This is a genomic window from Aeromonas sp. JL9, from assembly GCF_024436075.1.
GTDB classification, from domain to species: Bacteria; Pseudomonadota; Gammaproteobacteria; order Enterobacterales; family Aeromonadaceae; genus Aeromonas; species Aeromonas veronii.
This window is the reverse complement of record NZ_JANFNV010000004.1, coordinates 57,672-115,342: the sequence shown is the minus strand read 5'-3', so window position 1 is coordinate 115,342 and position 57,671 is coordinate 57,672. Positions and strand designations below refer to the sequence as shown.

44 protein-coding genes and 1 pseudogene (1 of these 45 only partly in view) are annotated in these 57,671 nt (G+C 58.3%); 28 read left to right on the top strand and 17 right to left on the bottom strand.

The window, feature by feature from the left end:
• On the bottom strand, positions 1-711 hold the 5' portion of the coding sequence (locus NOM06_RS05085; RefSeq protein WP_255910162.1) for a DEAD/DEAH box helicase. 693 nt of this gene lie to the left of the window's left edge; the window shows 711 of its 1,404 coding nt (coding positions 1-711); the start codon lies at positions 709-711; the stop codon falls past the left edge of the window.
• A 348-nt stretch (positions 712-1,059) separates the two neighbouring features.
• On the opposite strand from NOM06_RS05085, the gene NOM06_RS05080 reads away from it, so the two are divergent.
• Entirely contained in the window at positions 1,060-1,890 is an 831-nt protein-coding gene (locus NOM06_RS05080; protein ID WP_255910160.1) for an ABC transporter substrate-binding protein, read from the top strand.
• 111 nt (positions 1,891-2,001) lie between these two features.
• Here the strand turns inward: NOM06_RS05080 and aroC are convergent, their stop codons facing one another.
• On the bottom strand, positions 2,002-3,090 hold the full coding sequence (gene aroC, locus NOM06_RS05075) for a chorismate synthase (RefSeq protein ID WP_021230156.1): 1,089 nt from the start codon (positions 3,088-3,090) through the stop codon (positions 2,002-2,004).
• A gap of 12 nt (positions 3,091-3,102) precedes the next feature.
• Positions 3,103-4,038, bottom strand: a complete 936-nt coding sequence (prmB, locus tag NOM06_RS05070; protein WP_005360393.1) for a 50S ribosomal protein L3 N(5)-glutamine methyltransferase — start codon at positions 4,036-4,038, stop codon at positions 3,103-3,105.
• An 82-nt stretch (positions 4,039-4,120) separates the two neighbouring features.
• On the opposite strand from prmB, the gene smrB reads away from it, so the two are divergent.
• Complete coding sequence (gene smrB / locus NOM06_RS05065; RefSeq protein ID WP_005333198.1) at positions 4,121-4,645, top strand: endonuclease SmrB; 525 nt, start codon at positions 4,121-4,123, stop codon at positions 4,643-4,645.
• 57 nt (positions 4,646-4,702) lie between these two features.
• On the top strand, positions 4,703-5,998 hold the full coding sequence (locus NOM06_RS05060; RefSeq protein WP_236290101.1) for a diguanylate cyclase: 1,296 nt from the start codon (positions 4,703-4,705) through the stop codon (positions 5,996-5,998).
• 130 nt (positions 5,999-6,128) lie between these two features.
• Here the strand turns inward: NOM06_RS05060 and NOM06_RS05055 are convergent, their stop codons facing one another.
• The 3 genes from NOM06_RS05055 to NOM06_RS05045 all read right to left on the bottom strand — a co-directional run bounded on the left by NOM06_RS05055 (position 6,129) and on the right by NOM06_RS05045 (position 10,322).
• Entirely contained in the window at positions 6,129-6,737 is a 609-nt protein-coding gene (locus tag NOM06_RS05055) for a histidine phosphatase family protein (protein WP_255910158.1), read from the bottom strand.
• 593 nt (positions 6,738-7,330) lie between these two features.
• The gene (locus tag NOM06_RS05050) at positions 7,331-8,794 is read right to left on the bottom strand and encodes a chitinase (RefSeq protein ID WP_255910156.1); all 1,464 of its coding nucleotides are present in this window, start codon (positions 8,792-8,794) and stop codon (positions 7,331-7,333) included.
• Positions 8,795-9,101: 307 nt separating this feature from the next.
• The gene (locus NOM06_RS05045; RefSeq protein WP_255910147.1) at positions 9,102-10,322 is read right to left on the bottom strand and encodes a methyltransferase; all 1,221 of its coding nucleotides are present in this window, start codon (positions 10,320-10,322) and stop codon (positions 9,102-9,104) included.
• 183 nt (positions 10,323-10,505) lie between these two features.
• Here NOM06_RS05045 and NOM06_RS05040 point away from each other — a divergent pair, with 183 nt between their 5' ends.
• Complete coding sequence (locus tag NOM06_RS05040) at positions 10,506-11,084, top strand: alkylphosphonate utilization protein (protein WP_005333203.1); 579 nt, start codon at positions 10,506-10,508, stop codon at positions 11,082-11,084.
• A gap of 204 nt (positions 11,085-11,288) precedes the next feature.
• Here the strand turns inward: NOM06_RS05040 and NOM06_RS05035 are convergent, their stop codons facing one another.
• Positions 11,289-12,815: a fumarate hydratase gene (locus NOM06_RS05035; RefSeq protein WP_005351759.1), complete on the bottom strand. Its 1,527-nt coding sequence runs from the start codon at positions 12,813-12,815 to the stop codon at positions 11,289-11,291.
• Positions 12,816-13,109: 294 nt separating this feature from the next.
• On the opposite strand from NOM06_RS05035, the gene pabB reads away from it, so the two are divergent.
• The 3 genes from pabB (at position 13,110) to NOM06_RS05020 (ending at position 16,517) form a co-directional block, all read left to right on the top strand.
• Positions 13,110-14,393, top strand: coding sequence for an aminodeoxychorismate synthase component I (gene pabB, locus NOM06_RS05030; protein ID WP_255910145.1), 1,284 nt, complete (start codon positions 13,110-13,112; stop codon positions 14,391-14,393).
• Between the two features lie 42 nt (positions 14,394-14,435).
• Entirely contained in the window at positions 14,436-15,002 is a 567-nt protein-coding gene (locus NOM06_RS05025) for a CoA pyrophosphatase (RefSeq protein WP_047440268.1), read from the top strand.
• Between the two features lie 216 nt (positions 15,003-15,218).
• The gene (locus NOM06_RS05020) at positions 15,219-16,517 is read left to right on the top strand and encodes a serine/threonine transporter (protein ID WP_005345325.1); all 1,299 of its coding nucleotides are present in this window, start codon (positions 15,219-15,221) and stop codon (positions 16,515-16,517) included.
• A gap of 551 nt (positions 16,518-17,068) precedes the next feature.
• On the opposite strand, the gene sstT is transcribed toward NOM06_RS05020, so the two are convergent.
• A complete protein-coding gene (sstT, locus tag NOM06_RS05015) occupies positions 17,069-18,319 on the bottom strand; it encodes a serine/threonine transporter SstT (RefSeq protein WP_103251982.1) in 1,251 nt (416 codons plus the stop codon).
• Positions 18,320-18,674: 355 nt separating this feature from the next.
• Between sstT and NOM06_RS05010 the strand changes: the two genes are divergently transcribed.
• From NOM06_RS05010 to NOM06_RS04995, 4 genes are all read left to right on the top strand, one after another.
• Positions 18,675-20,591 (top strand): ATP-dependent DNA helicase RecQ, encoded by a 1,917-nt coding sequence (locus tag NOM06_RS05010; RefSeq protein WP_255910143.1) that lies wholly within the window; start codon positions 18,675-18,677, stop codon positions 20,589-20,591.
• Between the two features lie 591 nt (positions 20,592-21,182).
• The gene (locus tag NOM06_RS05005; RefSeq protein WP_033113275.1) at positions 21,183-23,105 is read left to right on the top strand and encodes a PrkA family serine protein kinase; all 1,923 of its coding nucleotides are present in this window, start codon (positions 21,183-21,185) and stop codon (positions 23,103-23,105) included.
• A 23-nt stretch (positions 23,106-23,128) separates the two neighbouring features.
• Complete coding sequence (locus NOM06_RS05000) at positions 23,129-24,400, top strand: YeaH/YhbH family protein (RefSeq protein ID WP_255910141.1); 1,272 nt, start codon at positions 23,129-23,131, stop codon at positions 24,398-24,400.
• Positions 24,401-24,409: 9 nt separating this feature from the next.
• Positions 24,410-25,930: a SpoVR family protein gene (locus NOM06_RS04995; RefSeq protein WP_201951192.1), complete on the top strand. Its 1,521-nt coding sequence runs from the start codon at positions 24,410-24,412 to the stop codon at positions 25,928-25,930.
• A 161-nt stretch (positions 25,931-26,091) separates the two neighbouring features.
• Here NOM06_RS04995 and fadJ read toward each other — a convergent pair whose 3' ends face one another.
• Together fadJ and fadI are read right to left on the bottom strand one after the other, a co-directional pair.
• Complete coding sequence (gene fadJ, locus NOM06_RS04990) at positions 26,092-28,215, bottom strand: fatty acid oxidation complex subunit alpha FadJ (protein WP_255910344.1); 2,124 nt, start codon at positions 28,213-28,215, stop codon at positions 26,092-26,094.
• The gene (fadI, locus tag NOM06_RS04985) at positions 28,215-29,525 is read right to left on the bottom strand and encodes an acetyl-CoA C-acyltransferase FadI (RefSeq protein WP_064341236.1); all 1,311 of its coding nucleotides are present in this window, start codon (positions 29,523-29,525) and stop codon (positions 28,215-28,217) included. The genes fadJ and fadI overlap by 1 nt, the downstream gene beginning before the upstream one ends.
• Before the next feature lie 182 nt (positions 29,526-29,707).
• Between fadI and NOM06_RS04980 the strand changes: the two genes are divergently transcribed.
• The 11 genes from NOM06_RS04980 (at position 29,708) to NOM06_RS04930 (ending at position 41,972) form a co-directional block, all read left to right on the top strand.
• Positions 29,708-30,658 carry a MoxR family ATPase gene (locus NOM06_RS04980; RefSeq protein WP_255910139.1) on the top strand — a complete coding sequence of 317 codons (951 nt, stop codon included), beginning with the start codon at positions 29,708-29,710 and terminating at the stop codon, positions 30,656-30,658.
• Positions 30,649-31,551 (top strand): DUF58 domain-containing protein, encoded by a 903-nt coding sequence (locus tag NOM06_RS04975; protein WP_255910137.1) that lies wholly within the window; start codon positions 30,649-30,651, stop codon positions 31,549-31,551. Before NOM06_RS04980 ends, NOM06_RS04975 begins: the two co-directional genes overlap by 10 nt.
• A complete protein-coding gene (locus NOM06_RS04970; RefSeq protein WP_255910135.1) occupies positions 31,536-32,075 on the top strand; it encodes a DUF4381 domain-containing protein in 540 nt (179 codons plus the stop codon). The genes NOM06_RS04975 and NOM06_RS04970 overlap by 16 nt, the downstream gene beginning before the upstream one ends.
• Complete coding sequence (locus NOM06_RS04965) at positions 32,072-33,064, top strand: VWA domain-containing protein (RefSeq protein ID WP_255910133.1); 993 nt, start codon at positions 32,072-32,074, stop codon at positions 33,062-33,064. The genes NOM06_RS04970 and NOM06_RS04965 overlap by 4 nt, the downstream gene beginning before the upstream one ends.
• Positions 33,055-34,506 (top strand): VWA domain-containing protein, encoded by a 1,452-nt coding sequence (locus tag NOM06_RS04960; protein ID WP_255910131.1) that lies wholly within the window; start codon positions 33,055-33,057, stop codon positions 34,504-34,506. The genes NOM06_RS04965 and NOM06_RS04960 overlap by 10 nt, the downstream gene beginning before the upstream one ends.
• A gap of 20 nt (positions 34,507-34,526) precedes the next feature.
• Positions 34,527-36,038, top strand: coding sequence for a hypothetical protein (locus NOM06_RS04955; protein ID WP_305120737.1), 1,512 nt, complete (start codon positions 34,527-34,529; stop codon positions 36,036-36,038).
• A 13-nt stretch (positions 36,039-36,051) separates the two neighbouring features.
• Positions 36,052-36,651: a sigma-70 family RNA polymerase sigma factor gene (locus tag NOM06_RS04950; RefSeq protein WP_005333245.1), complete on the top strand. Its 600-nt coding sequence runs from the start codon at positions 36,052-36,054 to the stop codon at positions 36,649-36,651.
• Entirely contained in the window at positions 36,644-37,423 is a 780-nt protein-coding gene (locus tag NOM06_RS04945) for a DUF3379 domain-containing protein (protein ID WP_255910118.1), read from the top strand. Before NOM06_RS04950 ends, NOM06_RS04945 begins: the two co-directional genes overlap by 8 nt.
• Positions 37,424-37,825: 402 nt before the next feature.
• On the top strand, positions 37,826-39,112 hold the full coding sequence (locus NOM06_RS04940) for an outer membrane protein transport protein (protein WP_005333247.1): 1,287 nt from the start codon (positions 37,826-37,828) through the stop codon (positions 39,110-39,112).
• A gap of 252 nt (positions 39,113-39,364) precedes the next feature.
• Positions 39,365-40,633: an OmpP1/FadL family transporter gene (locus tag NOM06_RS04935; RefSeq protein ID WP_255910116.1), complete on the top strand. Its 1,269-nt coding sequence runs from the start codon at positions 39,365-39,367 to the stop codon at positions 40,631-40,633.
• A gap of 115 nt (positions 40,634-40,748) precedes the next feature.
• A complete protein-coding gene (locus tag NOM06_RS04930; RefSeq protein WP_005333249.1) occupies positions 40,749-41,972 on the top strand; it encodes an EAL and HDOD domain-containing protein in 1,224 nt (407 codons plus the stop codon).
• Here the strand turns inward: NOM06_RS04930 and NOM06_RS04925 are convergent.
• Positions 41,969-43,144, bottom strand: coding sequence for a thiolase family protein (locus tag NOM06_RS04925; protein ID WP_255910114.1), 1,176 nt, complete (start codon positions 43,142-43,144; stop codon positions 41,969-41,971). The two genes, NOM06_RS04930 and NOM06_RS04925, sit on opposite strands and share 4 nt — an antisense overlap.
• Positions 43,145-43,266: 122 nt before the next feature.
• Between NOM06_RS04925 and NOM06_RS04920 the strand changes: the two genes are divergently transcribed.
• Positions 43,267-43,659 (top strand): MerR family DNA-binding transcriptional regulator, encoded by a 393-nt coding sequence (locus tag NOM06_RS04920; protein WP_181224153.1) that lies wholly within the window; start codon positions 43,267-43,269, stop codon positions 43,657-43,659.
• A gap of 106 nt (positions 43,660-43,765) precedes the next feature.
• Here NOM06_RS04920 and rplY read toward each other — a convergent pair whose 3' ends face one another.
• From rplY to NOM06_RS04895, 5 genes are all read right to left on the bottom strand, one after another.
• On the bottom strand, positions 43,766-44,053 hold the full coding sequence (gene rplY, locus NOM06_RS04915) for a 50S ribosomal protein L25 (RefSeq protein ID WP_005333252.1): 288 nt from the start codon (positions 44,051-44,053) through the stop codon (positions 43,766-43,768).
• A 116-nt stretch (positions 44,054-44,169) separates the two neighbouring features.
• Positions 44,170-45,057, bottom strand: a complete 888-nt coding sequence (locus tag NOM06_RS04910; RefSeq protein WP_255910112.1) for a hypothetical protein — start codon at positions 45,055-45,057, stop codon at positions 44,170-44,172.
• Between the two features lie 95 nt (positions 45,058-45,152).
• A complete protein-coding gene (gene hrpA, locus NOM06_RS04905; RefSeq protein WP_255910110.1) occupies positions 45,153-49,067 on the bottom strand; it encodes an ATP-dependent RNA helicase HrpA in 3,915 nt (1,304 codons plus the stop codon).
• A 241-nt stretch (positions 49,068-49,308) separates the two neighbouring features.
• On the bottom strand, positions 49,309-49,731 hold the full coding sequence (locus NOM06_RS04900; protein ID WP_005333273.1) for a CBS domain-containing protein: 423 nt from the start codon (positions 49,729-49,731) through the stop codon (positions 49,309-49,311).
• A gap of 120 nt (positions 49,732-49,851) precedes the next feature.
• The gene (locus tag NOM06_RS04895; RefSeq protein WP_255910108.1) at positions 49,852-51,129 is read right to left on the bottom strand and encodes an HD-GYP domain-containing protein; all 1,278 of its coding nucleotides are present in this window, start codon (positions 51,127-51,129) and stop codon (positions 49,852-49,854) included.
• A gap of 208 nt (positions 51,130-51,337) precedes the next feature.
• On the opposite strand from NOM06_RS04895, the pseudogene NOM06_RS04890 reads away from it, so the two are divergent.
• The 3 genes and pseudogenes from NOM06_RS04890 (at position 51,338) to NOM06_RS04880 (ending at position 54,679) form a co-directional block, all read left to right on the top strand.
• Positions 51,338-52,257, top strand: a pseudogene (locus NOM06_RS04890) (IS5 family transposase).
• 338 nt (positions 52,258-52,595) lie between these two features.
• Positions 52,596-54,023 carry an exodeoxyribonuclease I gene (sbcB, locus tag NOM06_RS04885; protein WP_255910106.1) on the top strand — a complete coding sequence of 476 codons (1,428 nt, stop codon included), beginning with the start codon at positions 52,596-52,598 and terminating at the stop codon, positions 54,021-54,023.
• Between the two features lie 155 nt (positions 54,024-54,178).
• Positions 54,179-54,679 (top strand): hypothetical protein, encoded by a 501-nt coding sequence (locus tag NOM06_RS04880; protein WP_005360277.1) that lies wholly within the window; start codon positions 54,179-54,181, stop codon positions 54,677-54,679.
• Positions 54,680-54,757: 78 nt separating this feature from the next.
• Here the strand turns inward: NOM06_RS04880 and NOM06_RS04875 are convergent, their stop codons facing one another.
• Positions 54,758-56,467 carry a glycoside hydrolase family 36 protein gene (locus NOM06_RS04875; RefSeq protein WP_255910104.1) on the bottom strand — a complete coding sequence of 570 codons (1,710 nt, stop codon included), beginning with the start codon at positions 56,465-56,467 and terminating at the stop codon, positions 54,758-54,760.
• A 160-nt stretch (positions 56,468-56,627) separates the two neighbouring features.
• Between NOM06_RS04875 and NOM06_RS04870 the strand changes: the two genes are divergently transcribed.
• Both NOM06_RS04870 and NOM06_RS04865 read left to right on the top strand, forming a co-directional pair.
• Positions 56,628-56,984, top strand: a complete 357-nt coding sequence (locus tag NOM06_RS04870; RefSeq protein ID WP_255910102.1) for a CidA/LrgA family protein — start codon at positions 56,628-56,630, stop codon at positions 56,982-56,984.
• On the top strand, positions 56,981-57,667 hold the full coding sequence (locus tag NOM06_RS04865; RefSeq protein WP_255910100.1) for an LrgB family protein: 687 nt from the start codon (positions 56,981-56,983) through the stop codon (positions 57,665-57,667). Before NOM06_RS04870 ends, NOM06_RS04865 begins: the two co-directional genes overlap by 4 nt.
• Positions 57,668-57,671: the final 4 nt, after the last annotated feature.

Here is a 57,671-nt window from a genome sequence, read left to right as displayed (position 1 = left end):
ATGACTCAGCAACGCGATCTTGTTGGCCTTGTCGCACGGGTGCACCAGCTGCTCGATACGCTCGGCGGTGCTGTTGCGCGGGGCCACTTCGATCACCGCCGGGTTATCCAGCAGACCGGTGGCCAGTTCGCGGATCTCGTCGGCGAAAGTCGCGGAGAAGAGCAGGTTCTGACGCTTCTTCGGCATCAGAGCCAGGATGCGGCGAATGTCGCGGATAAAGCCCATGTCGAGCATGCGATCCGCTTCGTCCAGTACCAGGATCTCCACTTCGTCGAACTTGACGGCGTTCTGGTTGTAGAGATCCATCAGGCGGCCAGGACAGGCCACCAGCACGTCCAGACCACGGCGAGTCGCCATCATCTGCGGATTGATGCTGACGCCGCCGAAGACCACGTGGCTGCGCATCGGCAGGTGTTTGCCGTAGTTACGCACGCTCTCGCCCACCTGGGCGGCCAGCTCGCGAGTCGGGGTCAGCACCAGCGCACGAATGCGGTTCGGAGAAACCTTGCGCTTGCTCTCCATCAGACGTTGCAGCATCGGCAGGGTAAAGCCTGCGGTCTTGCCGGTCCCTGTTTGGGCCGCCGCCATCAGATCGCGGCCAGCCAGAACGGCGGGGATCGCTTGTTGCTGAATGGGAGACGGGGTGTCGTAGCCTTGTTCGGCAACGGCACGCAACAAGGGTTCGGCCAGACCGAGGGAAGTAAAACTCATAATTACCTGCTAGAGATAGGGGCGCCGAGGATTTGTGGTGGGGCTCCTCTGCTGAGCCGATGCCATCTCACAAGATCTGGGCCTATTGAGAAAACAACGATTTCCCCGGGGAGCAGAGCAAAGGGGAAAGAATAGAGGCGCAGTCTAACGGAGTTGCCCGGGATAAACGAGAAAAATGTGATGCTCCTCGCAGCACGAAGAGAAAATCCCCCTCCTGCCCCCCGAATAATCCCGTTGATTGATGTCGCACGCACCACACTATTAACTGGCAACACAATATCTGCCCTCGCAGGCATGACTCGCGGGGCAAACGCACGGGATAAAAGAACACAATAACGAGGTTTAGCTATGACCACGCCATATCGCCCCCGCGGCAGCTGGCAGGCAAGGATTGGCCTGCTGCTTCTGCTGCTAAGCCCTATGCTGCAGGCCAGTCAGACCCTGACCGTGGCCTGGAGTCACTGGCCCCCCTTCAGCCAAATCAACAACCGGGGTGAGCTGGATGGGCTGGATGTCAGCCTGACGCGCCAGATCCTCACCCAGGCGGGCTTTGCCCCCAAGTTTCGCGAACTTCCCTGGGCGCGGGCACTGCATCTGGTAGAACACGATCAGCTGGATGTGGCGATGGCCGCCCTCCCTCTGCCGGAGCGCCAGAGCTATGCCCGCTTCTCGACCCCCTACCGCCAGAGTGCCTATGTGCTGCTGAGCAATGACCCGATTCCCGGCCATCAGGATCGCTGGGCGCAGCTCGATAATCTGCCCGCGCTGTGCAACGAGAAGGGGCTCAAGATAGGCAAGTTGCGCGGCACCCGCCCCATGCATCAGATGGATAGCTGCCCGGCGCTTAAAATGGCGACCGAATACAACGCCGATGAGCGGATGATCGATCTGCTGCTGGCCCGCCGCCTCGATGGCATCATCATGGAGTGGCAATATGCCCGCTACCGGCTGGCCCAGCTGGAGGCCGAAGGGTTTATCAGCTGCCAGTTATTGCTGCACCACCAGCCGGTCAGCCTGATGTTTGCCAAAAACAGCGTGAGCGAAGAACAGATCCTCAAAGTCAACGAGGCCATTCATGCCTTGCCCAAACCCCACAACAAGTTCTCGCCCCCCAGGTGTCGCCTCAATGCCGATCCGGGCGCCGCAGATCTGCTGACCCGCACCCTCCGCAAGCATTGACGGGATAAGCCGCCACCTGAAACAGCAAAGGCGACCCGAAGGTCGCCTTTTTGGTATTGTCGAACTTGTTCCCCGAACAGGGAGCGATCAGTCGATGAGCAGCAATAGCGATCAGCGCAGCTGCGGGGTATGGGTCAACACCCCTTGATTCTGGGCACGATGGCGCAGCAGGTGATCCATCAACACCAGTGCCAGCATGGCCTCGGCAATAGGCACGGCGCGAATGCCGACACAAGGATCGTGGCGCCCCTTGGTGATCATCTCGATGGCCTCGCCTTCGGTATTGATGGTCTTGCCCGGCACAGTGATGCTGGAGGTAGGCTTGAGCGCCATGCTTACCACTATATCCTGACCTGACGAGATCCCACCCAGAATGCCGCCCGCATGGTTGCTGGCAAAGCCCGCCGGAGTCATCTCGTCACGATGCTCGGAGCCTTTTTGCTCCACTACCGCAAAGCCATCGCCGATCTCCACCCCTTTCACCGCATTGATGCCCATCATGGCGTGGGCGATATCGGCGTCGAGACGATCAAACACCGGCTCACCCAGGCCCACCGGCACATTGCGCGCAATGACCTGCACCTTGGCACCGATACTGTTGCCCTCTTTTTTCAGGTCACGCATGTATTGATCCAGTTCTTCCAGCTTGCCCGCATCGGGAAAGAAGAAAGGGTTCTGCTCAATCTGCGCCGCGTCAAACGCCTCGGCCTTGATGGGGCCGAGCTGGGAGAGGAAACCGGTGATCTCGATGCCGTGCACCTGTTTGAGGTACTTCTTGGCAATGGCACCCGCCGCCACCCGCATCGCGGTTTCGCGGGCAGAAGAGCGACCACCGCCACGATAGTCGCGCTGACCATACTTTTGGTGGTAGGTGTAGTCAGCGTGACCCGGCCGGAACAGATCCTTGATATCGGAGTAGTCCTTGGAACGCTGATCGGTGTTCTCGATCAAGAGCCCGATGGAAGTGCCGGTGGTCTTGCCCTCGAACACCCCGGAGAGGATCTTCACCTCATCCGGCTCACGGCGCGGCGTGGTGTAGCGGGAGGTACCGGGCTTGCGCCGATCCAGATCCCCCTGCAGATCCGCCTCACTGATCTCCAGCCCCGGCGGGCAACCATCGACCACGGCGCCCAGCGCCAGGCCGTGACTCTCGCCAAAGGTGGTGACCCGAAAGAGTTGACCAAAACTGTTCCCTGCCATGCGCGCTCCTGCTTAGTTCTTGTAGATGGCGAAATGATCCTGATACTGCACCAGCTCGTCACGGGTCATTACAAAGACGCCGTGACCGCCGTTTTCGAATTCAACCCAGGTAAAGGGGATCTCGGGGAACTGGGCTTCCAGATGGATCATGCTGTTGCCCACTTCGACCACCAGGACGCCGTTATCCTTGAGGAAATCTGCCGCATGGGCCAGCAGACGTTTGGTCAGCTTGAGACCATCGGAGCCGGACGCCAGCGCCAGCTCGGGCTCGTGACGGAACTCGTCCGGCAGATCCGACATATCTTCGGAGTCCACATAGGGCGGGTTGGAGACGATGAGATCGTACTTGTCGCCCGCCGGCAGATCGCGGAACAGATCGGAGCGGATCGGAATGACCTGCTGCTCCAGCCCGTGATCGTTGATGTTGCGCTCGGCCACGTTCAGCGCATCGATGCTGATGTCGATGGCATCCACTTCCGCTTCCGGGAACTCGTGGGCCATGATGATGGCGATGCAACCGGAGCCGGTGCACAAGTCCATGATCCGGGTCGGTTCATGTTTGAGGAAGGGCGCGAAACGGTTGGCCACCATCTCAGCAATGGGGGAACGGGGAATGAGCACCCGCTCGTCCACGTAGAACTCCCAACCGGCATACCAGGCCTTGTTGGTCAGGTAGGCGGCCGGTACCCGCTCCTGTACGCGGCGGATAATCAGCTCGGCGATACGGTGACGCTCGCTGCTGGTGAGACGGGAGTGGCGCATGGCCGGGTCTACATCCGGTGGCAGATGTAACGCGGGCAGTACCAGCTGCACAGCTTCATCCCAGGCGTTGTCGGTTCCATGACCGTAAAAAATCCCGGCGTCGTTGAAACGACTCATGGCCCAACGCAACATGTCCTGGATGGTGTGCATCTCGGCAACCACCTCATCGATAAATATCTTGTCCAAATCCACCTCCAAGTCGAGTAATATCCGGCCCGAGCCCCGTTTACGTTGCGGGCAAGACGCATACCTAATACATGAGCATCTGATGAAAAAAACGCCCTCACCGACAGACGAGGAAACCCTGCTGTTCCGCGATGCGATAAAAGGTACCCGGAAAATCAAGCAAGATACCATAAGGGCCGAGTTACGCCCGGTCAAGCAGAAACGCGAATTGCGCGAAACCCGCGAAAAGCTTGGGGTTGACCACTATTTCAGCGATGAGTATCAGCCCCATCTCGACGATGATGGGCCGACCCGTTACGTGCGGGAAGATGTGTCAAAATTTGAGCTGAAAAAGCTCAAGCGGGGCATTTATCCGCCGGAGATCTACCTGGATCTGCACGGCATGAATCAGCAGCAGGCAAAACAGGAGCTGGCCGCCCTGCTCACCCTCTGCCAGAAAGAGAACATTCACGTCGCCTCGGTGATGCACGGCATCGGCAAACATATTCTCAAACAGCGCATTCCCAGTTGGCTGGCCCAGCACCCCAATGTGCGCGCCTTCCATCAGGCCCCCCGCGAATGGGGTGGCGACAGCGCCATTCTGGTGTTGCTGGATATCGAAGAGTAGTTAGCCAAACGACCACACTATACTGAATATCAATATGTTATTCGCCGTGGAGGTCGCATGTTTACACAGGGTTCCCATGCCGACATAAAGTCATCTCTCGACGCCATCGGCGCTGCCGTGGCGGTGTTCAGCCTCGACAAGGATGATCACTTTGTGCTGGTCTCTGCCAACGATACTTTTGCCAAGGCGTTCGAGCTGGATGTCCTTGGCAGCATTGGCAAACAGCTGAGCGAGATGTTTCCCCGCTACATCACCAATACCATCGAGCCGCCAATGCACGAATGTGTGCGCATGCAGACCGGGCTCGAGAGCGAGCTGCCCATCGACAGCCTCTCGCGCACCAGTTGGTGGCGCTTTATTCTCTCCCCCATCATCCCCGAGCAGGCACGGATCAACCGGATCATCGTCACCGCCATCGACATCACAGCCAGGATGCAGCTGGAAGAGGCGCTCACCACCAGCCGCCGTCGCTTCGAAGCGGTGGTCAACTCCGCCTATGACGGCATCATCAGTGTCAGCAGCGAGTCACGCATCGAGCTTATCAATACCGCCGCCTGCGAGATGTTCGGGATCGACGAGAGTTATCTCGGCAAGCGGCTGGAAACCCTGCTTCCACAGCGTTTTCGCGCCAATCACGAAACCTATTTCAAAGCCTTCAGCAGCTCCCCCATCAATTCGCGCCCGATGCATGCCCGCGCCTCGGTGATGGGTCTGCGCCGAGACGGCAGCGAATTTCCGCTGGAGGTGACCATCGCCAAGATCAATCTGGGCCCGACCACCGAGATGACCGCCATCTTGCGGGATATCTCTGAGCGAGCCCGACTGGTGGAGGAGTTGAAGGTCGCCGCCACCACGGATCCCCTGACCGGCATTGCCAACCGGCGCCGCTTCAACGAGCTGGTCAACGCCGAGATGCAGCGCTGCCAGCGTTTCGGCCATACCATGAGCCTGCTGCTGATCGATATCGACCACTTCAAGGAAGTCAACGATACCTTTGGCCATCAGCAGGGAGATCTGGCGATCCTGAGTCTGGTGAAACGGATCAGCAAACAGCTGCGGGAGGTGGACATGCTGGGTCGCTGGGGTGGCGAAGAGTTTATCGTGCTGCTGCCGGAAACCTCTCTCGAGCTCGCCTGGGCCAGCGCTGAGCGGATCAGGCTAGCCATCGAATCCCAGCACCATGCACTGGACGGGGCTCTTGAAATCTCCCTCACCATCAGTATCGGGATCAGCGCCAGCAAGGGCAACCATGACACTGTAGAGAAGATGGTTAGACGAGCCGACACCGCCCTCTATTTGGCCAAGAAACAGGGGCGCAACTGCTGCCGCAAAGAGGAGCCGGAGCCGACCTGATGGCGCACGCCCCTGCCCTCTGGTGACACTGCTAACCTTTGCCTGCAGAGATAACCAACCGCAACGAATACAAAAGACAGCGCGACTCTCTTCGGTAGCGCTTTTTCTCGTCATGCTTTTGGTGCACTTTTCAATCACAACCATCAAGGGGACGGCTAAAGCGCAGTGGGCCACCATCAGCCAGAGAGAGCCTCACCGACAGCATGCCGCTGTTGGGCAATTGCCACTCGAAGAAGTCATCAAATCCGGCAATCGTTACGGCGCGGATCACCTTAGCGACCACTCCATGCGCCACCAGCAGTATCCGCTCCTCTTGCATGGTCGAAGCAAGTTCCGTGAGTCCCTGCGAGACACGGGCAATCACCTCATCAATGGTCTCACCACCGGGAGGAGCTTCAGCCCAGCGCCGGGTGATATTGCGCGCCCACAGTTCGGGATAGCGTGTTCTCGCCTCTACCTGTGTCAGCCCTTCAAACAGGCCGACATCCCGCTCACGAAAGGCTGGTACAAGCTCCACAGGCAATCCCAGCTGACGAGACAAGATGGCAGCGCTCTCCCTTGTTCGCAGCAGGGGAGATGCCAGCAGCCGATCAAACGGCTGCTGTGCCACAGCCACCTTCTCAGCCAGCCGGGATATCTGACGCACGCCATCGTCGTTAAGTCCGATATCCAGCGCGCCCTGATAACGCCCTTCCGCATTGGCTTGCGTCTCGCCATGGCGGATCACCACCAGTTCCATTGTGCACTCCTCTTTCCTGCTATCTGCTTAGTGATTAAACCGCATACGACTTCCCATTCGGATAACGAGACGACAATCCCCATTCATCTGCGCACCTTAACTATTATTTTAAATCGAGCAAGATTACCTCGCTCGCAATAAAAAACATCCGCCGAACTACATACTCTCATCCGTAAACGAATAGATACACATGACTTTTACATCCAATATGTTCATTTTTCTCTCTGTGAAATAAAAGTCACCAAGGTGATACCATGAATTGATAGATGGGAAGAATAAACACCCTCATCATAGATAAGAGAAGGATAGCGTCATGGGTGTGCTCTGCGAACCCATCGTTTAGCAAAACATCACTCAACGCTTTTTAATATTGCTTAGCAGCAAGGTTAAAACATTAAATCCAGCCATCAATAAATTTGATGTGGGCTGTTTACATCACTTTAAGCGGGAAATAAACGTTGGCCAAAAAATACAGCTACCCCTCCAGAGAGATGGATCTCTTTTTAATCTCTGCCACATATTATCCCCCAGCTCAAAAAATATATTAAAAGGGGGCTAAGCCCCCTCTCCTTATCAATGGATGGACTGTCTCTTTATTGGGTCGTCACCAACGCCCAGGGGCCACCTTTGGCGGGATCATCCCCCTGGGTCCACCATTTGGCCTGATAGACGGCTCCCTTGTAGCTCACCTTGCTGCCAGCGGTATAGACCTTGCTGGCCTCCCAGGCAGGCTGACCATCAACCGGCGGGTCAACCGGATCGACCGGGGCGGGCTCGAGCTTGGCGACGATCCGCACTTTCGGCCAGTTGGCGTGGGAGCCGTAGAAGTTGGTCACGCATTTCTCGTAATCACCCGGAACCAGTGCGGAATAAGCTGTCTGGAAGCCCACCAGCTCGCACTCGAAGGAGTAACCGCCCGGGCGATCCGGATAATATTTCCAGTTGCCATCCCAGTTTGTGTAGAGCACGTCGGTAGCGCCGTTAAGATTGAGGCTGCCATAGGGAGTCTGCTGCCAGCAGGTGTTCTTCTCATCCGTCTTGATCGGGATCTGGTAGTGGTTGGCCAGCCCTTCCCAGTAGCGAATACGGTTGACCGGCTGCCCCTTGTCCTTGTTCTGCTCGCCACACTCGATGCCGCCGTTGATGACGTTGATGGTGGTACCAAAGCCGTAGCCGATACCGGCGTCAGCTTCCCGTTTGGATGGAACCCAGGTGCGATCAATCACGTGCAACATGGCCGGTTTCGGGGCCTGAGGGGTGAGGAAGAACCAGATGGCAGAAGCGAGGTTGAGCCAGGAGTCCGCTACCAGCCCCGGGTTGTTGAGCAGCACGGAGGCATCGCCATCAAACATCGCCTCGGAGAAGGCGCCGTAGTTGAAGTGGTAAGAAAGCTGCTTGGCGCCGCGGCCAAAGTAACCTTGTCCGGTACTGCAGGGCCACTTCTTGTTCTGCCAGTCGTTCTGGCCACAGCCGGTGGTATAACCGGTCTGTCCCTCTGACCAGCCCATCTCCCGCACATGCACCAGCGCCTGTTGCCACTCCTCCAGCCCCAGCGGGTTATCGGAGACGTTCTCCTTGGCAATATGGCCGCCGGTCTCCTGTGAAAAGTGGGCAAAGGCGGTCACGATGGATTTTTTACAGATCGCATCAGAATTGCGACCGTCAGTATATTCGCCACAGAACGCAGGGAATTTACCGATGGCTCGCAAGAAGCGGACATAAGTATATTCCGGCGCTGCCATCTGGGTTAAATATTCCCATTCAGATTGGGGAAATACCCGTTCGACCCGTTTTACGTTGTCAGGATTGCTTGCCAGACCCGGTTCAATGGCATCAACAATTTTATTGGACCGGGTGGCCAATGCCTTAGCCCATATTGCATACATGGGGTTGGCCGTCTTGGCTTTTTCCATGGCAGCCAGATCCGGGGCCGCAATCACATATCCTCCCGCATTTTGCGGATCGGGTTGAATATTCATGGCTGCACTCATTGCGGCATAGCTTGGCAATGCGCAGGCGGCAGCGATTAGCCAGGCACAACGCTTGGGTTTGAACATGTTTATCGTCCTTGTTTGAATTAATACGTTCCAAGAGTAGGTGTTTCAACAACTAAATTCACGATGAGAATTAAGAAATAAGCAGAATTTGTGAGCCATTTCACCTTGTGATACTCAGTACAACTGAAACAAAGAAAAAGAACCCAAACGAAAACGCCACGGCGTGATCTGTCGCCCATTTTTAGAACAGTTGAGACGGCCAGGTGACCTACTATCCCTTCATTGTTCGTGATAAAAAAAATGGCTGACAGGCTCAAGCTGTCAGCCATCATCAATGTTCAAGAAAAATGCTCAAAATAGCCGGATGTCAGGCACGCACGGCACGGATCAGGATATTGCGCGGGGTCATCGGTTTGGCACAAAACTCCCCCACTTCGACCCGATAGCCCTGCTCTTGCAAAAAGAGCACGCGATCCAGCGCCAGCCAGATCTCGAGGGGACGGCGAAACAAATGACGCACCAGCTCCATGCGGGCGACATCACCAAAGCGGCGCTCCCCGTGTTCCAACCAGGCGGGGTAGTCCAGCCCAGCGGGCAGCACAATCCCTTTGCGCTCTGCAGCCCAAACGCAGAATGCCTCGAAGGTGCCGGTCAGCAGGCTCTTTTGCATATTGGGCACCGGCAGATACTCATCTATGTCACGCACCTGACGCTGCAGGCAGTCAAACCCGAGACGCCACACCACTTCCTGCTCACGCAAGCGGGCAATCCGCGCACCGCCGGTGACCGTCTCCTGTAGCGGCAACTTCAGATCCGCCTTGCTCAACACCAGCTCGCTGGCGTTGGCCGCGGCTGACAGCGGGCGATAGTGGCTGGTGCGGATCAGGTGGTAACAACAGGGAGAGATGGTCACGCCGCGGGCACCGCGCTCGGCCACCCGCTCCAGCAGATGGGTGTGAAGCTCGCCGCAGGCATGGAGTGCCATGGCGTGATATTCGGGGGCAATCAGCGCCGCCGATTCGGGGGCAAAGGCATCGGCGCAGGTAAAGGTCATATTGGCGCCATCTCGCTCGGCCAGCAGCCGACCTTCGTCACAAAGCTGCTCTTGCAACTCCAGACTGAGGGTCGGAGCCTGTCGATGAAGTGATACCAGCCGCCCAAGGTGGCCCTTACCGGCACACCACTCCAGATAGGGGCCCTGATGGGCAGGCAGACAGGCGGTGAACGACTCGATCTGAGCCTGCTTGCGCCCCGGCATATGCAGCGCCATCTCCTTGCTGCAGGTGATGGGCTCCGGGGTAAACGGGGCAAGCTGGCTAAGTTGCTGCAGCTCGGCGCCCTCGGCAATCCAGGGGGCAAGCAGACTGCTGAGGGCATCCATATCCGCATCGAGCTCTGCCAACTGGCCGAGCGTCAGCCCATTGAGCAACGCCGCCAGTTCGGGCGCCTCATCGGCAAAGGCCATGGTCAAATGATGATATGGCTGATATTGCCACCAGCGTCGGTAGCGGGTGAGCAGTCGATCCAGTTGTTGAAAACGTTGAGCCAGCACGAATGCCCCTGCCTTGCAGTCAAAAAGGAGGCTCATTCTAGCGATCCCGCTTCAAATTGCACTCTCAATACTTGGCGATCTGCGCCGCACAACCACACCACCAACCCTGTGACCTAGGGCAGACCTGACAAAGTGCGGGGTTTTATGCTATATTCCGCCCCCTCTTTCACGCGCCCCGTCCAACGCGGGTCGCTTTACACTAGCTATGGGACCAACAACATGACCATCAACGCCATTCTGCAAGCGCGCGCGGGCGCCAAGTGTGAACTGTGCAGCGCCGAGCAGGCGCTGACCGCCTTCGTGGTGCCTCACTCCCCCGCCAGCGACGATGATCACAGCGTTGCTATCTGTGATACCTGCCGTGGTCAGCTGGAACAACCGGATACCCTGGTGGTCAACCACTGGCGTTGCCTGAGTGACAGCATGTGGAGCCAGGTGCCTGCGGTGCAGGTGATGGCATGGCGCCAGCTGAAAGCACTCTCCGGTAAGGGTGAAGTATGGGCTCAGGATCTGCTGGACATGATGTACATGGAAGACGAAGCCAAGGCCTGGGCTGAAGCTGGTATTGCTGACGAAGATGACGACAGCGTACCGACCGTTGACTCCAACGGCGCCGTGCTGCAAGAGGGCGACTCCGTCACCCTGATCAAGGATCTGGACGTGAAAGGCGCCGGTTTCACCGCCAAGCGCGGCACCCTGGTCAAGGGCATCCGTCTGACCAACAACCCGCTCCATATCGAAGGCAAGGTAAACGGCGTGCAGATCGTACTGGTGGCCGCCTACCTGAAAAAGGCCTAAGCCAAGCGCGATTGCTCTGCTGTCTACTGCCAGAGCACAAGCACAACGGAAAAAGGATGGCGTCACTCCATCCTTTTTTATGCCCGCTTGCCGCAAACGGCCAACTGGAGCCCATCACAGACCAACCAAAGCAAAAAGGCGCATCCGGATGGACGCGCCTTGTTTACATGGCCGATATCGTTAACCGGCAGCGGAAACGGTCACTCAGGAGGAGAGTTTGCCGTCCAACTCGGCAATCTTGGCAGACCAGTAGGCCGGGCCGGTTTCGTGGATATTGTTGCCTTCGGAGTCGACCGCAACAGTCACCGGCATATCTTCCACTTCAAACTCGTAGATCGCTTCCATACCGAGATCGGCAAAGGCCACCACGCGCGCCTTCTTGATAGCCTTGGCAACCAGATAGGCGGCGCCGCCCACCGCCATCAGATAGACGGCCTTGTGCTGCTTAATGCTCTCGACGGTTTTCGGGCCGCGTTCGGATTTGCCGATCATGCCGATCAGGCCGGTTTCACCCAGCATCATGTCGGTGAACTTGTCCATCCGGGTGGAGGTGGTGGGGCCAGCCGGGCCAACCACTTCGTCGCGCACCGCATCAACCGGGCCAACGTAATAGATGAAGCGGTTGGTGAAATCGACCCCTTCAGGCAGCCCTTCGCCATTTTTCAGCATGTCGGCGATACGCTTGTGGGCGGCGTCGCGACCGGTGAGGATCTTGCCGGAGAGCAGCACGGTATCACCGCTCTTCCAGCTGGCCAGTTCGGCCTTGGTGATGCCATCGACGTTGACGCGGCGCACGTTGCCACCCGCTTCACGGGTGATCTCCGGCCAGTCGCTCAGTTTCGGCGGGGTCAGCTCGGCGGGCCCTGAGCCATCCAGCTCGAAGTGAACGTGACGGGTGGCGGCGCAGTTGGGGATCATCACCACCGGCTTGGAGGCGGCATGAGTCGGCGCAGATTTCACCTTCACATCCAGCACGGTAGTGAGGCCGCCCAGACCCTGGGCACCGATCCCCAGCTTGTTGACCTTGTCGTAGAGCTCGACCCGCAGCTTCTCTTCGGTGGTTTGCGGGCCACGGGCGATGAGCTCCTGAATGTCGATGTGCTCCATCAGGGCCTCTTTGGCCAGCACCGCCGCTTTCTCGGCGGTACCGCCGATGCCGATGCCCAGCATGCCGGGCGGGCACCAGCCTGCGCCCATGGTCGGCACGGTTTTCAGCACCCACTCGACGATATCGTCAGAAGGGTTGAGCATCACCATCTTGGATTTGTTCTCGGAGCCGCCGCCTTTGGCCGCGATGCTCACTTCCACCTTGTTGCCGGGGATCATGTCGATATGGACCACGGCAGGGGCGTTGTCTTTGGTGTTTTTGCGACTGCCGGCCGGATCGGCCAGCACGGAGGCGCGCAGCGGGTTGTCAGGATTGGTGTAGGCACGACGGGTCCCTTCGTCCACCATCTCCTGCACTGTCATGTCGCTGTCCCACTGGACTTGCATGCCAATCTTGACGAAACAGGTCACGATGCCGGTGTCCTGGCAGAGCGGACGATGACCTTCGGCGGACATGCGGGAGTTGATCAGGATCTGGGCCAGCGCATCTTTGGCGGCCGGGTTGGCCTCACGGTCATACGCCGCTTTGGCAGCCTGAACAAAATCCAACGGGTGGTAATAGGAGATGTACTGGAGGGCATCTGCGATAGAATCGATGAAATCCTGTTTTTTTATAATGCTCATATCATCCTCACTGGTCCTTGTCTCTGCCACGGAGCAGGGCAAGGGCTTCCATATGATGGGCCGTGCTGACGTGCTGGCTAAAAACTATCAACCAGCAAAAAACGAACGACACGGCAGTTTTTTCTTAAGTCACCGACACCTATGATACGCTTGCCCACCAGCACCGACTAGGGTTCGGGAACCAAACTGTTGCCTGTGTAACATAAAATGACGCCAACACTTCATATCCATCATCTAGACCATAGTGCTGAACTCCATCAGCTTTTTGCCCGCCTGCAACATCAGCCGTGGGCCATGTTGCTGGAATCGGCGGGGCCACTCGGCGCCGATAACGGCTTTGATATCATCACTGCCGATCCGCTGGCGACCCTCGAAACCCGCGGCGAGGTGACCACTCTGCGTGTCGGGGTGAATATCAGCGATCACAGCGAAGATCCCCTCGCCCTGCTGGCCCATACCCAGCAACAGTTGCTGGGGGAGCTGGAACTGTGCGCCACTCACCTGCCCTTTATTGGTGGCGCCCTCGGCCTGTTTGGCTATGATCTGGGCCGTCGCTTCGAGCGACTGCCGGTGCAGGCCGCCGCCGATATCGCGGTGCCAGACATGGCGGTGGGCATCTACGACTGGGCGCTGCTGCGCAATGTGGCGACCGGCGACTGGCAACTGGCGCACTGGGGGGATGAAGCGGGACTGGCCAACCGGCTGGCCTGGCTTGAGCAACAACAGGCCAAACCGGCCCCCGCTTTTGCCTTGCAGGGGTCGTGGCAGAGCAATATGAGCCGCGCCGAGTATGGCGAAAAGTTTGCCCGCATTCAGGAATACCTTGCCGCGGGGGATTGCTACCAGATCAACCTGACCCAGCGTTTCAGCGCCCCCTATCAGGGGGATGAGTGGCAGGCCTATTGCCTGCTGGCCACCGCCAACAAGGCCCCCTTCTCAGCCTTTATCCGCCTGCCGGAGAGCGCGCTGCTGAGCCTCTCCCCCGAGCGGTTCCTGCTGCTTGATGGCCGTCATATCGAAACCAAACCCATCAAAGGCACTCGCCCTCGCCACCCTGATCCGGCCACCGATCGGCAAGTCGCGCGGGAGCTGGCGCAGGCCGACAAGGACAGATCAGAGAATCTGATGATCGTTGATCTGCTGCGCAACGATATAGGTCGGGTCAGCCGGCCTGGCTCGGTCAGCGTGCCTCATCTCTTTGCGGTGGAGTCGTTTCCGGCGGTACATCATCTGGTCTCCACCATCCACGGTGAGCTGGATGCACGCTGGCAAGGGGTCGATCTGCTGCGGGCCTGTTTCCCGGGCGGCTCCATCACCGGCGCACCCAAGATCCGCGCCATGGAGATCATCGAAGAGCTGGAACCCCAGCGTCGCAACGCCTATTGCGGCAGCATCGGCTATCTCAGCCAGCATGGTCGGATGGACACCAGCATCTGCATTCGTACCCTGATCGCCGAAGCGGGTCGCCTGCACTGCTGGGCCGGTGGCGGCATCATCGCCGACTCCGACGCCGACAGCGAATATCAGGAGACCTATGACAAGGTCGCCCGCATCCTGCCGCCGCTGTCGGCGCTGTAACCCTCCCCACTGTCAGGCCAACGCACAGGAGAGCTCCCCGCCATGGATCGCCACGAACTGCTGACCCGCTTCCAGTTGCAGCGACCCGCCCCGGCCCATCGCCTCGCCATCGGCGGGCTCAGTCCGGCTGCGGTGTTGATCCCGGTGGTGATGCGCGATGAGGGGCTCAGCGTGTTATTGACCCGGCGCAGCCCACGGCTGCGTCATCATGGGGGGCAGATCAGCTTCCCCGGCGGGCGACAGGATCCCGGCGACGAAAACCTCATTGCCACAGCGCTGCGGGAAACCGAAGAGGAGCTCGGCATTCCGGCCCAACTGATTGAAGTGATCGGCACCCTCAACCCCCTCAATACGGTGTCACGATTCGAGGTACTGCCGGTGCTGGGGCTGCTCGATGGCAACTATCCCCTCATCCTGAGTCCGGATGAGGTGGATCACGCCTTCGAAGTGCCGCTGACCCATCTGCTGGATCGGCGCAACCACATCCCCCTGACCCTTTCCAGAGGGGGGAAAGCGCACACCATCTACTGGATCCCCTGGCAACAGCACTTTATCTGGGGGGCTACCGCCAGCATGATCAACCAGCTAGCCCAGCATCTCGCAAAATAACAATTTACCTACATTTGACTGAGCGAGATTTAATCATTAACACTAAAATAACGTGCCAATTGATAAACAATAATTGAATTTTTCTTGTTTTGATCACATTTCCATAAGAAAGTGCGGTTTTTCGTGCCGTAAAGATGAATTTGATCAACATTTTTGATTAGAAAAACCGTATCCTTGCGCCGACTTAATAAGAACCACACATTCGGGGTGAGATAGATGTCAAACACAGTCACTGGCACGCAGGGAGTTGCGGCGTCAACAGAGCAAGGGATCAGCTCTACTCAAACCACTCGTTGGGAAAAACGCGACTCTACCTGGGTCATCAGTCTGTTCGGGACCGCGGTTGGCGCGGGGATCCTGTTCCTGCCGATCAACGCGGGTATGGGCGGTTTCTGGCCGCTGGTCGTCATGGCGCTGCTGGTAGGCCCCATGACCTATCTGGCTCACCGTGGTCTGGCCCGCTTCGTGCTCTCCTCCAAAAAGCCAAACGCAGACATCACCGAAGTGGTGGAAGAACACTTTGGCGTGGGGGCCGGTAAATTAATCACCCTGCTCTACTTCTTCGCCATCTACCCCATCGTGCTGATCTACGGCGTAGGCATCACCAACACCGTCGAAAGCTTCATGGTCAACCAGCTGCAGATGAGTGCCCCGCCGCGCTGGATCCTCTCCATCGTGCTGATCATGGGCATGATGTCGGTGATGCTGGCCGGTGAAAAGCTGATGCTGAAAGTGACCGAGCTGCTGGTTTATCCGCTGATCGCCATTCTGGCCGGTATCTCCCTCTACCTGATCCCGGACTGGACCGGCGCGGCGCTGGAGCAAGTGCCCTCTGCCAAGGATTTCGCCACGACCCTGTGGCTGACCATCCCGGTACTGGTCTTCTCCTTCAACCACAGCCCGGCCATTTCCAGCTTCTCCCTGGCCCAGCGCCGCGACCACGGTGATCAGGCTGTCGAGAAAGCCGATGCCATCCTCAAGCGTACCGCCATGGTGCTGCTGGGCTTCGTGATGTTCTTCGTCTTCTCTTGCGTCATGAGCCTAACACCGGCCCAGCTGGCAGAAGCCAAGGCTCAGAACATCGCCGTGCTCTCCTATCTGGCTAACCAGCATGCCAGCCCCATCATCTCCTATTTCGGTCCGTTGGTTGCGTTCGTGGCTATCGTCTCCTCCTTCTTCGGCCACTATCTGGGTGCCCGTGAAGGTCTGAAAGGGATGATCGTGCAGAACATGCGCAAGTCCGGCAAAGAGCCGAACGCCAAGAAAGTCGAGATGTTCATCATCGCCTTCTTCATCCTGACCCTGTGGGGCACTGCCATTGCCAACCCCTCCATCCTGGGCATGATTGAATCCTTGGGCGGCCCGATCATCGCTACCATCCTGTTCATCATGCCGATGTACGCCATCAAGCGCGTACCGGCCATGGCGAAGTATCAGGGCCATATCAGCAACGTATTTGTCGCTGTGATGGGCATGATCGCCATCTCTGCCATCCTCTATCAGCTGGTCGGTTAATCCCCCACCTGCCACTGATAGCAAAAAGCCAGCCGAACACTCGGCTGGCTTTTTTATCTCTGCAATCTGTGCCTCCGCGATTCCCCTGCTCTCTCCTTATTACTCCCTTTGTTGGATATCTGTATGCTCACCAGCGCCATGGCAGAGCACATCGGGTATCAACAAGACCACCCCCCCTGCCCGCAGCTCAAGATCCTCAACACGTTTACTCTCCCTCACCAAACCATGACGGCGTGTCTGATAGGACGAGTTGGGTTCATCTGCCGCAGCCAGCCACCTCCATTCTTCTGTGATGATGTGATTGTCTTGAAGATCTGGGGTAAGCCATAGCAATCGGCTGTTGGCAGAACAGACAAAAATGTGTAACGCACAACAGAAGGAGGAAGCACAACTCAAAGGGATAAAGATAAGGCAGCGCCCAGGGCAAGGGCGACAGAATGTCCGGCACATCAGCCAATGAGATTGCTCAAAGAGGAAAAGAGATCAAATCCGGCAATAAAAAGCGCCCTCCGAAGAGGGCGCAGTGTGTTGCGAAACTGACCGTTGCGAGATCAGGCTTCGCGGCTAGGTACCGGAGCCACATCCAGCAAGGTTTCATCTTCAGCCATGCAAGCTGCGGCGGTGAACAGCACGTCGGTAGAGCTGTTCAGCGCTGTCTCGGCAGAATCCTGCAACACGCCGATGATAAAGCCGACAGCAACCACCTGCATGGCGATGTCGTTGCTGATGCCAAACAGGCTGCAGGCCAGCGGGATCAGCAGCAAGGAGCCACCGGCGACACCGGATGCGCCACAGGCACTGATGGTGGCAACCACGGAGAGCAGAATGGCCGTTGCCATGTCCACTTCCATCCCCAGGGTATGTACCGCCGCCATGGCCAGCACAGTGATGGTGATGGCCGCACCCGCCATGTTGATGGTGGCACCCAGCGGGATGGAGACCGCGTAGGTATCTTTGGGCAGGCGCAGTTTTTCACACAGCGCCATGTTGACCGGAATGTTGGCGGCAGAGCTGCGGGTAAAGAAGGCGGTCACACCGCTCTCTTTGAGGCAAGTCAGCACCAGCGGATAGGGGTTGCGCTTGATCTTCCAGAAGACGATCAACGGGTTGACCACAAAGGCGATAAACAGCATGCAGCCGATCAGCACCACCAGCAGTTGGGCATAGCCAAACAGGGCATCGAAGCCGGTCTCTGCCAGCGTGGAGGCAACCAGACCCAGGATCCCGAGCGGAGCACAGCGGATCACCGCTTTCACGATGGCGGAGACACCGTGAGACAGGTCAGTGATGAGCGCCTTGGTGCTCTCGTTAGCATGGCGCATGGCGATACCCAGACCGATGGCCCACGCCAGGATCCCGATATAGTTGGCATCCATCAGCGCCTTGACCGGGTTGGTCACCACGTTGAACAGCAGGGTCTGCAGTACCTCGGTGATCCCGCCGGGCGGGGTGATCTCGGCAGTATTGGCCACCAGATGGAGGTTGGAGGGGAACAGGAAGCTGGCAATCACCGCGACCACGGCCGCAGAGAAGGTACCAAACAGGTAGAGCGCCAGCAGCGGGCGAATATTGGTCTTCTGACCCTGCTTGTGACCAATGATGGCCGCCATCACCAGTACGAATACCAGCAGCGGGGCTACCGCTTTCAGTGCACCAACGAACAGACTGCCGAGCAGACCTGCCGTTTTCGCCCACTCGGGCGCAAACAGTGCCAGCAAGATACCGAATACCAGACCAACCAGGATCTGGCTGACCAGACTGGTGCTATTGACCAGCCGAAGGAGGGGGTGTTGTTGTGTCATCAAAAAAGTCCCTAAGCACCGTAGTGCATGAATCATGAGTCCTGTCTGCAACCACTCATCGGGAGACCCCTGTCGCCCGGATGTGGTGTCTGTGGCCAGTCTTCTGTCGGGCCGATCCGCCAGTCACCGGATTGCATGACGGAATATCCCATTCGCCATCTTTTTTTTCCAGAGACTCACCAAAAAATATCCCGTTTCCATCACAAAAAACCGCAACAAAACCTTAACCACAGCGCAACCACCCATTTTTGTACGTTTTATCGACACTCTCTGCCCTTACCCTCACGACCATTCCTGTGCCACCCGTGACCGGCGTAGCTGTGCTATCATCCCCCATTTGCCGCGGAGCCTTGCCATGATCCCATCCCTGCTCAACCAATATTTTGGTTTCTCCGCACTCAGGCCAGGTCAGGAAGCGGTGATCAGCCGGGTGCTGGCTGGTCAGAGTGCCGCCGCTATCTTTCCCACCGGCTCCGGCAAGTCGCTCTGTTATCAACTGCCGGCCCTCGCCCTGCCTCACCTGACCCTGGTGATCTCTCCGCTACTGGCGTTGATGCACGATCAGCTCGCCTTCCTCAAAAGCAAGGGAATAAGCGCCGCCACCCTCGACTCAAGCCAGAGCCCGGAGGAGAGCCGACGAGTGATGCAGCAGGCGCTGGATGGCCAGCTCAAGATCCTGATGATCTCGGTGGAGCGACTCAAGAACGAGCGCTTTCGCCGCTTTATCCAGCAAGTGCCGCTCTCGCTGCTGGTCGTCGATGAGGCGCACTGTATCTCGGAGTGGGGCCACAACTTTCGCCCCGACTACCTCAAGCTGCCGAGCTATCGCCATGACCTGAAGATCCCGCAGGTGCTGCTGCTCACCGCCACCGCCACACCGGCGGTGATTCAGGATATGCAGACCAAATTCGGCATCGCGCCGGAGGGGGTCGTGGTTACTGGTTTCTATCGCCCCAATCTTGATCTGGCGGTCATTCCCCTGTCGCCCGACGCGCGGGATAGCTGGCTCGCGCAGGAGTTGGCCAACGATCCGGCGGCCCCCACCATCGTCTACGTCACCTTGCAACACACCGCAGAAGCCTGTGCCGAGCAACTCATTAGAGAAGGGATCAACGCCCGCGCCTATCATGCCGGACTAGACTCGGCGCTGCGCAGTCAGATCCAGCACGACTTCATGGCTGGCAAGGTGGATTGCATCGTCGCCACCATCGCCTTTGGCATGGGGATCGACAAAGCGGATATCCAGCGGGTCATTCACTACGATCTGCCCAAATCTATCGAGAACTACAGCCAGGAGATTGGCCGCGCCGGACGGGATGGCCAACCATCGCGCTGTATCGTGCTGGCCAACCAGAGCCAGCTGCCGGTGCTGGAGAACTTCGTCTACGGCGATACGCCGGATTTGAGTGCCATCCTCCAGCTTCTTGCCATCATCAAGCAGAGCGGGAACGAGTGGGAATTCACCCTGCTGCGCCTCTCCAACGACACCAATATCCGCCAGTTGCCCCTTAAAACCCTGCTGGTCTATCTGGAGATGGCGGGCATCATCACCCCGGCCTACAGCTATTACGCCGACTACCGCTTCAAATTTGTGCTGGATAAAGATGAGATAGTGAGCCGCTTCAATCCGGATCGCCGCCATTTTCTGGAGCAGCTGTTCACCTGCGCCCCGCAAGCGCGCAGCTGGTGCACCATGGACTTTGATGCCCTCTGGCAGGGCTATCAGGGGGAGCGGCAGCGGGCCGTTGCGGCGCTCGACTACCTGCAGCAGCAAGGCTGGATCGAGCTTGAAAGCAAACAGATGACCGAGGTCTACCGGATCACCCGTCAGGGGTGGGACAACGAGCAGGAAGCAAATGCCCTGCACGCCCTGTTCCTGCAAAAAGAGCGGAGCGAGCTGGCCAGACTGCAAGCCATGCTCGACTTTTTCACCTCAAGTGAGTGCCTGAGCCACCGCCTCGCCCGCTATTTTGCCGATGAGGTGGCGCCGGTTCATTGTGGCCACTGTTCGGTTTGTCGCGGCGAGGTGGCACATCTTCCTCCCCTACCCTCACTGACCATGCCAAACGAGGCGGGGATCCGTGCCTGGTGCGATCCGCTGATTGCCAAGACAGGTTCGGTGGATGCTCGTGTTCTGGCCCGCTTCCTGTGCGGTATCACCACACCGCTGACCAGCCGGGTCAAAGCCAAATCGCTGGCGGGTGCAGGCCAGTTGGCCGCGCACCCGTTTGCCCGCGTCCTGGCGGCAGTGCAACAAGCCTACCCTTGCTAGGTGAGCGCTGGTTGCGTCAATAGCCACCATCAGAAACAAGCGTTTACAGACACAGAAAAAGAAGACCCTCGCGGTTGCGAGGGTCAAGCCAACGGAAACGTGCTTAAACAGAGCTTGGTGAGGCAACAGTCAACTCTCTTGCTAAAGCATCTTGCTGCTCACACATCGCCAATCTAGGGCACTCAAAATGTAGCGTCAATGTAAAAATTAGAGCCAAAACTCCAAACGAAGTGATTTACGTTGACGTTCACGTAATGACATTCTCATCCATAACCCCGCCAACCCGCAGCCCCATTGCCTTTCGTCAAAGCCCTTAATCTTTTCGCAATAAGTTCCCTCTTTCCCATAAACATTTATTTTTTATGTCTTTGACATTTACCTCACTGTCGTGGCAAAAATAATTTAACAGTCAGTAACATAGCGGTGTTGTTGACTGACCCTCCCCGCACAAGGATCGGGCAGGTTTCTTCAGAATTTAACCTATCAACCGTGATGGATTACTGGAGTCTGTTGACTAGGCTTTAAAAGCGCACAACACAAAAGCAGTCATCCACTTTTTTCAGGGTAAGCGACTATAACGAGGGCAAAGTTATGGGCATATTCGAGCATTACCAACAGCGATATGAAAAAGCGAGAGAAGAGGAATATACCATCCAGGAGTTCCTGGATATGTGTAAGCAGGACAAAGCCTGCTACGCCTCCGCAGCCGAACGTCTGCTGACCGCCATTGGTGAGCCGGAGATGGTAGACACCTCAGCCAACCCCAGACTGAGCCGACTCTTCTCCAACCGCGTCGTGGCACGCTATCCCGCCTTCAAGGATTTCTACGGGATGGAAGAGGCCATCGAACAGATCGTCTCCTACCTCAAACACTCCGCCCAGGGGCTGGAGGAGAAGAAACAGATCCTCTATCTGCTGGGCCCCGTTGGCGGCGGTAAATCCTCGCTGGCAGAGAAACTCAAATCCCTGATGCAGAAGGTGCCCATCTATCGCATCAAGGGCTCACCGGTCAACGATCACCCCTTCTGCCTGTTCGATATCGAAGAGGATGGGGAGATCCTGGAAAAAGAGTACGGCATCCCGCGCCGTTACCTGCGTCCCATCATGTCCCCCTGGGTGGCCAAACGCCTGCACGAGTTTGGCGGCGACATCACCAAGTTCAAGGTGGAGAAGGTCAACCCCTCCATCCTCGATCAAATCGCCATTGCCAAGACTGAACCCGGTGATGACAACAACCAGGACATCTCCTCACTGGTCGGCAAGGTCGACATCCGCATGCTGGAGCACTTCGCCCAGGATGACGCCGATGCCTACTCCTACTCAGGTGCGCTGTGCAAGGCGAACCAGGGTGTGATGGAATTTGTGGAGATGTTCAAAGCGCCCATCAAGGTGCTGCACCCGCTGCTGACTGCAACTCAGGAGGGTAACTACAACGGCACCGAGGGGCTGTCCGCCCTCCCCTTTGACGGCATCTTGCTGGCTCACTCCAACGAATCCGAGTGGCAGCAGTTCCGCAACAACAAGAACAACGAGGCCTTCCTCGACCGGGTCTACATCGTCAAGGTGCCTTACTGCCTGCGCGTCTCCGAAGAGGTGAAGATCTACGAGAAGCTGCTGGTCAACAGCGAGCTCACCGAGGCTAAATGCGCCCCGGGTACCCTCGAGTTGCTGGGCCAGTTCTCGGTGTTGTCACGGCTGAAAGAACCCGAAAACTCCAGCATCTACTCCAAGATGCGGGTCTATGATGGCGAAAGCCTCAAAGACACCGATCCGAAGGCGAAGAGCTATCAGGAGTATCGCGACTACGCGGGTGTGGACGAGGGGATGAATGGTCTTTCCACCCGTTTTGCGTTCAAGATCCTCTCCCGCGTCTTCAACTTCGACCATGCGGAAGTGGCCGCCAACCCGGTGCACCTCTTCTATGTGCTGGAGCAGCAAATCGAGCGCGAGCAGTTCCCGCAAGAGCTGCACGATCGCTACCTTGAGTTCATCAAGGGCTATCTGACCCCACGCTATGTGGAGTTCATCGGCAAGGAGATCCAGACCGCTTATCTCGAGTCCTACTCCGAGTACGGTCAGAACATCTTCGATCGTTACGTCACCTACGCCGACTTCTGGATCCAGGATCAGGAGTACCGTGACCCCGAAACCGGCCAGCTGTTTGACAGAGCGTCCCTCAACAGCGAGCTGGAGAAAATTGAAAAACCTGCCGGGATCAGCAACCCGAAAGATTTCCGTAACGAAATCGTCAACTTCGTGTTGCGTGCCCGGGCCAACAATGCAGGCCGTAACCCCAACTGGACCAGTTACGAGAAGCTGCGCACCGTGATCGAGAAAAAGATGTTCTCCAACACGGAAGAGCTGCTGCCGGTTATCTCCTTCAACAGCAAAACCTCGGCCGAGGAGCAGAAGAAGCACGATAACTTTGTCGAACGGATGATGGAGAAAGGCTACACCCGTAAACAGGTGCGACTGCTCTCCGAATGGTACCTCAGGGTACGCAAGTCATCCTGACCCTGACGGTTCAAGGGGGAGTTATGGCGCATTTTATCGACCGCAGGCTCAACGGCAAAAACAAAAGCGCTGTCAATCGGCAGCGCTTCATCCGCCGCTACAAGAAGCAGATAAAACAAGCGGTCTCGGATGCTGTCTCCAAGCGCAGCATTCAGGACGTAGACAAGGGCGAGAGCATCAGCATCCCGACCAAGGATATCGGCGAACCCCATTTCCATCAGGGGCACGGCGGTAAACGGGATATGGTGCATCCTGGCAATGATCAATTCGTCTCTGGCGACAAAATTGACCGCCCCAAAGGAGGGGGCGGCGGACAGGGTTCCGGCGAGGGACAGGCATCCAATCAGGGTGAAGGGGCCGATGATTTCGTGTTCCAGATATCCAAGGATGAGTATCTCGACCTGCTGTTTGAAGATCTGGAGCTACCGCGGCTCCAGAAAACCCAGCTCAATCAGCTGATGGAAGTCAAAACCTATCGGGCGGGCTACACCTCCAACGGGGTGCCCGCCAATATCAACGTGGTGCGTTCCCTGCAAAACTCGCTGGCACGGCGTATGGCGTTGCAAGCTGGCAAAAAGCGCCAGTTGCATGAACTGGAAGAGCGACTGGCACTGCTGGCCGCAGATCCCAACGAACACTTTGCCGAAATTGCCCAGCTCGAGAAGGAGATCCGCGAGCTGAAACGACGGATCGATGCGGTGCCATTTATCGACACCTTTGATCTCAAGTTCAACAACTTCGTCAAACGGCCCGTCCCTTCCAGTCAGGCGGTGATGTTCTGTCTGATGGACGTCTCGGGCTCCATGGATCAGGCCACCAAGGAGATGGCCAAGCGTTTCTATATCCTGCTCTATCTGTTCCTGAGCCGGACTTACAAGAACGTAGAGGTGGTTTACATCCGCCACCACACCCAGGCCAAGGAGGTGGACGAGCACGAGTTCTTCTACTCCCAGGAGACCGGCGGCACCATCGTCTCCAGTGCGCTCAAAATGATGAATGACATCATCAACGAGCGTTACCCGGCCAACCAGTGGAATATCTATGCGGCGCAGGCGTCGGATGGCGACAACTGGGCAGATGATTCACCTCAATGCCGGGAGATCCTGGCTCGGGACATCATGCCAAGAGTGCGCTACTACTCCTACATAGAAATCACCACCCGTGCCCACCAGACCCTGTGGCACGAGTATGAATCAGTGGCCAGCCAGTTCCCCCACTTTGCGATGGAGCATATTCGCAAGGTCGAGGATATCTATCCGGTATTCCGGGAGCTGTTCAAGAAGCAAGCGGCGTGAGGAGGTCACATGATCGAAACTGAAAAACGTGTAGCGCCACTGGATGATGGGCCTGACTGGAACTTCGATCTACTGGAGACCTATCACCAGGAGATCGCCCGGGTCGCCCGCTTCTACAAGCTGGACACCTACCCCAACCAGATCGAGGTGATCACCGCCGAGCAGATGATGGATGCCTACTCCAGCGTCGGCATGCCTATCGGCTATCAGCACTGGTCGTTCGGCAAGCGCTTTATCCACACCGAGCGCAACTACAAGCGCGGCCAAATGGGACTGGCCTACGAGATCGTCATCAACTCGGATCCCTGCATCGCCTACCTGATGGAGGAGAACACCATGCCGATGCAGGCACTGGTGATGGCCCACGCCTGCTACGGTCACAACTCCTTCTTCAAGAACAACTACCTGTTCAAGGCCTGGACCGATGCCTCCTCCATCATCGACTACCTGCTGTTCGCCAAGAACTACATCACCCAGTGTGAAGAGAAGCACGGTATAGAAGCGGTGGAACAGTTGCTCGACTCCTGCCATGCCCTGATGAACTTCGGAGTCGATCGCTACAAGCGGCCCCAGAAGATTTCGATGGCCGAGGAGAAACGGCGCCAGAAGGCGCGGGAAGATTATCTGCAGACTCAGGTCAACGAGCTGTGGCGTACCCTGCCCAAGCAGCATAAAGCTGCTGGGGTGGAAGACCGACGCTACCCTGCCGAACCCCAGGAGAACATTCTCTATTTCATCGAGAAGAATGCCCCCCTGCTGGAACCTTGGCAGCGCGAGATAGTGCGCATCGTACGCAAGATCAGCCAGTACTTCTATCCGCAAAAGCAGACCCAGGTGATGAACGAGGGGTGGGCCACCTTCTGGCACTACACCATCCTCAACCACCTCTATGACGAGGGCAAGCTGAGCGATCGCTTCATGATGGAGGTGCTGCACAGCCACACCAATGTGGTCTATCAACCGGCTTACAACAGTCGCTACTACTCGGGGATCAACCCCTATGCGCTGGGGTTTGCCATGTTTACCGACCTGCGCCGCATCTGCGAGAACCCGACTGAGGAGGACAGATACTGGTTCCCCGATTACGCTGGCAGCAACTGGGTCGAAACCCTCCACTTTGCCATGCAGAACTTCAAGGATGAGAGCTTTATCAGCCAGTTCTTAAGCCCGAAGGTAATGCGGGATATGAAGCTGTTCGCCATTGATGACGATGATCTGAAGAACTATCTGAAGGTCTCCGCCATTCACAATGACGAGGGCTATCGTCAGGTGCGTAATACTTTGTCGGCCCAGTACAACCTCAGCAATCTGGAGCCCAATATTCAGGTCTACAACGTTGCCGTGAAGGGGGATCGCTCCCTCACCCTGCGCTATGTGCCCCACAACCGCATCCCCCTTGGCGACTCACGCCATGAGGTGCTCAAACACCTGCATCAGCTGTGGGGGTTTGATGTAGTGCTGGAGCAGGACAACGGTGAACTGCCACCCGATATTATCGGCCGCTGCCCGGAACGCAAACCGGGGATCTGATCCGTGACGTGATATCTCGACGGCCCACTTCGGTGGGCCGTTTTTTATCAGCGTTTGCCTCTGCCTGCATCATCGCAGCACAACCGGAACAAACCACAACATAGAAAGAGGCCCGCATGGGGTGCGGGCCTCTTTGCCTTGCGGTCACTCTGCAGCGGTTATCAGTAGAAGGTCTGCTGCTCTGCGGCCATCGCCTTGAGACGGGCACAGGGGGCGAACCGGTCGCCGTGGCGCTTCTGGTAATACTCCAGACGGCCAACCAGATGATCGATCCCGAGCGTGTCCATATAGCGGAACGGGCCACCGAGGAAGGGCGGGAAACCGATGCCGAAAATGGCACCGATATCACCGTCACGGGCCGATGCAACCACACCGCTGTCAAGGGTCATGGCCGCTTCATTGAGCATCAGCAGCACACAACGTTCGGCAATATCCTGTTTGGCAAGTTTGGCTACCGGCTTGATCCCCAGCACGCCATAGACGCTCTCATCCACCTTCTTCTTACCTTTTGCTGCCTTGCCATAGAGGTAGAAGCCCTTGCCGTTCTTGCGCCCCTTGCGATCGTTTTGCAGCAGCTTGTCGAACGCCTTGGGTGCCTGGAACTGCTCGCCACCCAACTCTTTTTCGAGGATGGGGGAGATCTTGGCCCCCACATCAATGCCCACTTCGTCGAGCAATGTGATGGGGCCAACCGGGAAACCGAAGTCGAGCAACGCGCTATCCAGCACTTCTACCGGCTCCCCTTCCAACACCAGACGTGCGGCTTCGTTCATGTAGGGAGCGAGGATGCGGTTGACGTAGAAACCGGCCTCGTCCTTCACCACGATAGGCGTTTTGCCCTGTGCGCGGGCGAAGGCCAGAGTGGTGGCAACGGTCTCGGCACTGGTGCCGGCGTGGGGGATGATCTCCGCCAGCGGCATCTTGTCGACCGGACTGAAGTAGTGCAAACCGATAACCCGCTCGGGGTGGCTCGCCACTGAAGCTATCTGGTTGATGGGCAGTGACGAGGTATTGGAGGCAAACACTGTGTGTTCACCACACTCACGCTCCACATCCTTCACCATCTGGTGTTTGAGATTGAGATCTTCAAACACCGCCTCCACCACCATGTCGACCCGGTGGAAACCGGAGTAGTCCAGAGTACCGGTCAGCAAGCTCATCTGCTTCTCAAGTTCACTGCGCAAGATATGACGGCGTTTGAGCTTCTTGGCCAGAATGTCGTAGCTGTAGCGCATGGCATTGCCGATCCCGGCGCTTGCCACATCCTTGATCCGCACCGGTACGCCCGCCTTGGTGGCGGTGACGAATGCGATGCCGCCCCCCATCAGACCGCCACCCAGCACGGCTGCGTGGCCCACCTTGCGCGGCTCGGCGCCCTGATAAGTGACCTCTTTCTTCATTTCCGTGGTGGCAAAGAAGATAGAACGCAGGGCTGCGGACTCGGCCGTCATCACCAGCTCGCCGAAGTGGCGGGACTCGGCGGCGAGGCCAGCCTGCATCCCCTCCTCCACACCGATGCGCACCACGTCCAGGATCCGCTCCGGCGCAGGGTAGTTACCACGCGTCTTGCTCATCACCCCTTTGCGCGCCTGATCAAACAGCACCTTGCGGCCAAGCTTATTGGTCTCCAGCAGCTTGCCCTGCAGATCCCGCTTCAACTCGTGGCGCGGCTTGCCCTTCTTGGCCAGCTTTATTGCAGCATCCAGCAAGATGGAAGGGGGCACCACATCGTCCACCAGCCCCAATTTCTTGGCCTGTTTGGCCCGAACCTGCTTGCCGGTCAGCATCAGATCCAGCGCCTTGGCCACCCCGATAAGGCGCGGCAGACGCTGGGTACCGCCAGAGCCCGGCAGCAGGCCGAGCTGCACTTCCGGCAATCCCAGCACAGATTTGCCGTGATCGGTCACCACCCGGCCATGACAGGCCAGCGCCAGCTCCAACCCGCCACCGAGGCAGGGGCCATGAATGGCGGCGATCACCGGAATGGTCAGCCCCTCGATCTCGGCAAAGATCTCCTGCCCTTCTCGCGACAGGGTCTCGGCATCCTTGGCACTGGTGCAGGCAGCCAGCATGGTAATGTCAGCGCCAGCAATGAAGGAGTCCTTCTTGCCGGAGGTGATCACCAGACCGATCAAATCCTTGTTGCGTTTCACTTCGGCCAGCACGGTGCGGATCTCCTCCACAAAGGCTGCTTTCAGGGTATTCATGCTCTCGCCCGGCACATCCATGGTGAGGATGCCGATGCCATCTTTGCGAACATCCAGGGAAAAAGTCTTAGCGCTCATCATTCAACCTCCAACACCATAGCCACGCCCAATCCACCCGCCGCACAGGCGGTGTTGAGCCCCAGTCCCCCGCCGCGACGACGCAGCTCGTGCAGGGTCTGAGTGATCATCCGCGCACCGGTCGCGGCAAAGGGGTGGCCATAGGCCAGCGAACCGCCGAGGACGTTGAACTTCTCCATGTCCACCTCGCCGATGGCCTGATCGCGGCCCAGCTTGTCGCGGGCAAAATCGGCACTGGCAAACATCTTGAGGTTGGCCAGCGTCTGGGCGGCAAAGGCTTCGTGCATGTCGATCAGGGTGAGATCACCGAGCGTGATGCCGGCTCTGTCCAGCGCCAGCGGCGTGGCATAGGAAGGACCCATCAGCATATCTTGCCACACATCGATGGCTGAAAAGGCGAAGCTGCGGATATAGCCAAGCGGCTCGAGGCCCAACTCTTTTGCCCGCCCTTCCCGCATCAGCAACACGGCAGCGGCGCCATCGGTCAGCGGCGTGGCGTTGGCCGCCGTCACTGTGCCATGGACCCGGTCAAACACCGGCTTGAGCTTGGCGTAGCTCGCCAAGTCCGAGCTTTCACGGATATTGTTGTCCCGCTCCAGCGGTGACTTGTAGGGCGGTACATGGGCGGTAAACACCTCACCGCTGAGCTTGCCATCAGCCCAAGCCTGCGCGGCCAGAGTGTGGGAGCGGTGAGCCAGCGCATCTTGCGCCTCGCGGCTGATCTGGTGGCTCTTGGCCATCTGCTCAGCGGTCTGCCCCATGGAGAGGCCAGTAGAGTATTCCGCCACAGCGGGCGGCACCGGCAGCAGATCCTTGACTCGCAGCTGACGCAGAATATTGAAGCGCTGCTGCAGATTGCGCGCCTTGTTGAGATCCACCAGGGCACGGGCCAGCTTCTTGCTCACTCCGATGGGCAGCACGGAAGAGGAGTCGGCGCCGCCGGCGATGGCGATGTCTACGGTACCGGCCATGATGGATTCGGTGACGTTGGCTACCGCCTGGAAACTGGTGGCACAGGCGCGAGAGACGCTATAGGCATCGGTGTTGACGCTCATGCCGGTGCCAAGCACGATTTCACGGGCAATGTTGGGGGCTTCCGGCATCTGAACCACCTGACCAAACACCAGCTGGTCGATAAGCTTGGGATCGAGATCGGTACGGGCGAGCATCTCGCTCACCACCAGTTTGCCGAGATCGACTGCAGGCACGCCATGAAAGGCGGTGGCCTGCTTGGCAAAGGGGGTACGCAGCCCCGCCACGACGGCAATCCGTTCGCCCTGGCGAGTCGTCAGTTTCAATGGCTGTTTCATCCTGGCTCCTTGGTTTAAAAGGCAGAGGTCTGACCTCATTGCGCCACATCTTAACAATCCAATCACAAGTTTCATACAGCTGATTGAAACTAAATTAAGCACGGCAAGGCCCCTTTGCTCGCCCTTGGGGAGCAACTGGAGTATAAAAAGATCAACTTCCATAAAAACAACGGGTTTATCGCATGGCAGCGGCCGAGTTCAGAGCACTTAGGGACTATCTTGGCAGTCAGATCCTGGGGCAGGAGGAGCTAATAGAAGGGCTCCTGATTGCCCTGTTATGTGAAGGACATGTGTTAATCGAAGGCGCTCCCGGTCTTGCCAAAACCCGCGCAGTCAAAGCGCTCGCTGGCGCCGTCGAAGGGCGCTTTGCCCGTATCCAGTTTACCCCCGACCTGCTTCCTGCCGATCTCACCGGCAGCGAGGTGTTTCACCCGCAAGATGCCAGTTTTGTATTCCAACCCGGCCCCCTCTTCAACCATCTGGTGCTGGCGGACGAGATCAACCGGGCACCCGCCAAGGTGCAATCGGCGCTGCTGGAAGCCATGGCCGAACATCAAATCACAGTAGGCAAAAAGAGCTGGCGACTGCCAACCCTCTTTATGGTGGCCGCCACCCAGAACCCCATCGAGCAGGAGGGGACCTATCCCCTGCCGGAGGCTCAGCTCGACCGTTTTTTGCTCAAGCTGATGGTGGATTACCCGAGCCCCACCATGGAACTCGCCATCTTGCAGCTTAACGCCAGCGGCGAGCAGCTTGGCACTGCGCCGGTGACCCTGAGCCAGACCACTTTGCAACATGCCCGCAGCGAAGTACTGGCGGTCAGCATGCAGAGCAGACTGGAGCACTATCTGGTGGAGCTGGTCTGTGCCACCCGCCCGGGCAGCGGCCAGTGCCCCGCCCTTGAGCCGCTGATTGCCGTGGGGGCCAGCCCTCGGGCTACGCTGGGGCTGGCTCGCTCCGCCCGCGCCCGCGCCTGGCTTGCCGGGCGTGACTATGTGCTGCCGGAAGATATCCAGCTGCAAGCTTATCCGGTGCTACGCCATCGCCTTATTCCCAGCTATCAGGCACTGGCTGACAATCTGGACAACGATATCCTGATCGCCCAACTGCTGGATCAGGTGCCATGCCCCTAGATCCCGGCCTGCATCCCGACATCGCTCTGTCACTGCCACGGCTGCTCAATATCCGGCTCTGGGCCAATGCCAGAGCTAAGCCGATAACAGGCCGAAGCAGCAGTGAACGCGGCAAACCGGGCCGATCTCCCGGACTCACGTTTCGAGAGCTGCGCGCCTATCAGGCTGGTGACGAGGTACGCCATATCGACTGGCGAGTGACCGCACGCCTCGGTCGTCCCTATACCCGCCTCTATAGCGAGGAGCTGGATCAGGCGCACTGGCTGCTGCTCGATCTCTCTCCCGCCATGTATTTCGGCTCCACACTGCAGCTCAAGGCGCGCCTCGCCTGCGAGCTGGCGGCAGCCTTGATCTGGCAAGGGGAGAAGCAGCACAACACCCTGATCTGCCACGGGCTTATCTCCCATCACCAGAGCCAGCGCGGCAGCGTGCTGCCCCTGCTCGAATCCCTCTGCCATCACTATCAGCAAGGGCTGGCCCGCCGGGCGCTTTCTCACTCTCTGGCCGACACCTTGTCCGGCGTGAAGCTGCCTCACGGAGCCAAGCTGACGATCATCACAGATCACAGACCCTGCGAGTCGGCGCTCTGTCAGCAATTGCAGCTGCTCTCACGGCGCCACGATATTCACTATTGGCAGATCCGCGATCCCCTTGAGGCATCCCTTCCCCCTGACGGCCAGCTACCAGTGGCTATCGATCGGCCAGGGCAACGCTATCAGGGCTGGCTGGATGGGGGCCATGCCGGTTTCTCCCAGCGCTACCGGCATGTCGCCGAGAAGCAACTAGCCCACGGCAAGCAGTTGCTGTTGCCATTGGTGCTGCGTCTCTATCTGCTCGATAACAGCCAGACGCTGCAACAGCAGTGGCAGGAGGGGTTATGTCATCAGGGATGATCTCCCCCGCCGAACTCGACAGCGCCAGTCCCGCCTCCGACGCCATCACTCCGCCGCTGGCCGCCCTGATGCGAGACATCCACCCGGGGCCGGACCTGATTGAACAGAGTCTTGATCCCAGAGTGCAGGCGCTATTGTGGCTATTGATCACAGCGTTATTGCTGCTGCTGATCGTCTTGATTGCCAAGAGGGTGATACGTTACCGCCGCTGGTGTCGTCAGCTGGAGGGAGATCCGGTGCTGCTGGTGGCACGCATACAGGAGGCCCTGCGTCATGAAGCACTGCAACGCTGGCCCGAGGCGCGCCAGCTGCAGGGAGAGGCGTGGCTCGCCTTCGTCGATCGTCACGGCGGCAGCGATTTCAGCCAGTTCTCGTCTCACTGGAGCAGTTGGCTCTATGGCAGCCAGAACCCGACTCGCGAGCAGAGCGAACAGCTTCGGCAACATTATCGCCGCTGGGGTCAGACCCTCTTCTTGCAACGCTATCCCCGCTCGAAGCGTAAAGCCGCGCGGAGGCAGCCATGATCCTGGCCTGGCCCTGGTTTGCGCTGGCGCTGGTGCTGCCCTTGCTGGTGCGCTTCGGCTTGCCACCCCTGCGCCGCGGCTATCTGGCTCACCCCGGGTTTGCGCTGCTGCGTCCTCAGGCCGGATTGCCACTCTGGCGCGCCATGCTGCTCTGGTGCGCCCTTATCCTCGCCCTCTGCCGCCCCCAGTGGTGGGGGGAACCGGTGATCCAATATGAGGGGAGTCGGGATCTGCTGCTGGCGGTAGATCTGTCAGACAGCATGCGTACCCCGGATATGCTCGACAACGGCGAGCAGCAAGCACGGCTGACGGCGGTGCGCCAGCAGATCAAGGCGCTGATCGCCAAACGTGCCGGAGACAGGGTGGGCCTCATCGTCTTTGCCGATCACGCCTATCTGCTCTCTCCCCTCACTCAGGAGATCCCGGCGCTGTTGACCTTGAGCGACGAGCTCGATTTTGATCTGGTCGGCCGAACCACCGCCCTTGGCGAGGCAATCCAGCTGGCACGTCAGCATGGGGATCCTGGTCGCCCCACCGCCCTGCTGCTGGTCACTGATGGCCGCAATACCGCAGGCAGTGCCGACCCACTGCAGGAGGCCAAACTCGCCGCAGCGCAGGGAATACGGATCTACACGCTGGGGGTCGGGGCCGATCCCGATACCTTTATCCAACCCTACGATGAGGTGGGCAGCGGTCAGGCCGATCCCAGCAGCGAACTGGACGAGCCGCTTCTTCAAGCGCTGGCCCAGACAGGCCAGGGGCGTTACTTTCGAGCACGCACCCAAAGCGATCTCGAGGCCATCAACGCGACCCTCAATGCCCTTGAACCGGCCCCCATGCCCGTTGCCCAGTACCAACCGGTGATCGAGCTCTACCCCTGGCCGTTGGCACTGCTTTGTGGCTTGCTGCTTCTGCCATCAGGGCACGGCAGACTAGAGTTTCGCATGGTGCGTAACTGGCTGGCACGAGGCGCACGCAGATGGAGCTGATCTTGCTCCGCCCCCTGTGGCTGATCGCACTCATCCCCTGGCTTTGGCAAGGGTGGAGCCATCGTCGCCAGCCCCCGCTGCTCGCACCTGCTATGCAGGCTTATCTGCTGCCAGCCTCCCGTCCTCAGCGCCCTTGGCTCTGGCTGGCAACCCTGCCCGTGATTTTGGCCCTGAGTGGTCCCGCACTGCGCGGTGAGCAGCAACAGCAGCCTGCGGCACCGCTCGATATCTGGCTGCTGGACTTGTCACGCTCGATGACCGCCACCGACCTCAAACCGGATCGGGCGACTCGGGTCAGATGGCAGTTGCAGCAGCTGCTGAGCCACACCAAGGGCGAACGTATTGCGCTGATCCTCTACGCAGGTGATGCCTACCTCGCCATGCCGCCAACCCGGGATCATCAGGCCCTTTCGCTGCTGCTGCCTGACTTGCGCCCCGATATCATGCCGCTGCAGGGCAGCAACCCGGCACGGGCGGTGGAACTTGCCATGAAGCAGCTGGCCCCCGGTGAGCAGGCCCGTCTACTGTTGATCACCGACGACCTCACCCAGAATCAGATGACCCAAATCGCTGCTCTGTGGCCCTGCCAGCAACGCCTTCTCTGCCGCGACACCCAGTCGGCACGCCTCGATATTCTGCTCGCCAGCAGTGGTCAACCGGCCCCCATGCCCGCCATTCCGGCCAATGAGTTGGGATTTGCCGCCCGCATGCCCGCGCAGTTGCCCGCCCCCGATAGTCAGGCCATTGCCGCACTGGCCAACCGTCTCGGCGGTGAGCTGCAGTGGCTTGCCAGTGATGTCCCCCGCTTTGCACCGCTGCCCACCACTACCTCGGCCCTCACCCCGGCGCCACTGGATCTTGGCCCCTGGTTGCTAATCCCCTTGTTACCGCTCGCCTTGCTGGCCAGAGTCGGCGCCCGGTTGATGGTGGCGCTGATGGTGGGAATTCAGCTGCTTGCGCCGCAAGATCTGCAAGCAGCAGAGAAGGGAGATCTGCAAGCGATGCAGGCTTATCAAGAGGGGGATTTTCAACGGGCTGCCCGCACCTTCAACGATCCTGTCTGGCGCGGCAACGCCTGGTATCGAGCTGGTGCCTACCGGCAAGCTATCTCAGCCTATCAGGAAGCAGCGAGCGCCACCGCCCACTACAACCGCGGCAATGCCCTGTTGCAACTGGGGGAGTTTGCGGCCGCCAAAGAGGCCTATCTGGCCGCTCTGGCGCTTGAACCCGGCCATGAAGATGCGCTCTATAACCTCTCTCTGTTGCAAGGCAGTACGGTCGCCGCTCCCGATACCAGCAACAGCAAGCAGCCCGAGCCATCGGCAGCTCAGCAGGCGACGGCAATGCCCCTGCCACCCTCCCCCCCGGTGTTGCTGCTGGAGCAGCGACTGCGCAAAGAGGCGCTGCGCCGGGATCTTATCAAGGTGGAGGAGCCCTGGTGACGCGGGCAGGATGGGGACTGTTGCTCGCACTGGCGAGTCCACTTGGTTGGGCCCTGCCCCCCCGGGCAGAGCTGCTGCCGGGAGCTGACCCCAGCGATTGGCTGCTGATCATCGAAGCGGATGGCGAGCGCCAGAGCAGCGAACTGGAGATCACCCCCCTACTGCGCCAGTTTGCAGTGGGCAGAGTGACCATGAGCCGGGTCACGACCCCGGTACAACAACTGACTCGCTGGCAGATCCCGCTGCACCAGAGCGACTCACCCGCTAATACAAAGGTGGTTATTGCCCCGATCAAGCTGGGAAATGAGTTCACTCCCTCGCTCACCCTGCCATTGAGAGAGGCGAAAACAGCGGCGCTGCCGCAACCCGCAGCCCTCTCGCCCCTCGAAATGCAGGCCAACCTTGATCATCAGGGCCCGCTCTATCCCGGCCAGCCGGTGAGCTACCGGCTGACACTGTGGCTGCCCACCAGTATGCAAAACCCGGCGCTGAGCGAGCTCAGCTCCGCCCACTTCACCATCCGTCGCCTCGGTAGCGACGAGTGGATCGCCCCCGCTCAGGCAGGTCTGCCCGGCAGGCTCACCCGCAGCTGGCTCGTTCAGGCAAAAGCGCCTGGGCTCTGGCACCTCGACTCGCCCCGCTTGCAAGGGCAGCTCACGCAGCAAGGGGGCAAGCCGCAAAAACTCTCGGCCCGCGCGGCACCACTCGAGGTTCGGGTCGACAAGGCCCCCGCCACGCCGCTGGCCACCCGGCTGACCCTGAGTCAGCGGCTTGAACCGGCCTCCACGGGGGAAGTGGGTGAACCGCTGATCCGGATCCTCACCCTGACCATGGAAAATGGTGACAGCGGCCAGATACAGCTTGCCCCCCTGATGGCCCATCAACTGCCAAACGGCATACAGGCACATCCCGATGGCGAGCAACAGCAGGAGCGTTACCGCGATGGCAAGCTGCTGTTTGAGCGACAGTGGCGCCAGACTCTGGTTGCGGAGCAGAGCGGCGACTATCAGCTGCCCCCCATTGATCTGCCCTGGTTTAATACCCAAAGCGGCCGGATTGAACAGGCCAGCCTGCCCGCCATTACGCTGACGTTTCAGGCAACGACAAATCGGCAACCTGATCAGCAGACATCGCAGGTGGCACTGCGAGAGAGCCTTTGGTGGGTTGTGCTGGCCATAACGCTGCGTTCACTATGGCGCCACTGGCCCCGCTGGCGCGCCTTCTATCAACTGCAACGTGCCCTTGCCCAACACCAGCCGGATGCCAGTCGCAAGGCACTGATCCGATGGGCGACCTTGCGCTGGCAGGTCTCCTATTATCAATTAGGCCAGTTGCCTGACGCTGGGCATAATCGGGTCGGCAACGGGCTCGCCGCACTCGAGCGAGCCTGTTTTGCACGGCCCTCTGCTGGCCCGCCCATCGAGTGGCGCGCTCTGGCGCGTACCCTCAGGGCAGATGAAGTTGCCGGTATTGCGCACCTGATTTACCTGCTGGCGCACGGGAGTTCCCGCTCCCGCCGCCACGCCCCCTGACAAGGATTGCCCTATGGCACTGCTGTTTTTTAGAAAAAAACGTGCTCAGCAGCATATTGGTGGAAATGATCCGGCCACTTCGCCGGTCTCTGATCCCATGGCTGACAAACAAACCAAATTTGAAGCACTGGTTCATGCGCTGCATGGCGATCTCTATCGATATGCCTACTGGCTGACCCGGGATCCCAACGTAGCGGAAGATCTGGTGCAAGAGACCTTCCTGCGTGCCTGGAAGGCGATCGACACCCTGCAGGATGACAAGGCGGCCAAAGGGTGGCTGATCACCATCCTCAGACGGGAGAACGCCCGCCGCTTTGAACGCAAACAGCTGGAACTGGTGGATCTCGACGATCACCCTCAACCCCAGCACGATGCGCTGCACAGCGAACAGGAGATGGAGAACGAGTGGTTGCACCGCCACATCGCCCGGTTGCCCGAGGAGTACCAGGAGCCACTGCTGCTGCAAGTCGTGGGAGGATTCAGTGGTGAGGAGATTGCCGAGATGCTCGGCCTCAACAAGAACACCGTCATGACCCGACTGTTTCGCGCCCGCAACCAGATCAAGGAGGCGATGGAGCAGAAGAACCAAGCAAGAGGACACGGACATGGATGAACTCGAATTTCGCCGCAATGCCATGATCCAGCCCAACGATCAACAACCGGATTTTCTCAAAACAGCTGAAGCCAGCCAGGCCAATCGGAACTATCTCGACGAGATGAAGCAGTTCGACAGAAGCCTCAAGCGCGCCATGCAGGTAGAGGTTCCCGCCGGACTGGCCGAACGGGTCCTGCTCAGGCAAGCCATGCTGCAAGACAGTGACGCGCAAGATGAGATGCCGCCATCCCGACCCCTTGGCACGGCACCGGTCAAGCTCCGGACATCGACATCCTGGCGCCAGATCGCCCTGGCTGCATCGGTCGCCTTCCTGCTGGGAATGAGCACCCGCTGGATCACGCTGCCAGAAACGGCTCCTGCGGCCCTCTCCCTCGCACAGGTTGCGATGGCTCATGTCTATGGCGAAGAACCCTTTATTGAAGGTGTCGATGAGCAGGTCAATCTGCATAACATAAATGCCAAGATGGAGAAGTATGGCGCCACCTTAAGCGGGATGGATGGGCTCAAGGTGACCTATGTCAATCACTGCTCGTTTTATCAGGGACCAGCCTTGCACATGGTGATCCAGGGAAAGATGGGGCCAGTCACTCTCTTTTTAGTGCCCAAACATGTGCCATTAACCCTGCAACAGGCCACCTTTGAAGATGGCACCCTCAAAGGGGAGATAGTCCAGCTCAAAGGCGCCAATATGGTACTGATTGGCGAGATGAAAGAGCCACTTGCCCCCGTTGCCAACGCCCTGCAGTCACGTCTGCAGTGGGACATTTAACATCGCTGGTTAACAACCTCAGATCCATCCTCAATAGCAGGCGGCGGTCACGAGCCGCTGCCTGTTCCCCCCCTGATTACTCCCCTTTGTCACTCATTTGCCTCAAGATTTCGAAAAATTGACAAAATTATTTTTGTGACGGAGATCGGCAATCCAGGTCAATAATCCACCTTTAGACCCTGAAAATGATGAATTAAACAGCAAGTTAAAACAAATGATTAACACATCGATCACTTTTATGTATTCTGCTGTCACTGGTCTGATTTCTTACCTCCTACCAGATCCATAGAATCACGCCAGAATTGATTGGGAAGAAGCTGAAATAAAAACGGATTTTGTCGAGGTTTGCAGTGAACGTGCAGCCAATATCGGCAAAAAAATCTGCCTACAAGAGAGAACACCATGACGACAACTATTTTCAAGAAGAGCCTGATTGCCGCCACCATCGCGCTGGCCACCGGTCAAGTCCATGCCGCGGCATTCCAGTTGAACGAGCACTCGGCCTCCGGTCTGGGTCGCGCCTATGCCGGTGAAGCGGCTATCGCCGACAACGCCTCCGTTCTGGCCCGTAACCCGGCTGCCATGACCACCTTCGACAAGATGGCAGTTTCTGTCTCCGGCACCTACATCAAACCGGATGTGGACGTAGATGGTGCTGTTTACGCTGGTGCGAACAAAATGGCTCCAGCCAGCGAAAGTGGAATTGCTCCGGCAGCCTTCGTTCCCGCCTCCTACTTTATTCAGCCGCTGAATGACCAGTGGGCTTGGGGTATTGGCATCTTCTCCAACTACGGCCTCTCCACCGAATACTCCAAAACCTTCCCGGCTGGTGCCGGTGCAGGTGATACCGAGTTGATGACCTTCAACATCAACCCGAACATTGCCTATCGTATCAACGAACACTTCAGTGTCGGTGCTGGTATCAACGCCGTTTACGGTGCCGCCGAACTCAACCGCTATGCCGGTCTGCTGGGCCCGCTGAACCCACCTAGCCAAGGTGGCCCGCTGCCGACAGATACTCGTCTGGCTCACCTGAAAGGCGACACCTGGGGCTTTGGCTGGAACGTTGGTACCCTGTATGAAGTCAATGAAAACCATCGCTTTGCACTGACCTACCGTTCACAAGTCGATATGAGCTTTGATGGTGATTTCCAAGGCGCAAGCTCACTGAATCGCACCGTGGATGGCAACCTGAAACTGGATCTGCCTGCACAAGCCGAGTTCGCCGGTTACCATCGCCTGAGCCCACAGTTTGCTGTTCATTACTCTGTAAACTGGACTGACTGGAGCGCCTTCCAGGAGCTGAAAGCAACCAGCAGCCAATGTGCTGGCGGCGTATGTCTGCAAAAAGATGAGAAGTTTAAAGATTCTACTCGCTACTCCATCGGCGGTACCTGGTATATCAACCCGGCCTGGGAAGCTCGCATGGGCTTTGCCTATGACAACACCCCGATCGAAGCTGACTACCGCAGCCTGAGCATTCCCGACTCAGACCGTATCTGGTACAGCGCCGGTGCCACCTACCATATCAACACCGATATGAGCGTTGACTTTGGTATGGCTTATCTGGACGGTAAAGAAGTTGACGTCAACGAAGGTCTGCGTAGCCACTCCGACAGCCTGCGTTGGAAAGGCACTTCCCACGGCAACGCCTTCCTGGCTTCTGCCCAGTTCAACATGAAGTTCTGATTATTGATAGAATTGAAAGAGCGCCATCAGGCGCTCTTTTTTTGTCCTAAGTAGCCATTTCAGCGCACACATGTAGCACACACCTGTTTGTTTTTCTTTTTTAATCAAGCTATTAGAATGCATCCTTCCAGCATTTAATCTTGTTTTATCCAGATACTGGCCATTACCGTTGCCTTACTGGTCATACCATATAAAATCCTGCCTCCATTCATATGACCTATTGAACCTTCGGGTAACAGCAAGGATTTTGCCATGCATCCCATCATCAAACCGTCCGCCATCGCCCTGTTGGTGATCGCGGGTCAAACTCATGCCGCCGGGTTCCAGCTGGCTGAACAGTCCGCTACAGGACTGGGACGCGCCTTTGCCGGTGAGGCCGCCATCGCGGATAACGCCAGTGTGCTCTCCCGCAATGCAGCAGCCATGACCCGCTTCGATCAGATGGCGCTCTCTGGCGGAGTCATCTATGTCAGTCCTGACGTCAATATTGAAGGTAACACCCGCTTGCCGACCAAAGCCGATATCGTCACCTCCGATGCCAGTGCACACGATATCGCCGCAGCAGCCTGGGTACCCAACGCCTATCTCATCATTCCACTCAACGAGCAGTGGCGACTCGGCTTCTCGGCGACCTCTTACTACGGTCTTGGCGTCAAGATGCCGGATAACTACAGCGCGGGACACTTTGGCAATGTCTCCGATATCAAGACAATAGATCTGGGTACCTCACTCGCCTATCGCATCAATGAGATGTGGTCAATTGGTGCCGGGATCTCTGCTATTCAGGGCGAAGGCGAAGTCGGTGGCACCTTCCCTTCTCGCAACCTGATCGCAAAACATTTGCAAGGGGATGGCTGGGCATGGGGCTGGAATGTCGGCACCTTGCTGGAGTTGTCCGAACAAACCCGAATTGGCCTATCCTACCGTCACGATGTCACTTTGACCCTCTCGGGAGATGCTATCGTGGGCCGACCCAATGCAGATGGCTCCGTTACCGAGATCAGAGATACCGGCAGTCTGGATCTGCCATTACCCGCCACCGCAGAACTGGCTGCATTCCATCAGCTGACTGACAAGCTGGCTCTCCACGGCAGCCTGAACTGGACCAACTGGAGCAAATTCGTTCAGTTGGAAGCTGATCTCAACAATTTGCAGAACATGCACATCAAGGATGAGCACTGGGAAGATAGCTGGCGCTACGCCATCGGGATGACCTATCAGGTCACTCCCAAATGGCAACTGCGCTCCGGTGTGGCCTATGACGCCAGCCCGGTGCCAGCCGATCGTCGAACCATCTCCATCCCGGATGCCGATCGCCTCTGGTACAGCCTGGGAATGGGGTATCAGTTCACGCCCAACCTGACCGTGGATCTGGGGCTGACCCTGATCGATGGCAAAAAGGTGGATGTCACTGAAAAAATGGAGCTGCAACCGGGTAATCCGATGACGACCTCCACCTTCCAGGGCACTTCTGAAGGGGATGCCTGGCTGGCTGGTGCACAATTGAGCTATCTCTTCTAAATTCCTTCCCTGCAAAAAACGCTATGCCAATTATTGCCTTACTCAATAAGGTGAACACTGGCATAGTGTTCTGCAACACCATAAAATCAACCCAGTACCTTTACTGGAGCAAGGCATGTATTCCTACGTAGCAAGACAGCCGATCCTCGACAGAGACCTCAAAACTCATGCCTATGAGCTGCTCTTTCGCGATAGTCTGAATAATGTCTTCCCGAGCATCTCCTCCCAACAGGCGACGTCACGCCTGGTGGTCGAACAGTTCCTGCAACAAAATATCGATCAGCTCTTGGGCGGCCGCCCCTGCTTTATCAACTTCCCCCACTCACTGCTGCTGGAGGGATTGGCAGAGTGCCTGCCGCCCGAAAAAGTGGTGATTGAGATCCTGGAAGATTCCCCACCGGATGATGCCCTGCTGGAAAAGGTGAAACAGCTGCACAAGCTGGGATATCAACTGGCACTCGATGACTTCACCATGTCGCCGGATTGGGAGCGCTTCCTCCCCTTTATCCACATCATCAAGTTTGATCTTCGTGCCACCCCCCTGATGCAGATCAAAGTGTTTATCCAGCGGCATCAGACGCTGGGGCTCACCTATCTGGCGGAAAAAGTAGAGGACAAGGCGGAGTTCGAGCGGGTCAAACAGCTGGGGATCCAGCTGTTCCAGGGCTTTTTCTTCAGCAGACCCGAGATGGTCAAGCAAGCCACCATGGAGCCAGCGCAAGTCGTGGTGATGCAGTTGCTCAACGTGGTCAACGAGGCAGAGCCTGATATCAACAAGATTGAGCAGCTACTCGGTCAGGATATCTCCCTCTCTCTTAAGCTGTTGCGCTATGTCAACCATCTCAAAGGTCACACCAACCCTATTTCGTCATTTCGCCAGGCTGCCATCTATCTGGGCAACACCCAGCTAAAGCGCTTTGTCTCGCTGGTAGCCGCGACCAGCGCCGGCAAGGGCAAGAGCGCCGAGCTCTACCAGATGTCGATGATCCGAGCCCGATTCTGTGAACTGCTGGCCCACGCCCACGCCCCGAGCCAGCAGGCACAACAGGCCTTTATCACTGGTCTCTTCTCCCTGCTGGATGTACTGATGGAGCAGCCGATGGACAAGCTGCTCGGCACTATCCCTCTTATCGACGATATTCGGCTGGCGCTGCTGGAGCGCAAAGGCAATCTGGGTTTCTACCTCGCGTTTTGTGAAGATTACGAGAGCGCCAACTGGTCACGGGTAACGGCCAGAACAGCCCGCCTGGGGCTGAGCGAGGATAAGGTGAGTCACCTCTATCTGGCCGCCACCACTTGGGTCACGGAACAACTGCTGGCGATGGAAGCCACCAATTAATTCGTCTCGTCATTCACCTCGACCGCGATAGCGGTCGCCTCCCCGCCCCCGATACAGAGAGCGGCCACGCCTCGCCGCAAACCCCGTTGCCGCAGCGCGGCGATCAGCGTCACCAGAATGCGCGCGCCACTCGCCCCCAGCGGATGACCAAGCGCACAGGCCCCTCCATGGACATTGACCTTGTGATGAGGGATGCCGACCCCGCTCATGGCCAGCATGGTGACCATGGCGAAGGCCTCGTTGATCTCAAAGAGATCCACCTCTTCCACCGACCATGCAAGACGCGCCAGCAAGCGTGAAATGGCGCCAATGGGCGCAGAGGTAAACTCGGCGGGCAATGCTGCATGGCTCTGATAACCGACGATCCGTGCCAGCACTGGTACCTGCCAGGCTTGCGCAGTGGCGCCATCCATCAATATCAGCGCCGCCGCACCGTCCGAGATAGAGCTCGAATTTGCTGCCGTAATGGTACCCTCCTTGCCAAACGCAGGCTTCAGGGTCGGGATCTTCTCCGGTCTGCCCTTGCCAGGCTGTTCGTCTTCGGCCAGCAACAAGCGCTCACCGCGATAGACGCTTGTCAGCTCGGACACAAACTCACCGGCTTGCTGCGCATCGCGGGCACGCTGCAACGACGCCTGGGCAAACTCATCCATGGCACTGCGTGTCAAACCGGCCTGATCGGCGCTGCGCTGGGCATGTACCCCCATCAGCTGGCCATCATAGGCATCTTGCAAACCGTCGAGGAAGAGGTGGTCCAGCACCTTTTGATGCCCCATCCGAAAGCCGTTGCGGGCGTTATCCAACAGATAGGGGGCACGGCTCATGCTCTCCATCCCCCCCGCGACCACCACCCTATTGTCACCAAGGCGGATGGTATCCGCCGCCAGCATCACAGCTTTCATGCCGGATCCGCACACCTTGTTGACCGTGGTAGCAGGCACACTATCTGGCAACCCTGCTTTCAACAACGCCTGCCGAGCTGGCGCTTGCCCCACGCCCGCCGCCAGCACATTGCCCATAAACACTTCATCGACCTGCTCCGGACTCAGCCCACTTTGCTGTAGTGCCGCCTCGATGGCACAGGCTCCCAACTCAGGCGCAGTCACCTCTGCCAATGCCCCCTGAAACGCCCCCATCGGAGTCCGTTTTGCCGCCACAATTGCAATATCCATTTGCCTGCCTCTGTTTGTTACATGGCCATAACATAGGGGTTCTGACGCAATGGAACAAGAGTTGCAGTGCAGTTTACGTTTAGGTAAGGTGCAGACAGGATTTAGTTCGCCAAGAAGTCTGTATGAACAACAAGGATGAAGGACGGCGCTTCAGCATCAGTGAGCTGGCCCGGGAATTTGATATTACGACGCGCAGTATCCGCTTTTATGAGGATCAGGGGTTACTCAATCCCGCCCGAGAGGGACAAACCCGCGTTTACAGCAAGCAGGATCGGGTTCGCCTCAAACTCACCCTGCGCGGCAAGCGGCTCGGATTCAGCCTCGCCGAGATCCGCGAGCTGTTTGATCTCTATGATGCCGACAAGAGCAGCCGCACCCAGTTACAAACCATGCTGGGACTGGTTGAGGAGAAACGGGAGACACTGCAACAGCAGATGGAAGATATCAGGATGGTGCTGCTGGAGCTGGATGCCGCCGAGCAGCGCTGCCAACAGGCGCTTAGCCAGCTGGGATAACCGCCTCGTTGGCTTATCAGGTAAGTCCTTTCAGCCTGCTCACAAGATGCCAGATAGCAAAAAGCCACTCCTGAGAGTGGCTTTTCTTCAACCTGACGGTACGCTATTAAACGCGAACGAAGTCCAGGTGGATCAGCTTGTAACGTACCGGGTGACGCTGGATAGCTTTCACTTTTACGTTAACTTCTTCACCGTTGATAACCAGAGTCAGTACAGACTCATAGAATTCCGGCTTCTCTTGAGCCAGGATCATTTTCTTGTGGTCAACAGTGATGGACAGGGCTTCTTTGCCTGCACCGTAAACGATGGCAGGAACTTGGTCAGCTTGACGCAGGCGGCGGCTCGCACCTTTCCCCAGGTCAGAACGGACTTCAGCTTGGAATACGAAAGACATAGTATGTATCTCTTTTGGATGAATTTATGGTGCTAACTGCGACCGGTCAACACCTCGCAAAACGAGCGCGAATACTACCACGGGCCAACTTCGGATACAAGGTACCGACTCTGCATTTAGCGCCCCTGCTCCAACCGGGCGAATTGCTGCTGACGCTGGGCCGGGCTCAGGGCATCAAACCGCGCCAGGGTCTCGGCGCGCGGGCAGTAGAGACCCTCCCCCGTTCTGACTCGAATGCTCTTGCCAAGCCGCGGCTGATTCTCTGCCACCAGCGCCAGCAAATAGCTGTAGGTATCTGCTCCCCGGGCGCTGGATAACTGATTCGCTATACGCCACAGGGTCTCCCCTGCGGCGACCTGATGACACACGGTTTGTGGACCGCCGGCCGCAGGAGCCGAGAGGGTAAGCATGACGTCACTGCCTGCGGATAAGCTAGCCGTGTGGCTGGCGAGCGCTATATCGGCGCTCACTACTCCCTCATCTCCTTGGGCACCACTCATCCCCGCAGTGCGAAAGGTCGCCCCCAGCTGAGCCAGTAGAGGTTCGCTCTCGTCGGGGTCGCTGGGTATATCAACACCACCGAACGCGTCTTGGGGTGTACGGAACTCGGCGATAAAGGGCGCGACAGGTTGCGCGTGATAATCAGGGGAACCACTCCCCTGCTGCACGATTGCACCAGCCGCAACAGCCTGCCCGGGGACAACCCCGTAAGCCATCTCGTCGATGCGCCGCAGCCTTGCCAGATAGGTTTTGGAGAGCTGCGCCTCCCCCTCGAACAGATCGAAGGGGGGCACCAACCTGGCTGGAAAGAGGATCTGCCAGCGACCGTGCTTCTGCTTTTGGGCCAGCGGCGGAAACTGATTGCCACGCCAGGCCACAAACATCGCAGGCGGCGTGCGCGCCAGCGGGTAATATTCCGGGTTCAACTGCACCCAGGTTTGTTCCGCGATGGGTTGATAACCGCTGATCACCACCTGCGCCACACTCAACCAGCTCCCCAGCATCCTTGCCTCCCTGACTTGCGGTTTGAAGGGGCTACCTGACCGGCAACCCCTTCTCTGCACCCGCTATCATGCTGTTAAAACAGTTAGATAGCAGCTTAGCACTGAGCGATAGCGTTCAGCACCCGTTTATCGGAGACCGGATAAGGGGTCCCCAGATTCTGGGCAAAAAACGACACCCGCAGCTCCTCGATCATCCAGCGGATATTGGCCACCTCGGCTGGGATCAGCTGGGATTTGGGGATCTTGGACAGCAGCGCCTTGTACTCCGACTCTACGCTATGCACCTTGAGCATGTAGACCCGATCACGGTTGGGATCGATGGCGAGCTTCTCCAGGCGACGCTCGATGGCGCGCAGATAGCGCAGCAAATCAGGCAACCGCTGCCAGCCGGTCTCGGTGACAAAACCTTTGTGAATAAGGTTGCCGAGCTGCTGCTGGATATCCGACATGGCAAAAGCGGTATCGAGCTGCATCTTGCCCTTGAGCCGCTTCTTGATCTCGTGGGACAGCGTCAGCACGGCTTCCACCTGCTTGGCCACCTCCACCACCGCATCGTTGAGCTCGGCGCGGACAAACTCCTTGAGCGCCTCGAAATCGGCCTCGTCCCAAGCCAGCCCGCCATGCTGATCGATCAGCTTGTCGCAGCCACAGGCGATGCAGTCGTCGATAAGCTCGGCCACCTTGCCAAACGGGTTGAAATAGAGCCCCAGCTTGGCCTTGTTGGGCAGCTTCTCCTGCAGATACTTGATAGGAGATGGCACGTTGAGCAGCACCAGCCGGCGCTGACCGGCCCACATCAGCTGCTGTTGCACCACCGGGCTCTCCACCAGCTGGATGGCGACAGAATCTTTCTGATCCACTAACGCCGGATAGGCCTTCACCTCGAAACCGCTGCGCTTTTGGCTGTACTCCTTCGGCAGCTCGCCAAAGCTCCAGAGGGTAAGGCCGGACTGCTCGATGTCGTCGTCCGCCACTTGTGACAACGTCTCCTGCACCTTGCCGCGCAGCGACTCTTTCAAGGCTTCCAGATCTTTGCCTTCCGCCACCTTCTTGTGTTTGTCGTCCACCACCCGGAAGGTGAGTTTCAGGTGATCGGGCACCGCAGACCAGTCCCAGGATTCGCGGGGCACGGTCACACCGGTCATGCGGCGCAGCTGGCGCTCCATCTCGTCCAGCAGCGGCCCCTGCTCGGGGTTGATGCTGGCGAGCAGCGCATCGGCATAGTTGGGTGCCGGCACAAAGTTCTTGCGCATCGGCTTGGGCATCGACTTGATAAGGGCCACCAACAGCTCGTGGCGCAGCCCCGGGATCAGCCACTCGAACCCCTTCACCTCCACCTGATTCAGGAGCGGCAGCGGAATATGCAGGGTCACACCATCCGCCGCCTCACCCGGCTCGAACTGATAGGTCAACTTGAGCTTGAGGCGCCCCTGCTGCCAGAAGTTGGGGTAGTCGAGATCGCTGATGTGGGCTGCGTCCCCCTTCATCAGCATCTCTTTTTCGAAGTTGAGCAGCTCGGGATCCCGCTTTTGCGCCTCTTTCCACCACTTGTCGAAGTGACGGGCAGAGATCACCTCCTCCGGCAAACGGGCATCGTAGAAGCGGAACAAGTCCTCATCATCCACCATGATGTCGCGCCGACGGGATTTGTGCTCCAGCGCCTCCACCTCGGCCAAGAGCTTGCGGTTATCGCTGAAGAAACGGTGACGGGTCTCGAAATCCCCCTCCACCAGCGCGCGGCGTATAAACAGCTCGCGGCACAGCGCCGGATCGATACGGCTGAAGTTGATGGTGCGCTCGTTGACCAGGGTCAGACCATAGAGGGTCACCTTCTCCTTGGCCATTACGGCGCCGTTTTTCTTCGACCAGTGAGGGTCGCTGTGGTGCAGCTTGATGAGGTGGCCTGCAAGCGGCTCCACCCACTCGGGTTCAATCTTGGCGTTGATGCGGGCGTAGAGACGCGAGGTCTCCACCAGCTCGGCGGCCATCACCCACTTGGGTGGCTTCTTGAACAGACCCGAGGCCGGGAAGAGGTGGAAGCGACCGTTGCGGGCGCCGAGAAACTCCGGTTTTTCCAGATCCTTGTTGCCGATATGGCTCAAGAGGCCGGTCAGCAGCGCGCAGTGCACCGTCTTGAAATCTGCCGGTTCATGGTTGGCTTTAAAACCAAGCTCCTTGACCGTCTGACGCAGCTGGAAGTGAATGTCCTGCCATTCGCGCACCCGCAGGTAGGAGAGAAACTCCTTCTGGCACATGCGGCGGAACGGGTTGCTGCCAAGAGCATCCTGCTGCTCTTTCAGGTAATTCCACAGATTGACGAAGGCAAGGAAGTCGGAATCCCTGTCCTCAAAGCGTCTGTGCTGCTCGTCGGCGGCCTGTTTTTTCTCCATGGGACGCTCGCGGGGATCCTGAATGCTGAGGGCCGCGGTGATCACCATCACCTCGCTCAGACAGCCGGTCTGCGCCGCGCTGATCATCATCTTCGCCAGACGCGGATCAAGTGGGATGCGCGAGAGCTGGCGACCGATCTCGGTCAGTTGCAGTTTGGCCTCGCGATCGCCGGTGGCGGGAAGCTCGCGCACCGCCTCCAGCTCTTTCAAGAGAGTCAGGCCATCCTTGATATGGCGGGACTCTGGTGGCTCGACGAAGGGAAACGCCTCCATGTTGCCAAGGCCGAGCGCCAGCATCTGCAGGATGACGGAGGCCAGGTTGGTGCGCAGGATCTCGGGGTCGGTAAAGGCGGGACGGCTATTGAAATCCTCCTCCGAGTAGAGGCGGATACAGATGCCGTCCGCCACCCGACCGCAACGCCCTTTACGCTGGTTGGCGCTGGCCTGGGAGACCGGCTCGATGGGCAGGCGCTGCACCTTGGTACGCCAGGAGTAGCGGCTGATACGGGCCGTACCCGGGTCGATGACGTAACGAATGCCCGGCACCGTCAGCGAGGTCTCCGCCACGTTGGTAGCGAGCACGATGCGCCGTCCGGCATGTTGCTGGAACACCTTGTTCTGCTCGGCGTTGGAGAGGCGAGCGTAGAGCGGCAGCACCTCGGTATCGCGCAGGTTGAGTTTGCGCAGGGCATCGGCGGTATCGCGGATCTCCCGCTCGCCGTTCATGAAGATGAGGATGTCCCCCAGCCCTTCGCGAGCCAGCTCTTCCACCGCATCGAAGATGCCCTGCAGTTCGTCGCGCTCCTCCAGCCCTTCGCTCTTGTCACTGCTTTTTTTATCAACAAATAGTGGACGGTAGCGCACCTCCACCGGATAAGTGCGGCCGGAGACCTCGATCACCGGCGCCTTGTTGAAATGGCGGGAGAAACGTTGCGGGTCGATGGTGGCCGAGGTGATGATCACCTTGAGATCGGGGCGCTTGGGCAGCAGTTGCTTGAGATAGCCCAGAATGAAGTCGATATTGAGGCTGCGCTCGTGGGCCTCATCGATGATGATGGTGTCGTACTGGGTCAGCATCCGGTCGTTCTGGATCTCCGCCAGCAGGATACCGTCGGTCATCAGCTTGATGTGGGTCTGCTCGCTCACCTGATCGGTAAAGCGAACCTTGTAACCCACGTAGTGGCCGAGTTCGGACTCCATCTCCTCGGCAATACGGGCCGCCACGGTGCGGGCTGCCAAACGGCGTGGCTGGGTGTGGCCGATAAAGCCCTTCACTCCGCGCCCGAGCGCCAGACAGATCTTGGGGATCTGGGTGGTTTTGCCCGAGCCGGTTTCCCCTGCAATGATCACCACTTGATGTTCTTGAATGGCCTTGGCGATCTCATCCTGCTTCTGGCTCACCGGCAGGTTGTCCGGATAGGTGACCTTAGGCACACCGGCCAGACGGGTTTGATAGCGCGCTTGCGCGGCATCCAGATCGGCAGCGATGGTCTCCAGCACGGCGGCCTGTTTGCCTTCAGGTAGCTTCTTGACCCCGTGCAGACGGCTGGAAAGGCGGCGGGCGTCGAGGTTCATGCAGGCAGAGAGACGGCGGCGCAGCGCCTCGATAGAGAGAGACAAGGTGCGAATTCCTTAAATTAGGTGCCCAGAGGGGCCATATCGATAAGCTGGGAGCGATCCTAAAGAGCGAGCGGGGGCGGTGCAAGCCTTAACGTAGCGTTATCTATGGGAAGACAGAGAGATTGGCCGATCCTCAAACATGACAAAACAACCATTGTAAGATGGCATAACATGAATAAATCGCAGCATATGAAATAGCCAAGGCAAGCCGAAGCTTGCCTTGGGAGAGAGGAAAACAGGGTTAACCGTGGGTGTGATGGACAAAACAGGTAGTGAGCTGGGCGTGAATGGCCTGCATGACGTTGTGACGATTGATGACACCGAGCAGGCGCCCCTCCTCCACTACCGGATAGATTTTCGGCTTTTGCCCCATCATCATCTCCGCCAGGCTCAAAATGCTGGTATCTGGCCCCACCGACAACACCTCCTTGCGCATCACATCCTTGACCTGCGCCACCTGTTCGCAGTGATAGGCCTCTTTAAGCAGCACTGCGATGCAATCCTGCTCGGAGATCCAGCCAATCAGATGGCCCTGCCCATCCACCACCGGGCCACCGAGCTGATGACTGTTCAGAAATTTCTCGACCGCAGCTTGCACCATCATGTCGGCAGTGAAGGTGATGGGTCTGCTCTGCATATAATCCTTGGCTTTTAGCGATTCCATATCTGCTCCCCTACTGTAGTCCATCAAGCTGGCGTCTTGTGCGCCGGTACCGGCACCATGCTCGGCTTGTTCCAAGCATAGCTGGCTCGCGGCGGTATGAGTCAGCGGCCAGCCTCTCCCTCAATTGATGGCATGATCCGGCTCGCGATCCGGAATGGCTGCTATCATCATCTGCGGCAGGTGATCGGCCAGCACCGCTACCACAGCGGGATCGACCCGCCCCTGATCCGCCAGTTGCTGCATAAAGGTCAATGCGTCACGGGCAGGCAGGCCGCGCCGATAAGGTCTGTCCTGCACCATTGCCTGAAAAATATCAGCGACCCGCAGGATCCGCGCTTCAAGCGCCATGGCGGATGCCGGCAGGTGGAACGGATAGCCCTCCCCATCAGGCTCCTCATGGTGATAGGCCGCCCAACAGGCAATCTCCTCAAACCCTTCGATATGACGCAGGATCTGGTAAGTCTCGAAGCTGTGGGTATTGATGATGGCCCGCTCCTCTTTCGTCAGGCAGGCAGGCTTGTCGAGGATCTCGTCCGGCACCCTGAGCTTGCCCAGGTCATGCAGCAAACCGGCGATCTCCAGCATGTCGCAATGGATGGCACTGACTCCCATCTGCTCGGCCAATGCCCGAGACAACCTGCTCACACCGAGTGAATGCGTCATCGTGAATGGGCTTTTGGCGTCGACAATGCCGGAGAAGATCTGCGCCAGCGCTTTTAGCTCCCCGTTGAAGGTCAGACAAGGCTCCCGCACCTGCAGCATCTCCAGCATGTAATCATTGATGGAGCGAGCTTCCAGCTGCAGCCAGAATGCCTCAGAGCGAGACGCCTTGAGGAAGGCATCCACCAGCTCGGGGGCAAAGAACTCGTCACGGAAATCCTGCAGGCGTGCGCGGATCTCGTTGGTATGCATCAACAATGAACCATCGCCATAGTAGGGCGCCGCCAACGCATCGCAGCGATCCACCAGAAAGATAAGATTGGCCTGACGGGCTACATTGGGGTCCACATCGGCCATCTCGCGCAACAGGTGCCAGTGGGTGTGGTGATAACGGATAGGCAGGGCCAGTGGGGCCAGCAAACGGAAATCCTTGAGCAGCTGATATCCCACCTCGCAGTGGCGCTGGGAGGACTCCCAATCGAACTCGCTGACCAGATGATGATGGGTGATGGTCGAGGAGACACCGATATCATGCAGCACTCCGAGCTCGAACAGCAGACAGCGCTCAGCCTCACTCATCCCCAGCTCCCGGCTGCACTCGGCAGCCATAATCCCGACCCGTTTACCGTGGGCCACATCGCCAATGCCCACCAGATCCAGCGAGGCTGACAGGGCATACACCACCTGCCTTAGATCCACTTGCAACGAAAAGGGGGCTGCGCCCTGCGCTCTGTCCATGATCCGGGTCCCATGCGATGTTGTCGTATCAAACTGGCACTGTTTTATGCTTCGCCTTCTATCAACTTAGTCAATAGCCGAGCCTTTTACCTTGTTTTTATAGGCATTTATGACCCTGGCACCGGCATTGTTTCCCAAATAGATGCAGCTTGAATGGAACTAACTGAGGACTCGGTGATCTGATCATCACCATCCTCTTCAAATCTGCATCACGGGCACATCGTTTCACCCCATTACCAACTGGCCTACATACAACAAGTCTTTGATTAACCGTGGTTCACTCACCTTCTGGGTTGATGCCGAGGCCATGAGCAACTGGTTTCACCACGACCATCATGGGCGGCGGGGCCGCAGCCAGCTTTACACTGACCAGACCATCTGTACCTTCCTGATGCTCAAGGGGATTTTCAACCTCACTCTGCGGGCCACTCAGGGACTACTCGACTCCCTGTTCGAGTTGATGAACGTACCGCTTTGTGCCCCCGATTACAGCTGCGTCAGCAAGCGAGCACGCACAGTGACGGTCGCTTATCGACAGCCCCAAAGGGACGCATCACCGACCTGGTTATCGACTCAACCGGGCTGAAGGTGTTTGGTGAAGGCGAGTGGAAGGTCAGAAAACACGGTGCTGAGAAACGGCGAGTCTGGTGCAAGTTGCATCTGGCAGTAGACCCGGCCACTCACGATATCGTGGCGGCGGAAATCTCGCTGGAGAATGTCCATGATGCAGAGGTGTTACCGACTCTGCTCAAGCCACTGCGACGCAAACTGGGACGTGTTTATGCGGATGGTGCCTATGACAGCAAAGCTAGTCATCAGCTTATCTCGCGCAAAAGGGCGACAGCCTGTATCCCTCCTCGCAAGAGCGCGGGGTTATGGAAAAAGAGGCATCCAAGAAATGAGGCCGTGCTGGTGATGCGCAAAGAAGAGCTGGCGCACTGGAAAAAGATATCGGGGTATCACCGTCGCTCGCTGGCAGAGACGACAATGTATCGGTTCAAGCAGTTGCTGGCGGGGAAAATCAGTCTGCGTAACTACAACGGCCAAGTGGGAGAAGTCATGACGTATGTAAGCGCCATAAACAAACTGAATACCCTTGGCCTACCTGTCAGAAAGCCCCGAGTTTAGCGGTCACTTGGGGCTGGGGCAGGTGCAGGTGCAGGTGCAGGTGCAGGTGCAGGTGCAGGTGCAGGTGCAGGTGCAGCTTGATGGTTGATTTGGGAAACAACGCCACAGATATCACTAAACAATCATCATATCCTGAGAAATAGATGGGTCTTATAGACTCGGTAAGCAAGACAGAAGTGCATAAGATATCGGAAGCAACCGCCCAATAAACCACCACCTGCACGGCTCGCCCTTCGTTCTGCCTGCGCTATGGTTTACCATGCAGACAATTGTGGTGCCTGGCACCGCCCACCCTAGCGCCAGGCGCTACCGTCATCGGATACCTCATCTCGAGCAACATGAGCAAAACAGCACACGCGGGCAACGAGCCAACATTCTACTTTCACGACTACGAAACCTTCGGCATCAGCCCCGCCAAGGACAGGCCGTCGCAGTTTGCCGGTATTCGTACCGATGCGGATTTCAACATCATTGGCGAGCCGCTGGTCATCTATTGCAAGCCTCCGGCGGACTACCTGCCAGATCCGGAGGCGTGCCTGATTACCGGTATCACACCACAAAAGGCAATGAAGGATGGGCTGTGCGAGGCGGATTTCATTCGCCAGATCCACGAGCAATTCGCCACGCCGAATACCTGTGTGCTTGGCTACAACAGCATCCGCTTCGATGATGAAGTGACCCGCTACACCCTCTATCGCAACTTCTATGACCCCTATGCCTACAGCTGGCAGAACGGCAACTCCCGATGGGATATTCTCGACATGCTGCGGGCCTGCTATGCCCTGCGGCCGGAGGGGATCGAGTGGGCCTTTGACGATGAGGGCAAGCCGAGTTTCAGACTTGAAAAGCTGACAGTCGCCAACGGCGTGGCCCACGCCAATGCTCACGATGCACTCTCGGACGTACTGGCCACCATCGAGATGGCCAAGCTGGTGAAAAAAGCCCAACCCAAGCTATTCGGTTACCTGTTTGACCTTCGCAACAAGAATAAAGTGAAAGCGCTGATTGACGTGGTGACCATGAAGCCGCTGGTGCACGTCTCCGGCATGTTCTCCCCCTGGCAGGGTTGTGCAAGCTGGGTCTCGCCGCTCGCCTGGCACCCCACCAACCAGAACTCGGTGATCATGGTGGATCTGACCCGCGACCCCACCCCGCTTATCGAGCTCACGAGCGAGGAGATCCGCGAGCGCCTCTACACCAAGAAAGAGGAGCTGGGGGATCTGGCGGGCATTCCGGTCAAACTGGTGCACATCAACAAGTGCCCGGTGCTGGCACCGGCCGCCACCCTGACAGCGGAGCGCGCCGACGAGCTCGGCATCGATCGGGAGCAGTGCCGCAAGAGCCTGGATCTGCTGCGCGCCCACCCCGAGGTGCGGGAAAAACTGGTGGAGGTGTTCAATCAGGAGTTTGCCGGCAACAATGACAGTGACCCCGATACCCAGCTCTACGCCGGATTCTTTGGCCATGGCGACAAGTCCACCATGGATCTGGTGCGTGCCACCCCCGCGGATCTGCTGGGTGAGCGGGAGTTCGCCTTTACCGATGCCCGGCTGCCGGAGATGCTGTTCCGCTACCGCGCCCGCAACTGGCCACACACCTTGAGCGAAGCGGAGCAGAAACGCTGGCGCCTGCACTGCAGCGACTACTTCAGCCGCCGTCTGCCGGACTACGTGCCCCGTCTCGAGGCGCTGGCAGAGCAGAACCAGAGTAACGAACGGAACTTTGCGATTCTAAAGAGTCTCTACCACTATCTGGAAGATTTATGAGTTGTGAGTAGTTTCACAATAAATCCTTCCCGCCCATCCCCTTCTTCAGGTCATAATGACGAAGGGGATTTCCCCAAAAACCAATATCTTGCAACATCCTGAGTGGATGTCTCCCAAGCAAGATATCTCTTTGCCCGAACGGAAGCCATTTGCTGATGCCTCGTCACCACGCACTGCTCGGATTACTGGCCCTGCTGCCGCTGGCAGCCAACGCCGCATACCGGTTCGATGTGCCGGATTATCTTGCTCGCCTGCCCGAGCAGACCTATCGCATCGTAGAACAGAACTTCAATACCCTTTATCAGCAGACTGATTTCACTCCACTGATCACCAACAGCTACTTCAACGGCTCCCATCTCTACAAGTTTGTCGGGGTACCGCTGGCCATCAGCGCCCAGTCAGGTTTCCAGCTGGAGGTGTTTGGTCAGGTCTATAACCGTGCTTCGCAAGCCTATATGCACCTGAGCGAGGATATGTCCCTCTATCGGGTGATGCGGGTCGATCTGATGGGGAACCCCAATGATCAGCTGGCCATCGGTTTTGGTCTGGGGGTGCCCATCACCCCGTTGCTGACCCTCAAGGCGATCGCCTCCGGCAGTGATATCCCGGGCTATGGCTCCGCCAAATACGCCGTCGGTTTTGAGTGGCGTTACTGAAAAACGTGGCTGATAACCGCTGATTGAAACAATTCAGGCTCCGTGATGGAGCCTGAATTGTTTATGGTGACGCTGTGATCAGGTGTAGCGGATCACCCGCCCCTCGCCCCCTTGCAGGGTCACAGCCGTACCGACTGCCTGCCCCTGCCAAAAATCGGTTCCCCCTTCCGGCAGCAGAAACTCCTGTGGTTGCCCCTCCCAATTGAAGAGGCAAAGCAGAGTGCCGCCCTCGGGCAGGCTTACTTCACCACAGGCAAAGTCCATCGACTCGAAACGGGCAGAGGGTGCACGGGCCGCACAAAGATCAAGCAGCTTGCGCAGTTGCGCCGCCTGCTCCTCATCGAGATCTTGCAGTCGGTCACCCGCCAGCATCATGCCACCGCTTGCCACCAGCGCTGCCAGATGGAAGCTGTAATCCGCCTTGCTTGCTTGCTGGCTTGGCAGATCCCGCAGGCAAATGCAGTCGGGGTCGAGGGCCCAGAGCTTGTCGTTCTGCCAGGCACGGCAGAAGGCCTCGCGGGCGATCTGGCGATAGCGGTGGCCATTGCGCTCCACGTCATCGCTCACCCGCATGCCGTGCACCAAGCCAAGGCTTGGCCAGATGGGGGCGTTGCAACCGAGCAGGAAAGCCCCTTCACCAGCACCACGCAGGATGGCCGCCATACCGCGTCGATAGGCTTCAACCCGGGTGGCGGCCGGATCGTGGAAACGACCACCATGGATAGCGCCCCAGAAGTTGGCATCCAGCTTGAAGTAGTGGATGCCCCACTGCTCGCGCAGGGTACGGAACACCTGCTCGAGGTGCGCCTGCACCTCAGGGTGGGTACCATCCAGCACATACCAGGGAGTACAGCGCCAACCGCCATAGGTGACACGCTCGGAGGGGAGCGGCAGGCCGTCATCCCCCTTCACAAACCAGTCGGGGTGCTCCTGAAACACCTGTGAACCGGGTTCGGCAATAAAGGGAGCGACCCAGAGGGCGGGCTCGCAGCCAGCCTGTTTGATCTCCGCAGCCAATGAAGCAACACCTTGCTCGAACTTGGCCGACGGGGTAAGCCAGTCGCCCATCTTGGCCTGATAGCCGTCGTCGATCTGCACATAGCGCAGGGCCGGGAAGCGCTCGGCACGCACCTGCAAGTTCTCTCGAATGTCGGCGGCGCTCACCTCGGCGTAGTAGTGATACCAGGAGCACCAGCCGCTCGGGCGCTCGCTCACCTTACCGATCAGCGAGCCGTGCTCGGCCTCGATCAGCCGTGCCAGTTCGGCCAGCAGATCTTCGCGCTCCGCCCCTTCGAGGCAGATCAGCGCCTCGCTCTGCCAGTGCTCACCGGCCGCAAGTTTTCGCCCTTCACAGTTCATCAGGATCTGCAGGCGACCATCGGGGTAGAGGCGAAACTCCCCGCCAAAACGGTGGCAGCTGGCAAAGGCGAGCAGCAGCCACCCCTTGCCATACTCCACCAGCAACAGGTTGTGAATGGTGTGATAGCCATTGTCATCGGTGACGCGATAAACGCTGGCATCGGGGCAACGGCCGACATGTTGCGGTGATTGCCAGCTACCCATGGTCTGGGCCAGCATCTGGAATCCTTCGCCATAGATGGCACTCTCCACCGGCAGGCCAAGCTTGCCGTCAAACAGCACCCAGCGCTCAACCGGGGTGGCATCAGGGCCAGTGTTGTCGAGTCGCACCCGACACAGGGGCCCTTCCCACTCACGGGTTTGCAGCAGGTGGGGTGGCAACGCGTTATCGTTCGCCAGCTGGCGAACTCGGGACAAGAGGGATGTCATCACTACTCCTTGAAGTTCGAAAAGGGTTCTATCAGACAATTTTCAAAAATTGCCAATCAAATCAGCCTCAAATGAACTGATTTCAGTTGTTATTGTTTTAATGCCGCGACCCGCCCTCTCTGGTAAACTGCGATTTTTCTTCCCAGTCGATGAGGTTCACGTGATCGCGCAACGCGCCTTGCTGTACTTTCGTGACTTTATGGTCATCGTCGCCTGCCTGCTGGCAGGCAAATCCGTGGCAGCCATCCTGCCTTTCGCCTTTCCCGGCAGCATCATCGGTATGTTGCTGCTGTTCGTGCTGCTCTCCCTGCAACTGATCAAGCTGCACTGGGTCGAGATGGGCGCTGGCTTGCTGCTGCGCCACATGGGCGTGCTGTTCGTGCCGGTCGCTGTAGGACTGGTAGCCTGGCTTGAGCCCCTGCGCCAATCCTTCGGCGTCATTATGCTCTGCATCGTGCTCGGGATCGTGCTGATCCTCGCCACCGTCGGTCGGCTCTACCAGAGGATGAACAAATGATCTTCTGGCTAGCCATTCCCCTGACCCTGGCGCTCTATTGCGCCACCCGCGCCCTCTATCGCCGCCTGCCCTGGCCCATCATCAACCCGGTGCTGGTGCCGACCGCGGTGATCATCGGTCTGCTGCTCTGGTTTGATCTGACCCTTGAGCAGTACGAGCGCGGCAGCAGCCCAATTACCATGCTGCTGGAGCCCGCCGTGGTGGCGCTGGCGCTGCCGCTCTATCAGCAGGCACGCCAAATTCAGGCCAAGCTCAAGCCCATCCTAATCTGTACCCTCGCCTCCGTCTTGATCTCGGTGTGCACAACCCTGCTGATCGGTCATTTTATGGGCACTGATCCGGCGCTGCTCGCCTCATTGGCGACCAAATCGATCACCACCCCGCTCGCCATGAGCGTCAGCCAGTCCATCGGCGGCATTCCCGCCATCGCGGCCGCCGTGGTGGTGGTGGTAGGGATTGTCGGCGCCCTGATCGGCTACCCGCTGCTCAGATTGCTCAAAGTGACCGATCCGGAAGCGCAAGGGCTCGCGATGGGGGCCTGTGCCCACGCCATCGGCACCGCCACCTCCGCCGAGAAGGGGATCACCCAAGGGGCCTTTTCATCGCTCGCCATGGTGGTGTGCGGGATCCTCACCGCTGCCGTCGCGCCGCTGCTGTTTGCCATCTATCACTGGCTCATCTGATCAT

Coding starts and splice junctions, on each gene's coding strand:
- NOM06_RS04880 (WP_005360277.1), top strand. CDS start 54,179: ATGCCTCGTCACCACGCACTGCTCGGATTACTGGCCCTGCTGCCGCTG.
- NOM06_RS04920 (WP_181224153.1), top strand. CDS start 43,267: ATGAACAACAAGGATGAAGGACGGCGCTTCAGCATCAGTGAGCTGGCC.
- NOM06_RS05000 (WP_255910141.1), top strand. CDS start 23,129: ATGGCGCATTTTATCGACCGCAGGCTCAACGGCAAAAACAAAAGCGCT.
- NOM06_RS04935 (WP_255910116.1), top strand. CDS start 39,365: ATGCATCCCATCATCAAACCGTCCGCCATCGCCCTGTTGGTGATCGCG.
- NOM06_RS05005 (WP_033113275.1), top strand. CDS start 21,183: ATGGGCATATTCGAGCATTACCAACAGCGATATGAAAAAGCGAGAGAA.
- NOM06_RS04975 (WP_255910137.1), top strand. CDS start 30,649: ATGCCCCTAGATCCCGGCCTGCATCCCGACATCGCTCTGTCACTGCCA.
- NOM06_RS05055 (WP_255910158.1), bottom strand. CDS start 6,737: ATGGAACTGGTGGTGATCCGCCATGGCGAGACGCAAGCCAATGCGGAA.
- rplY (WP_005333252.1), bottom strand. CDS start 44,053: ATGTCTTTCGTATTCCAAGCTGAAGTCCGTTCTGACCTGGGGAAAGGT.
- NOM06_RS05080 (WP_255910160.1), top strand. CDS start 1,060: ATGACCACGCCATATCGCCCCCGCGGCAGCTGGCAGGCAAGGATTGGC.
- NOM06_RS04995 (WP_201951192.1), top strand. CDS start 24,410: ATGATCGAAACTGAAAAACGTGTAGCGCCACTGGATGATGGGCCTGAC.
- NOM06_RS04970 (WP_255910135.1), top strand. CDS start 31,536: ATGTCATCAGGGATGATCTCCCCCGCCGAACTCGACAGCGCCAGTCCC.
- NOM06_RS04950 (WP_005333245.1), top strand. CDS start 36,052: ATGGCACTGCTGTTTTTTAGAAAAAAACGTGCTCAGCAGCATATTGGT.
- NOM06_RS05040 (WP_005333203.1), top strand. CDS start 10,506: ATGACCATCAACGCCATTCTGCAAGCGCGCGCGGGCGCCAAGTGTGAA.
- NOM06_RS05050 (WP_255910156.1), bottom strand. CDS start 8,794: ATGTTCAAACCCAAGCGTTGTGCCTGGCTAATCGCTGCCGCCTGCGCA.
- sstT (WP_103251982.1), bottom strand. CDS start 18,319: ATGACACAACAACACCCCCTCCTTCGGCTGGTCAATAGCACCAGTCTG.
- NOM06_RS04940 (WP_005333247.1), top strand. CDS start 37,826: ATGACGACAACTATTTTCAAGAAGAGCCTGATTGCCGCCACCATCGCG.
- NOM06_RS05010 (WP_255910143.1), top strand. CDS start 18,675: ATGATCCCATCCCTGCTCAACCAATATTTTGGTTTCTCCGCACTCAGG.
- NOM06_RS04900 (WP_005333273.1), bottom strand. CDS start 49,731: ATGGAATCGCTAAAAGCCAAGGATTATATGCAGAGCAGACCCATCACC.
- NOM06_RS04965 (WP_255910133.1), top strand. CDS start 32,072: ATGATCCTGGCCTGGCCCTGGTTTGCGCTGGCGCTGGTGCTGCCCTTG.
- fadI (WP_064341236.1), bottom strand. CDS start 29,525: ATGAAACAGCCATTGAAACTGACGACTCGCCAGGGCGAACGGATTGCC.
- NOM06_RS05035 (WP_005351759.1), bottom strand. CDS start 12,815: ATGAGCATTATAAAAAAACAGGATTTCATCGATTCTATCGCAGATGCC.
- smrB (WP_005333198.1), top strand. CDS start 4,121: ATGAAAAAAACGCCCTCACCGACAGACGAGGAAACCCTGCTGTTCCGC.
- aroC (WP_021230156.1), bottom strand. CDS start 3,090: ATGGCAGGGAACAGTTTTGGTCAACTCTTTCGGGTCACCACCTTTGGC.
- NOM06_RS05020 (WP_005345325.1), top strand. CDS start 15,219: ATGTCAAACACAGTCACTGGCACGCAGGGAGTTGCGGCGTCAACAGAG.
- NOM06_RS04895 (WP_255910108.1), bottom strand. CDS start 51,129: ATGGACAGAGCGCAGGGCGCAGCCCCCTTTTCGTTGCAAGTGGATCTA.
- NOM06_RS04980 (WP_255910139.1), top strand. CDS start 29,708: ATGGCAGCGGCCGAGTTCAGAGCACTTAGGGACTATCTTGGCAGTCAG.
- NOM06_RS04865 (WP_255910100.1), top strand. CDS start 56,981: ATGATCTTCTGGCTAGCCATTCCCCTGACCCTGGCGCTCTATTGCGCC.
- NOM06_RS04925 (WP_255910114.1), bottom strand. CDS start 43,144: ATGGATATTGCAATTGTGGCGGCAAAACGGACTCCGATGGGGGCGTTT.
- NOM06_RS04875 (WP_255910104.1), bottom strand. CDS start 56,467: ATGACATCCCTCTTGTCCCGAGTTCGCCAGCTGGCGAACGATAACGCG.
- NOM06_RS04960 (WP_255910131.1), top strand. CDS start 33,055: ATGGAGCTGATCTTGCTCCGCCCCCTGTGGCTGATCGCACTCATCCCC.
- NOM06_RS05060 (WP_236290101.1), top strand. CDS start 4,703: ATGTTTACACAGGGTTCCCATGCCGACATAAAGTCATCTCTCGACGCC.
- fadJ (WP_255910344.1), bottom strand. CDS start 28,215: ATGAGCGCTAAGACTTTTTCCCTGGATGTTCGCAAAGATGGCATCGGC.
- NOM06_RS04910 (WP_255910112.1), bottom strand. CDS start 45,057: ATGCTGGGGAGCTGGTTGAGTGTGGCGCAGGTGGTGATCAGCGGTTAT.
- pabB (WP_255910145.1), top strand. CDS start 13,110: ATGTTGCTGGAATCGGCGGGGCCACTCGGCGCCGATAACGGCTTTGAT.
- NOM06_RS04930 (WP_005333249.1), top strand. CDS start 40,749: ATGTATTCCTACGTAGCAAGACAGCCGATCCTCGACAGAGACCTCAAA.
- NOM06_RS05045 (WP_255910147.1), bottom strand. CDS start 10,322: ATGAGCCTCCTTTTTGACTGCAAGGCAGGGGCATTCGTGCTGGCTCAA.
- NOM06_RS05025 (WP_047440268.1), top strand. CDS start 14,436: ATGGATCGCCACGAACTGCTGACCCGCTTCCAGTTGCAGCGACCCGCC.
- sbcB (WP_255910106.1), top strand. CDS start 52,596: ATGAGCAAAACAGCACACGCGGGCAACGAGCCAACATTCTACTTTCAC.
- NOM06_RS04945 (WP_255910118.1), top strand. CDS start 36,644: ATGGATGAACTCGAATTTCGCCGCAATGCCATGATCCAGCCCAACGAT.